The following is a 57,671-nucleotide window of genomic DNA, read 5'->3' as shown; positions in this document are numbered from 1 at the left end:
AAGCCGCCTGAACTTTCTGCCCGAAAAGCACACTGACTTCATCTTCACCACATTGGCGGAGGAATTCGGCTTTGTCGGAGCATTTGGTCTTCTGGTGCTGTACCTGCTTATCGTGGGATTCTGCGTCGTCTCTGCCCTCAGCAACCGGGACAGGTTTGCATCTCTCCTCACGCTCGGCATTGCGATGACGTTTTTCCTGTTCTTCGCGGTCAACATGGCCATGGTGACGGGCCTTGCCCCGGTTGTGGGCGTGCCCCTTCCGCTGGTCAGCTATGGCGGATCAGCCATGCTCGTGCTGCTCGTGGCCTTCGGGCTGGTGCAAAGCGCCCATGTGCATAAACCACGCTGATGCTGAACGTCCTCTTCTCTGCCCAGCCTGACCGCTGGGATGAATACCGCGCCCCGCTGCAGGATGCATTTTCCACGCGCGGGCTGGATGTGGATCTGCGCCGGGATCATGCGCCGGAGACCGTGGACTATATTGTCTTTGCCCCCAATGGCCCGGTCACCGATTTCCGGCCCTATACGCAGACCAAGGCAATCATGAGCCTTTGGGCCGGGGTCGAAACGGTTGTGGATAACGAAACGCTGACACAACCCCTGTGCCGGATGGTCGATCACAGCCTGACCGATGGCATGGTCGAATGGGTCACGGGCCATGCCCTGCGTCATCATCTGGGAATGGATGCCCATATTCTCCAGCAGGACGGTGTGTGGCGCAACACGATCTATCCGCCCGTCGCCGCCCAGCGCCCGGTCACGATCCTTGGCATCGGGGCGCTCGGGGCGGCCTGCGGTCAGGCGCTGCACAACCTTGGCTTTCCCGTCACGGGGTGGAGCCGGTCGCCGAAATCCGTACCCAATATCCGCAGCCTGCATGGGGCCGATAGACTGAAACAGGCGCTGACCGACGCACAGATCGTGATCCTGCTGCTACCGCAGACCCCGCAGACCGAAAACATACTGAACGCTGAAACGCTTGCGCTCATGGCCAAGGGGGCCTTTGTCATCAACCCCGGGCGCGGCCCGCTGATCGACGACAATGCGCTGCTGGTCGCCCTGGATAGCGGACAGGTGGAGCATGCCACACTGGATGTGTTCCGGGTCGAACCCCTGCCCCCCGACCACCCTTACTGGGCGCATCCGCAGGTTACGGTGACACCGCATATTGCATCCAGCACGCGACCTGAAACTGCATCACAGGTCATCGCCGATAACATCCTGCGGGGTGAGGCCGGTCAACCATTCCTCTATGTAGTGGATCGGCATTTGGGATATTGAGCGCCGATATCACAGTCGCAGGTCTCCTGATCTGGGCCAGTTGTGCGACCCGATGCCGTGACCACGCCGCACCACCATCACTGGGGTTTGCAGACCCAGGCGCCACAATAGGCCACGATTGACCCCCACAGCTGGTCTAGACAGCGGACAGGTTCACATACCACGCAATGTGTGTTCCGGATCGAACTGCATCATGCGGGGTTCATCGTTTTGGTCGAAAGACCAGCGCTTTCTTTCTGCGACGACCCCCAAGCTAGCAAAAAACGAAGCTGTTTTTCCCGCAGGATCAGTCCTGAACAGCGAGGATGCGCGCGTGTTTTTGCATCTCGGCCTTGATTGCACCAAAGGTCCGCAAGCCCCGCCCTTCGAGTATGGGCAGCATGGCCACAAAGGCCTCTGCCGTGGCCATCGCATCGCCAAGCGCCGTGTGGCGCAATGCGACAGGGACCTCGACCTCCAGCCGGTCGCAAAGCGCATCCAGCGTATGTTCGGCAGACCCGCCGAAAACGATGGCCGACAGATGCACGGTGTCGAGGATCGGGTTTTCGAAATGCAGGCCTGTTTGCTTGGCATAACGATGCAGAAACGCCATGTCGAAAGGAGCGTTATGCGCCACGATCACCGCATCTTTGGCGAACGCATGAAAATCCGCTCGCACAGGTGGAAACCGGGGCGCATCCGCCACCATCTTGTCGGTGATCCTGTGAACCTTGGTTGACCCCGGCGGAATCGGCATGCCGGGATTGACCAATGCGTTGAAAATCTCCGAATGGATGATCTTGCCGTTTACGATCCGGACCGCGCCCAGTTGCACCACCTCGTCCTTTGCCGGGTTCAGCCCGGTGGTTTCGCTGTCGAACACAACAAAGGTCAGGTCACGCAACGCGGCCTCATTTGGGTCGCCCGGGCGTTCTTTGTCCAGCAGATCAAAATCATAGACGAGCGGACGTGAAGCATCAGGGGCGAGCGGTTCAAGCATCAAGGTGTAACCGCCGTCTTTGTCGAACAGGCGAATGTGACCTGTATAGACCGCCCCGGATTTGCCCTTGATGGTGGCCTCGCGCCGCACCTGTTTCTTTTCACTCATCTTTGACAGCAGTTCGCGCACGGTCGCTTCATCAAGATAATCAAACACCGAACAGTTCAGCCGGGCGGGTGCCTCGCGCTCCATCAGGTCGGCGGCCTGCCCATCATAGAGCACGATTTGATGGTCATGCGATGCCACGATCACCGCGATGGGCACGTCGGACAGTATCCGCAAAAGTTGCTGGCGCTGCCGTTCCAGCCGGGCGGTTTTTTGCGCCACGGTTTCTGTGATGGTCTGAGACATCTTGCCCAGCTTGCGATTGATCGCTGTTGCCGCCGGGGCCAGATCGCCAAGATATTTTGCCGTTTGCGCGTCAATGGCTGTGTCGATGTCGGCATCTGCGCGGACACGAAACTGCGCCGCCAACGCCTCAATCGGTTTGCTGACGTTTTCATCGAAGAGCAGCCAGACAAAGGCCGCGAGCGCGATCAGACCAAAGGCTGACACGATACCAATAGTCACGAATGCCGACATAGCGTCAGGATCATCCAGTTGTCGAAATCCCAGCCATAACGCCAGGACAACGACCAGCAGCCCACCAAAGCCGATCAGACAGAAGAACAGGAATACTCTGAGTCTGAGGCTGAGGTCTTTCATGTCACAAATCCTCGCACGCCTTGATCAGGATCGGATCGGTCGCGTCCACATTCCGCCAATCCGCATTCAAGACGGTGCCATCCGCGCCAAAGTCTATCCCGTCAAGCACATCCGCGCGTCTGGCATTTGCGCAATCAAAGAGCATCGGTACCTTGGCTGTCCGCGCCCAGCGGCCGTAAAAGACCAGGTCGACGAGCCGCTGGTCAGGCTGGTTAGGGTGCGTGCGTGTGGTGGCCTGATCGACGGCGACAAAGCGCGATACAAACGGTGCGGCATAGGTCCAGGGGCGATAGAACGCCTTTTCCTCGATTGCCTGTGCGACAACCATCCCCTCGGGCATCGTCGCTGCGGTGCGATCAAACCAGCTATATTCGCTGGAGATCGTGGCAAGCAGCATCGCGGCCCCCGCTGAGGCAGGTATCAGCCATTTGGGCAAACGGCCCTTCAATGTCCGGTTCAGCGCCCAGACAAGCAGTGCCACAGCCGCACCGGCCACGATTGTGCCGATCAGTTCAAATAACATCAGGCTTCCCTCTTCTTTCGTTCAGTCTAGCCCAAAACACCCCGTCCTTGCATCAAGGCAGATTGCATTGTCTTGATGACCACAAAGGCGTCGCGCAGATGGCTGCGTTCAAAGGCAGACAGTTTGGCAGGGGGCAGAAAGTTATCCGGTGATTTGCCATCCTTGATCAGTCCGGCCTGATGCTCCAACCGGGTCTGGGCCACCAGATCATAAGCGTCGAGCAGATCGCGCCCGCCGCTTTTGCTGATAACGCTGGTATCAATCGCGGCCCGCAGCCGCGCCCGCGTATTCACCGCATCAAGATTGCCCATAAGCGCGTACATCCGGCCCAGATCAACGACCGGCACCACCCCGTTAAGTTTCATGTCAATGGTATTGCGATTTTCACCGGACCGGATGGTCGCCAATCCCTTCAGCAACCCCAGCGGTGTCGCGTGGGTCAACGCGTTTGTGGCCATATGTGCGGTAAAGATTGAATTGGCCGATGCCGCAGCCAACGTTTCGGCCTGCAATCCATCGAACAGCGAAAAATCTCCACCGATTGGCCGCAGGTCAAACATGACAGAGGCCAGCATCTGCGCCTCTTTGCTTGGGTTTTTGATCCACCAGTCGAAATATTCCCGCCACACTGATAGGGGCTGCCGCCAGCGGGGGTTGGTGGCCATCATATCCCCCGGGCAATAGACATAGCCGCAGGCATTCAGCCCATCACTGACAAACTGGGCGAAGGGTTCGAAATAGGCGAGTGCCGCCTCGCTCAGGTCGTCTTCGAGGATCAGGCAATTGTCCTGATCCGATACGCCGGTTTGTTCCTGCCGTCCCTGAGAACCACAGGCCAGCCAGACATAGCGCGCCGGTGGCGGGCCAAACTTCTCTTCGGCCAGACCTAACAGACGACGTGTCACCACATCGGCAATGTCCGTGATCATCCGGGTCACGACATCATGGCGATTGCCCGCTGCCACCAGTTGGACCAGCAGGTTCGGGATACGCTGTGTTACCGCCGCCAGACCGGCCACGGTATCAGCCTTGGCAGCGTCGCCCACAAACACTGCCGTATTTGACGCCTGAAACCGGGTCAAATCGGTTTGCGTGACGATGCCAACCAGCTTGCCCGCCAAGACAATAGGCAGATGGCCCAGCTTATGTTCCATCATCAGATGCAGCACATCTGAACCGATGGCCGATGGCGGCAACACACGGGGATCGGGTGTCATGACCGCGCTGACGGCGGTATCATGGGCCAGCCCTTGCGCCAGCGCCTTTCCCGACAGGTCGCGCAGGGTGACGATGCCGACCAGTTTATCCTGTTCCACCACGCACAGGCACGAGATACGATGCGCCTGCATCCGTTGGGCGGCCCTCTGAATGGCCTCAGTTGGGGTGCATGTCAGGGGATCGCGTACCATCAGCGTTTCGACTTGCACGCTGGCCAGATCAAAACGGTTGAGTGACTGTTTCACAGCATCGGATGGATGGCGGTCAAAAAACTGACGCACCGGTTCATGATCCGCGCGCAGTTTATGGAACATATCGGGTGGAATGCAGATCAGGCGGCTGTTTTCTTCGGCTGACGCAGACGTCGCGGCCAGCCCCTCTTTCAGAAGACCACGCTCACCAAAGGAGTTTTCACGTTGCAGGACAGAGATTTGCGTGCCGCCTTCATCGCGCACAGACACACGCCCGCTTTCGATGATGTAAAGCCCCTCAAGAGGCTCGCCAAAGCGATAGACATCTTCGCCCTTGTGCAGCTTGACCAGCTTGGCGGCGTCAATCAGCGCAAGAAGCGCCGCTTCGGGCAGCGCGTCATAAGGATGCAGGTTTTTCAGTAAAGAAAGGGCGTCGTCGGTCATTCAGATGTCCCGCGGTCAGAAGGTTCGCAAGGCCCCAGCTTGCATCAACCCAAAGGGCGGGGCCAGCGACATATATGCCGCTGGCCCCGATTTTGTTTAGTGATCGACTGCTGCACCTGCGCCAGATGGCACACGTACGCTTTCGACCAGATCCTTGATCTCTTGCGGTGTGTCTTTGGTCGACATCGACACAGCATAGGCCACACCGAAGTTGATCAGCGCACCCACCGCCCCGATTGCAGTGGACTGGATACCGAAGAGGGATCCATCAACCGTATCCGGGAAGGAATTGGTGCCGGCAACAAAGAACCAACCCTTGTGCAGGAAGATGTAAAGCAGGGTGAAGATCAGACCTGCCAGCATCCCACACACAGCGCCGACGTTATTCACGCGCGTGGAGAAGATGCCCATCATCAAAGCCGGGAAGATTGACGCTGCAGCCAGACCAAAGGCCAGAGCCACTGTTTGCGCCGCAAATCCAGGCGGGTTGAGACCCAGCCACGTCGCCACGACAATCGCCACCGCCATCGCAATCCGGGCTGACAAGAGCTCGCCCTTTTCGGAGATGTTGGGATTGATCGCCCCTTTGACGAGGTCATGCGACACTGCCGACGAGATGGCCAGAAGCAGACCCGCCGCAGTGGACAGGGCAGCGGCAAGACCACCGGCAGCAACCAGACCGATCACCCAACCAGGCAGGTTGGCAATCTCCGGGTTCGCCAGCACCAGGATATCACGGTTGAAGTTCGTCAACTCGTTACCTTCCCAGCCGTTTGCCGCAGCCTTTTCAGCCATCGCTTCTGAACCGTCATTATAGTACTGGATCAGGCCGTCACCGTTCTTGTCTTCCCAATCAAGAAGACCGGTTTTCTGCCATGTCAGCATCCAGTCATAAGTCGGATCAGTTTCGATGGTCTCAACGGACACAGCATCGCCGTTCGTCCCATTCGGCCACATCAGTTCGGTGATGTTCAGGCGAGCCATTGCACCAACAGCCGGGGCTGTGAGGTACAGAAGCGCGATGAAAATCAACGTCCAGCCTGCAGACCAGCGCGCGTCAGACACCTTTGGCACGGTGAAGAAGCGCATGATCACGTGAGGCAAACCAGCCGTACCGATCATCAGCGACAAGGTAAACAACACCATGTTCAGGTTGTCTTTATGCGCCTCGGTGTAGCTGGCAAAGCCAAGATCTGTCACGATCTGGTCGAGCTTGGTCAACAGATACACGCTGCCCTCACCACCTGTCGCGGCTGTTTCGCTGAACAGACCAAGCGCCGGGATCGGCGTACCAGTCAGCTGCAGCGAGATGAACACAGCCGGGATCGTATAGGCCGTGATCAACACGCAGTATTGTGCCACCTGGGTATAGGTCACACCCTTCATCCCGCCAAAGACGGCATAGGCAAAGACCACGCAAGCACCGATGAGCAGGCCTGTGGTGTTCGACACCTCAAGGAACCGCCCAAAGGCCACGCCCACACCGGTCATCTGGCCGATCACATATGTGACCGAGGCCACGATCAGACAGATCACCGCCACAAGCCGCGCGGTTTGGGAATAGAACCGGTCACCGATGAATTCAGACACGGTGAATTTGCCGAACTTGCGCAGGTAAGGCGCAAGAAGCAGCGCCAGCAACACATAGCCGCCGGTCCAGCCCATAAGGAAGGTCGAGTTGTCATAACCCGTAAAGGCAATCAGGCCCGCCATCGAGATGAACGAGGCCGCCGACATCCAGTCGGCCGCCGTTGCCATCCCGTTGGTGACGGGATGCACGCCGCGACCGGCTGCATAAAACTCTGACGTGGACCCAGCACGGGCCCAGATCGCAATGCCGATGTAGAGCGCGAATGAACCGCCTACAAACAACAGGTTTATTGTAAACTGGTCCATTGGTTACTCCTCTACACCGTATTCACGGTCGAGCTTGTTCATCCGCCAGGCGTAGAAAAAGATCAGAGCCAGAAAGACGAGGATTGACCCCTGCTGGGCAAACCAGAAACCAAGATCGGTGCCGCCGACCTCAATCCCCGCCAGCATCGGACGCAGCAGAATGCCGAACCCAAAGGACACCAGCGCCCATATGACAAGACTGATGATGATAAGCCTGAGATTGGCCTTCCAATAGCCTACCCCGTCCCGGGCCGCTCGTGTTTGTGATGTTTGATCCGCCATATGGCGCTCCTCCTTGTTTATTGGCTAATTTGGGAACGGACGCTGACCGTCCGGCCCGTCTCCTCAGGCCACGACACTCTTGGTGAGTGCGCCAATGGCATCCTTTATCGCGGCAATCTCCCCCATTGCATCCACGCGACGCAGCACGCCTTTCTCCTTATAGTATGCGATCAGCGGGGCTGTCTGCTCATGATATGCATCAAGGCGTGACATCACCGTTTTTGCATTGTCATCCGCCCGACGCGTCATCTGCTGCGCACCACAGCTGTCGCAGGTGTCTGCAATTCTGGGCGTCTTGAAAGTATCGTGATACCCCTCACCGCAGGCCCCACAGGTGAACCGCCCGGCGATGCGGACGACCATTTTCACGTCGTCCACTTCCAGCAGGATCGCCGCATCGATCTGTTGATCGGTCTCAGACAGCATCTTGTCCAGGGCCTCTGCTTGTGCGGTGGTGCGCGGAAACCCGTCCAGGATCACACCTTTGGTGCAGTCGGGCGCCGACAGTCTGTCGCGCAAGATGGATATGACAATGTCATCGCTGACAAGATCACCGGCTTCCATGACGGCCTTGGCGGCCTTGCCCGCATCGGAGCCTGAAGCGACTGCGGCGCGCAGCAAGTCCCCGGTGGACAACTGCACGAGCCCGAACTGTTCTTCCAGCATCCGCGCCTGGGTGCCTTTTCCAGCACCCGGAGGCCCCAACAGGATAAGAACAGGCGGCGTTTGTGGTTGCCGGGAGCCGTCCATTACGCGTCCTCCCGGTTCATGCGGTTTTCGATCAGGTCATCGACGACGGCGGGTTCAGCCAGCGTAGATGTGTCACCAAGCGATCCAAAATCATCTTCGGCAATCTTGCGTAGGATGCGGCGCATGATCTTGCCCGAACGGGTCTTTGGCAGACCGGGTGCCCACTGAATCAGGTCAGGCTTGGCAATCGGCCCGATTTCCGACCGCACCCATGTTTCAAGTTCCTTGCGCAGTTCCTCCGACGGTTCCTGCCCGTTCATCAAGGTGACATAGGCATAGATGCCTTGCCCTTTGACGGGATGCGGGTAACCTACGACTGCGGCCTCGGCCACTTTGGCATGGGCGACCAGCGCGCTTTCGACCTCTGCCGTGCCCATCCGATGCCCTGACACATTGATAACGTCATCCACACGGCCGGTGATCCAGTAATCGCCATCCGCATCGCGGCGGCAGCCGTCACCAGTGAAATAGTAGCCCTTGTAGTCGCTGAAATAGGTCTTTTCGAATCGCTCGTGATCACCCCATACGGTGCGCATCTGACCCGGCCAGCTATCGGCCAACACCAGCACGCCCTCTGCTTCGGTCGTGGTAATCTCTTCGCCTGATTGCGGGTCCAGCACCTTGGGCACAATACCAAAGAACGGTTGCTGCGCAGAACCCGGTTTCAACTCTGTCGCGCCAGGCAGCGGCGTCAGCAGATGCCCGCCCGTTTCGGTCTGCCACCAGGTGTCGACGATGGGGCAGTTCCCTTTGCCCACAACATCGTTGTACCAGTTCCACGCTTCAGGGTTGATCGGCTCGCCGACGGTACCGAGCACACGAAGGTCAGACAGATCGTAAGCTTCCACGGGATCATTACCGGCCGCCATCAAGGCGCGGATCGCAGTCGGGGCTGTGTAGAACTGGTTCACCTTGTACTTTTCGCATACAGCCCAGAACCGACCTGCGTCTGGATAGGTCGGAACACCTTCGAACATGATTGTGGTCGCGCCATTGGCCAGTGGACCATAGACAATATAACTGTGGCCCGTGACCCAACCCACATCCGCGGTGCACCAAAAGACATCGCCCTCGTGATAGTCGAACACCAGTTCATGGGTCATCGCTGCGTAGGTCAGGTATCCGCCCGATGTATGGACGACGCCCTTTGGCTGCCCGGTCGAGCCCGAGGTATAAAGGACAAACAGCGGATCCTCGGCATTCATTTCGGCGGGGGCCGCGTGATCATCCGCCTCAAGCGCCATTTCGTTGTAGTCATAGTCGCGGTCTGTCCATGTGGTCTGACCGCCGGTGCGCTTGACGACAAGGCATTTGACCTTGTCGCTGCAATGCAAAAGGGCCGCATCGGTGTTCGACTTCAGCGCTGTTTTACGCCCGCCGCGCGGCGCCTCATCCGCCGTGATCACGACCTTCGCATCGCAGCCATTAATCCGCGCACCCAGCGCATCAGGCGAGAAGCCGGCGAAGACAATGGAATGAATCGCGCCAATCCGGGCACAAGCCAGCATGGCATAGGCGGCTTCGGGGATCATCGGCAGATAAATAACAACCCGGTCGCCTTTCCTGACGCCCAGCGTTTCAAGGATATTGGCCATCTTGCACACGCTGCGATGCAGGTCCTTGTAGGTGATGTGCAGGGCCTTGTCGTTGGGATCGTCAGGTTCCCAGATAATCGCTGTCTGATCGCCCCGCGTTTCAAGGTGGCGATCAATGCAGTTGGCGGACACGTTCAACACACCATCTTCGAACCATTTGATCGAAACATTACCGAGATCGAAATTGACATTCCTGACCTTCGTGAACGGCTTGATCCAATCCAGACGCTTGCCCTGCTCTGCCCAAAAGGCATCAGGATCGGCAATCGAAGCCTGATACATGGATTGATACTGTGCTGCATTCACGTGCGGTGTCCGCGCCGCGCCCTTTGCGTCACCGGAGCTCTGGGCCATTCCGTTATCGGGTTGTTCGATGGTGTCCATGTCAGCCTCCTCAAACTGATGGCGAAGGGACACCCTTTCACAAAGATAGCCGTTCGTCCCCACGCCCTGTAAAGGAGTAATAGAGACATCTGGCCCCCACATAAACTAAACCATTGGCTTAAATCATTTTTTTGGTAAATTTTTTTTCATGTTTGTGAGGGTCGTGTAAAGCTCTACCACTAAGCGACCTCAACTACAGGCAATATCAGCGTTTTTGTCTGTTAACCTTGGAGAAAGGATTTCGCCGTTAGCGCCCAAAGCGCATCCCAGCTTTTAAGTCGCCAACTTGGCACGTGATGCTTTATCCCGCGCGGCTGAGTTGTGAGCGAGAGCGGATGACAGCGGCAGACATGACTTCTTCGCTATCTCGAATCGAGCGTGTCACAACCTACGTTTTATGAGCATCAGTCAGCTTTGGGCAACTACTCGCAAGTCATGGAGTCGCTTAAACGATACCTGTCATTATTACTCATATTTCTGATGTAAGCACTTTATGCGGCCGATCAGCACAGCGTCAGTTGCCCGAAACAGCCGAAGCGCCGCCATCCTGTACCGTGGTGTCAACATCATCAGCGGTCCATGCAAGAAAGGCGACAAAAACGGCCGCAACCAACAAGACCGCAGCGAGAATGCCAATCAACGGCCCCCGGTGACGTTTCTTTTGCGTTTCGACGTTTGTTTCAGGTGCTGACATAAAAAACCTCTGCTTTGCTTCAAAGTGATAACTGGCAAATCGCCTTTTCGTTCCATCTTCGGGGGAACCAATCAAGCAAATACCGTGTTAGGCGTTGAAGGAGCCCAATTATGGCCAATCAATCCGCTTTGCGTATTTGCATCACATTGCTGACTGCTATCGCTGTTTTTACCGTCCTGCGGTACGCCAAGGATCTGTTTGCGCCGGTGATCACTGCGCTCCTTCTTGGTATTGTCATGACGCCCCTGTCCGACCTGCTGGATCGAATGCGCATCCCTGCAGCGCTGGCGGCATTTGTGTCGGTGACCCTCGCGCTGCTCTCAATCCTTTTGCTGATCCTGCTGATTGAGCCCTATGTCACCCAGGTGATCGATCGCGCACCTGTCATATGGAACGAACTTCGCACGACCGTTGATGAGTTGAAGCGCATCATGCGGGGCATCGAAGAAATGACCGAGGATGTCGCAGCCGCAATCGAGGCGAGCCCCAACACAGAGGAGGGTGGGCCTGTCGCCTTGCCGTCCCTGACCGATGCCCTGTTTCTGGCGCCGCAATTCGCTGCACAGATCATGATTTTCACCGGTACGCTTTATTTCTTTCTGATGGCGCGCAACGGTATCTATGACTGGGTCAGCGCGTCCTTCGCTTCATTTGGCGAAAGCGATCTGCGATATGCCGCCAAGCAGGTGTCGCGCTATGTGCTGACCATCAGCATGATCAATCTGGGCTTCGGCGTTTTGGTCACAATCATCATGCAGTTGATCGGGATGCCCTCGCCGATTGTGTGGGGGGTTTTGGCCTTTGCGCTTAACTTTGTGCTTTACCTGGGTCCGGCGGTACTGATCGCAACCTTGCTGGTCGCGGGGATCGTTGTTTTTGACGGGGCGGCCAGTTTTCTGCCTGCAGCGATCTATCTAACCCTGAATGCGACCGAGGCGCAGTTTGTCACGCCAACGCTTGTGGGCAAAAGCCTGGCGGTTAATCCCTTGCTGGTCTTTCTGTCGCTTGTCTTCTGGCTGTGGTTATGGGGCCCCATCGGTGGCATCATCGCCATCCCGCTCTTGGTTTGGAGCCTGTCGGTGCTCAAGGGCCTTTCTGGTCAGACCATCTCTTCCGGGACGCCCGGCAAATTGCGCGCGAGTTCAGAGGAAGAACCGATAGCGTAAGGCAACAGAAAGCCCTTCCTTTCTGTTGGTTCAAGCTGGGCATTTCTTGCGGCATGGGCCGACCACGCCTCGCAAGCGGTTAGATCCGAAAAACAGGCAGGGTCTGCGTCCGACCCCAGCCAATGCGAAAAGCATCGCGATTTCAGTTGCGCCACTTCGGCGGTTGACTGTGTTCCAATCCCAGCCTCCGTATCCCACGCAAAACTGCGTCCATTGAGGTTGGCGGATGCGACCATCGCATACTGATCATCGAATATGGACACTTTGGCATGCAGATAGACGAGCGGCGCATCAAACAGGGCCGCCCTGCCCTTGTCATTGGTTGGTCTGGGTTGGGCGGGCGAACCGATAAAGGCGCGTGGCCCGAACGCGCCTTGGACGATCTTGATGCATTCCCGCTGCAGATGCTCGCCATATGCTGCATCGCTGCCGGGTTCATCCTTAAACGCGACATCCTCTGGTGCTGCAGGCAGGATCAGGATCATGGTCAGGCCCGGCTTTTCCTGCGCACGTCTGGCGAGTTCGTTTGCCAGGTCGCGATCGCGAAAGAACTGTGTTTCCAGATAGACCAGATTTTCTGTCTCGGCGATCTGAAGCTTGTGCCGTTCCGCGAGCTCACCGACAACCGGCTTGGGCGACATAAACGGTAGCGACAGCTTGCGCCTCGCTGAAAGCGTGCGCAGCAACAGCTTTGTGGTGTTTGGTTTCCGGCCGTTGGTAACCGCCTGAAAGCTGGCCAGATGTGACGCTGCCTCTTCAGCCACCGGTCCGTCCACGATCACTTGCACATCATGCCATGTCTGATCGGCTGATTGCTGATGCGCTGGGGTGTCGTATCGACGGTCGTTCAGATCAAGCCCACCGATGTAAAGGCGCTGTTTGTCGAACACCGCGAGCTTCTGGTGGTGGGTCGCAGGAACCAGCGCGGGCGGTGGAAAGCGGCGTGCCCGCAAACCATCGCTGGTCATGCGCAACATGGGGCGCAACCTTGGTGCCGTCTTCAGAAAATCGTCGCGGGCTGCATCATTCTCTAATGCCGCATCCGCCAGTTCGGCGTTGATTTCCTTGATCAATCTTGGCCACAGCAGCAATCGGGGCAGTAGCCCCACACGCGCCGGATGCATGGACGCGCTGACGCTGAGCAATTCAGGGTGACGTGACGCTTCGGCTGCGGCATGGAGCTGTCTGACGCATCGCCATGTGTATTGGTGGTTTTCGAGGCGGACCACAGGATCAAAATCGGTGATGGCAATCGAAATTTGCACACCCCGATTGAGGGTTGCAACGATCAGGTCGAACCATGTCTCGCCCAGTTCACACGCCTCGGGGGAGCGCAGTTTGGTCGTCACATCGAAGATCCGGAAACCTGCGGCGATTTCCGTGTTTGCTGCCAGAAATTCGCGCTCCAAGGCGGGATATGCTTCCTGCGCCGTCAGCAACACCTCAAAGTGTCGATCCAGCGGGTCCTCCATCAGAAATCTCGCGCTTCTGGCACGAACTCTTCGACTTTGAACGGTATCGTCATTGTGTAGCTTTCCGGTGCTTCATTTACTTCGATTTTGCCCCCCAACTGGATCGCAAATGCATTGATTAACTGCGCGCCAAGACCGGTACTTTCAGCATCCGACATTCGCCCGACGGAGTTGGCAATGGACAGCGTACATGTCCCGTCGGCCTGTGTCAGGGACACGGCCAACCACGGTTTTTCACCCCCCGCGCTGCCCAGATACTTCATTGCATTTGTTGCCGCTTCCGACAGCAACAGGGACAGAGGAACCGCCTGATCGGGATAGAGCATGACTGCTTCAATGTCTTTTTTCACCGCAATTGAATTGCTGTCTTCCATTGCCACTTCGACGACTTTTTCGATGATCTCATCTGCCAGATTGCCGGCATTCACCAGGCCGCCGTACTGGGATTGATAAAGATCACGGTGGATCGTGGCGAGGCTGAGGACACGATCCTGCAGCCGTAGCAGCACGGATCGGGTCTCGTCCTCTTCGGCGGTGCGAATATGCATGTTCATGATGGACGATATCAGTTGCAAGTTGTTCTTGACCCGATGATGCACTTCTTTGATCAGTACGTTCTTCTCGCGCAACGCATTCTCCATCCCGGCTTCTTCGCGCAGGATATCATCTGTCATTTGTGCAAAGTTGTCATAGAGGGCCTGCATTTCATTGGGCATCGACAACCGACGCCCAAATGAATCCGTCGAGCGCTTTTTGACGAAAACATCCATGTCGGCGCGCAATCGGGTAATGTGGCGCAAAACCAACGTGTAGATCGACAGCATCGCAACAGCCATACTCGCAAACCACATCAGCGCCGGAAACAAGGCGGGCTTTAACAGCAGTGAAATAGGCCCGCCAAACCCATCATCACGCCGCCAGATGCCCAGAACGCTCGCCGGGCTGCCTTCTACAGGGACGATTGTATAGATGTGTAAGTCGCCACGTGAGTCTTCCGCCTGAAATACGGTGCTTACCGCCGATTTCATCTCGGCCAGTGTCCGGTCTGATGGCAACTGTGCCGCTGCGCCCGCAATCGTAGAGCGTGCCATGAGAATCTCGCCGTTCTGATTGAACGTGATCAGCTCCTCCAGGCCAAGTGCGGCCAAGTCTTCTGTCGTCTCCTGCAGGCCGGTATTTGGGATGGAAATCGAGATGAAGCCGGCAAAGACATCATCAATCAGATACGGCTCTGATATCACGAACACAGATTGACCGCTCAGCGGGGCCGCCGGATTTGCTACAATCGTCGGTGCGCGGGCCGCCATAGCATCCGCAAAGAACGGATCGCCGGAAAAATCGTAGCTGCGGTCGGCGGAAGAGCATGTGACGATCCCGGAAAGTGGCAGGATTCCGATGAAGCTGAAAGTCTCATCGTTTTCGACAAATTCAGACAGAACACGTTTACATCTGTCCGGGTTTCCGACGAAGTCATCGGCCACCATCGCAAAGAAGCCTGCGGCGCCGAGAGCACGTTGGATAATCAATTCTTCAGATTTCGCGGCCTTTTCCGTCAGGGCCAGCAGCGCCAGATCCGCATTGCGTTCAGCCTCTGCCGCGACCCTGCTGGTTTGAAAAATTGCGACCGATCCAAGCGGGAACAGGGCAAGTGTCATGAGCAGAACAATCTGCACACGCAGGCTGTTGAGCCAGCCGGTTTTCATTTCGTGGCAAAACCCGAACCGCTGACAACGGCCATCGTGGCCTGATCGGTCAACTCAAGAGTGTCGTCATCCTCGAGCTTGAGAAGTTGGGTCAGTTTTGCACGCCCGCGATTAACCCTGCTTTTCATCGTTCCTGTCGCCACCCCGCACATTTCCCCTGCATCTTCGTAGGAAAATCCGGAGGCGCCGACAAGGATCAATGCTTCGCGCTGCTCGTCGGGCAATTGATTGAAGGCGACTTTGAAATCCATCATCTGAAGCCGCCCGTCATGTTCGGGCTTCACTGACAATTGGCCGGACATCACGTCGTCGACATCCGCCACTTCACGGTTCAACTTGCGGCGAGAGGTGTAAAAATTGTTGCGCAAAATTGTAAAAAGCCAGGCCCGCATATTCGTCCCTGGCGTAAATTTATCGATGTTTGACCATGCTTTCAGCACCGTGTCCTGCATCATATCATCTGCTGTTGCACGGTTGCGTGTGAGGCTCATCGCAAATGCGCGCAGTGCTGGTAAGTGATCGACCAGCTCATCTCTTGGATCTGGTGCAGTCATTTTTTTATCTTGCGCTCGTCGTCCTGCGCACGCAAAACGGCAAGAAGATCGGTGATTTGGGTGGGCATTTCGTCGCCTTCCAAGTCAGAGAACACCTGCTTGAGGTTTTCGTCTATGTACTTGGCAATCTTTGCCTTTTTGGGATCGTCTTGACCTGCCATGCTCTTACCTTGCCTCGTGAACGAAAAAACCACTGCCTGATACGGAACGAACCAGACGTGTCAGTGTTTGGTTCCAAGTAAAATGAAAAAAGGTCAAAAAAATGAATAACACGACTGCGGATGCAAATTTCTCGGATCTCATCGCTGAACAATTGCCGTATCTGCGCCGCTATACAAGGGCTCTGACCGGGTCGCAATCGCGTGGTGACAAATATACAGTCGCAACGCTGGAATTGATCCTAAAAGACCGGTCGCCCTTTGAAAACGATGACCCGATCAAGGTCAATCTGTTCAAGTGTTTTCATGCGATCTGGACCTCTTCGGGTCAGGCGCTATCCGAACCGGAAGATGGGCTGCGCGGTCGGGCGCAGGGCCTTCTTGCCAAACTGACGGCAAACTCACGCGAGGCATTGTTGTTGCGGACCATCGAAGAATTCAGCCTGAACCACATCGCCACCATCATGCAGACCGATGTCGACGAAGTGCGACGTTTGATTTCCGCGGCCAACGAAGAACTGGCAGGCAGTATCAAGGGCAACGTCATGATTATCGAAGACGAGCCCATTATAGCCGCCGATCTGACAGCCATTGTCGAAGGGTTGGGTCATCGGGTGACCGGCGTGGCGCGCACCCACAAAGAAGCGATCAGTTTGGGTAACGATGAGAGCGCCGATTTGATCCTCGCCGATATCCAGCTTGCCGACAACTCCTCAGGTATTGATGCGGTGAACGACTTGCTTCAAACCATGGATGTTCCGGTGATCTTCATCACCGCTTTCCCGGAACGCCTGCTGACTGGTGACAGGCCAGAGCCCGCATTTCTGATCTCTAAACCGTTTCAGGAAGCGCAGGTGCAATCGGCCGTCAGCCAGGCCATGTTTTTTGCGTCAACCGCTACATTGAAAGCTTAACTGCTCACAAAAGGGCCCGCAGCCAGATCGCTGCGGGCCTCAGTTGTTCATTGTGCGGTGATGGCTTTCAGCATCCATGCGGCCTGTTGGTGAAATGCCGACCGGGCCGTCGCCATATCCTCAGTGACCGGATCGTTATGCTCTTCTGCGAGCTTGATCAACGCGTGTAACCGGTGCGCCACACGTTCGTGGTCCTGCGCCAGTTGTTCACACATTTCGCCCGCCGACATCGTGGTTGTCGCGTCTTCGATGACGGACTTTTCAATGATATCTTTCATGGACATCGGCGCCATCTGACCAATAGCACGGATCCGTTCCGCGATCGTATCCGCGGCGGCGAACATGTCTTCGTATTGCGTTTCGGTCAGCTGGTGGATCGAAAAGAACAATGGTCCTTCGACATTCCAGTGAATGGCATGGGTTTTGAACGTCAATTGGTAGGTGTCGGCGAGCACATCTGCCAACGCCTCGGCTACGGCCGCCGGTGCGCGCACGCCAGAGGAAATTTCCTGCTCATTCGGCACAACATTAAGTGCATTTGTCATCGTATTCTCCTTCTTGGTGAGTGGTGATCTTCAGTTCTTGTCCGCGCACGGCTCGCACGATCAGCGTAAGGACAAACAACACGATGAAGACGAAAAACAGGATCTGGGCGATGCCGACCGAGGCCGATGCCACCCCACCGAAACCAAAGACTGCGGCGACCAGCGCCACGATGAAAAATAAGGCCGCATAGTACAGCATTGGACTGCTCCTTTTCAGTTTGTTTGGCGAGGCATCAGCCACGCTATCTGGCATTTCAACCGCTGGTAGCAGCAATCCGTTCCATTTTTTTCCAGCACGATTGGAACGGATTTTACGGATCGGTGTTGGGTATGCAGACACGATTTGAAAAGGAGACCAAGATGGCCACCAAGGCAGTAAATGGACGTTCAAAAGATGTAACTACAGCCGATCTGACAGATCAGATTGAGGTTCTGCGCGACGACATCAGTTCGTTGACCCAAACGATTGCGGATATCGGCAAGGCCAAGGGTGCCGAAGCAACCGACGCTGCAAAGGCCAAAGCAGCGGAGTTGCGCGATCGCGCGTCCGCAACGGCAGAGGCTGCACGGGGTCAGGCGGCACAACTGCAAGGTCAGGCGAACGACTTTATTCGTGATCAGCCCGCCACGGCATTGGGCATTGCAGCCGGTATCGGCTTTCTTGTCGGCTATATGGGCCGCCGGAACTAATCCATGTTTGGGATTGAAAAGAAAGTGACACGCACCGCCAAGCGCGCAGGCCTCTATACCGGAGGCCTGTTACTGTGCAGTGTTGGTGTTGCTTTCATGACGGTAGCAGCATGGATTGCACTGGCTACAGCTTTGGACGCGCAGATTGCAGCCATTGTCATCGGCTGCGCGTATTTGGGTGTTGGTCTGGTCATCTTTGGCGTGGCGGCTTCGTCTCCTTCGCAGGAGCAGCCGAAAGCTCCACATGTCGAACAGCCAACACCACCAAGTGATGCACCGCCGATTGTGCAAGCTTTTATGTACGGCTTACAGGCTGGGGCGGAGGCGAACCAAACGCGTCATTAGATATCGCATCCAGCACCATATCGCTGGTGAAGGGGTAATCAACAAACCGTGCGGGCGCTCCTATGTCGTGGGCGCGCCCGATGAAAATGACTTTTCCCCCATTATTTGCGATGGTCGCCAACGGCACCGCTTGCCGGTTGTTGTAATGCATGCCAGCGATCAGGATGCAGACTGATCCGCTCACGCTGCCAGCAACCACGACAGCATCGTCGACTGTCGGTAGAACATTTATGCTTGTCCCCGGAAAACTGGTGTCTAGCAAGCCTACCAGATCCATGCTGATCACGGGGTCGGTCTCGACGACGAAAAACGTCTGGTCCATTGCGTTACCCCGCTGACCACCGTGACAATGAATAGTAGCCAAACGCGGGTGCTGCATTAATCTATGACATAGGAAGGATAAGAAAGTGGCTACGAAGTGCATTAATTGCCCCCTGCGCCGTCGCGACATTTTTGAAAAAATGTCAGCTGACGAGGTGCGGTTCATGGAGCGTTTCAAAGTGGGTGAACTGGTTGTCGACGCTGGCACGCCCATCTTGATGGAAGGGTCCAACAGCCCACAGCTTTATACAGCGCTCTACGGTATGGGATTGCGGTACAAGCTGCTGCCCAATGGCAAACGGCAGGTCGTCGGTTTGATATTTCCCGGCGATTTCATCGGGCTTCAGGCTAGTGTGATGGGCGAGATGGGGCATTCCGTTGAGGCCACAACACGAATGACGCTCTGCGTTTTTGACCGGTCGGCTTTGTGGTCATTCTTCAAGGAAAGTCCCACACGCGCCTACTCACTGACATGGCTCGCAGCGGTTGAGGAGCATTTTTTGGGGGATGCGCTCGCTACGCTGGGGCAGCGCAATGCGTTGCAATCGGTCGCGTGGGCGCTTGCACGCATCATCATCCGCGCTCGGGCGCTTGGGGTGGAGCATGAGGGCGAAATGAAGTTTCCTTATAAGCAGCAGGATCTTGCAGACGCTTTGGGCCTGTCGCTCGTCCATACCAACAAGACTTTGGCGCGTCTGAAGGACAGACAGTTGGCGATTTGGTCAGATGGCATCTTGCGTGTCAATAACCTCGAGGAGTTAGCCGAAGTGGGATTGTTGTCAGACCTTGATGCCGCGACCCGCCCCATTCTTTGAGCCAATACTGGCTTTGTGAGCTCACCCACACAGGATTGACACACGGCTGAAAACCAGCGCCATATTGAAAGTGATTAGAAAAATCACATTGGGCGGAGAGTGATGCCAAAAAAAATTCCGAATGTCGCGCAGGTTTTAATCGATTATTTGAAACTGGAAGGTGTCACCCACGTGTTCGGCGTGCCCGGCGGCGGCCTGATCGAAATGCTGGATGAATTCTATCACCAGCGCGGCACGATAGACTACGTTGTCTGCCGGCAGGAAACAGGCGCGGCCTATATGGCTGACGGCTATCATCGCGCAACTGGCAAGCTGGGCGTGGTCATGGTGACCACGGGTCCCGGTGCGACAAACGCAGTCACTGGCGTGATGAATGCCGAGGCTGGTGGGTCCGCCCTGCTCGCGCTGACGGGCGAGATTGCCGAGGCCTATGCCGGCATGGGTTATCTGCAGGAAGGCATCGACGGTAAGCTTGACGTTAACCAGATTTTTAGCGGCGCCTGTGCGTCCTCGACCATTCTGTCATCCGGCATCAGCGCGCAGCGTCTGATCGAGGCCGGATTGCGCACAGCCATGGATGTGCCACGTCATGCGGCACATTTGTCATTGCCCGTCGATGTCACCGGGCAACCGGCGACCAAGCTGCCCCAGAAAGGCAAAGCCCCGGAACCGGTGACAATGCCGGACAGCCCATCCAGATACCGCAGCGCCCCATCGGAGGCGCCTTTGCGCAAGGTCGAACGCACGCTGGAAATTCTGGCAGCCGCCAAGCGGCCATTGATCATGCTTGGCAATGGCTGCCGCGAGGCGCTGCGCAACAAGGCAACGCTGGATGCCTTTACCCGCTTTGTGGAGGCACGGGGCATTCCGGTCATTACAACGGCGGACGGCAAGGGCATTTTTCCCGAAGATCATCCGCTTTCGCTGCGGATGTTCGGGATCGCGAACTGCATGTGGCCCTATTATTGGATGAACCAAAAGGACCCTCCATATGACGCGCTTGTCGTGATCGGATCGGGCCTTGGTGAACTGGCGACCAATAAATGGAACCCGATGCTGATACCCAAAGGCCCGCTGGTCCAACTTGACGCCAGCCAGCGCATGATCGCCCGTGATTTCCCGGTCGATCTTGGGATTGTGGGCGAGGCGGGTGCCTTTATCAACGCGTTGGCGAAGCTGTCAGGCGAAGCCCCACCGCCGCCGGATGAGGTGTCCGAGCGCAAGGCCAAGGTCGCCCAGATCAAGGCGGATCATTCGCCATTCTTTTCGGACGAAGAATACAATTCAACGGCCGCCCCGTTGCAGCCTGCGGCCCTGTGCCGCGTCATGCAGGAGGTGCTGCCAGCCGACAACACGATCATGATGCTGGATGCGGGCAACTGCGTCGGTTGGGCCGCCCATTATTTGGTCTCCAGGCCGGGCTTTGAGGTGCATTCGGCCCTGGATATGGGTCCGATGGGTTTTGCGTCCGGTGCGGTGATCGGGGCCAAGATCGCCCGGCCGGATACGACCTGCGTGGCCTTCACCGGCGACGGGGCGTTCATGATGCAAGGCGCCGAGATTTCGACAGCGCAGCGCAATGGTGTCGGGGCGATCTGGGTCGTCCTGCATGATGATGACCTGTCGATGGTCAGTCAGGGAATGGAGCATTTCAAGGGCGGCGATATTGAAGACTGGAGAGACATGTTCTCGCTCGGCACACCGGATCTGGCTGGCTATGCAACGGGCCTTGGTGCTGATGCCTATACCGTTAAAAGCCCGAAAGAATTCAAGGCCGCGCTCAAGAAAGCTGTCAAAAAGGCGGATGCCGACAAGAAGCCGCAGGTGATCGTGGCCCAGATCAATCGGGATGCAGAGCCACCCTATTACAACCCGCTTTACGTGCCGACCAAAGAAGAAGCGCGCAGAATGACCACAAGAGGAGCGTGAGATGTCTGATATTCTTGATTTCGCCATTGTCGGCGGCGGTGCATCCGGCGTCTATACCGCCTGGCGACTTGCCCGTGCGACAGAGCGTGAATTGAGGAAGATCCGCGCCCAGATTGGTGGTGAGGGCCCGCTGAATATCGCCATTTTCGAAGGGTCTGATCGGATCGGCGGGCGTCTTTTGTCAGCATCCCCGTCCAGCATGCCAGATACGCCAATGGAAATTGGGGGCATGCGGTTTTTGAACAATCAGCCGCTGGTCCGCGATCTTGTGCACAAGCTGGGCATCGCCCATCATGAGCAGGTCGTTGATGCGCCGGATAACTACGCCTGGCTGCGGCGCAGGCATTTCATTCAGTCCAACCTAAACAAGCCCGAGGCAAAGCTTCCCTATAATCTGACCGACGTAGAAAAAGCTGTGGTCAAGTCGGCGGCCACGCAATCACCGGCAGAGCTGATTTTCTGGGCCGTCTATCAGGAATTTCCTGAGATAAACGGCATGAAACCGGATGAGTTGGAGGCGTTTCTGCGCAAGGCCAAGGTCGGGGGGCGCGATCTTTATGACATTGGTTTCTGGAACCTGCTGTCGCGCCATCTGAGCCATGAAGGCCGCCAATTGGCGATCACCACGATCGGCTATGATGTATTGGGGGCCAATGCCAATGCCGTTGATATCATCGCAGAGAATTTCGACTTCACACCCGATACAAAATACTACCTGTTCGATGACGGGTTCGAGGCGATGCTATGGGAATTGGCCAACCAGTTCCAGAAGTCAGGGCATATCCACATGGAACGCGTGCTCGACAGTTTTGACGATTTTGAAATGGACGACGGCAAGACCGCTATGCGTCTGCGGTTTGAAGACGGCGAAGATGTAGAGGCCCGCGCCATTGTGCTGGCGATGCCGCAGGCCGCAATCCAGGGACTGCGCCGGACGGGCCCCGTGCTTGATCCTGAACGGGCACCCGAGGTCCAGCAGCTGCTGCATGCCGTCGAAGGTATCCCGCTCTACAAGCTGTTCCTGATTTATGAAACGCCATGGTGGAAGGAACAGTGTGGGCTGAAGGAGGGCCGGTCACTGACCGATATTCCGGTGCGCCAGTGCTATTACTGGTCCACCAATGACGACAGCTATTCCGCAATCATGGCCTATAACGATCAGGCCAGTTCCAGTTTCTGGGGTGGGTATCAGATCGGGCCTTTGGGGCCGCGGGATGCCGCACAGAGCGGGTTCGGGGCCAGACCGTTTGAAAGCCGGCATGATGAATGGATCACGCCCAAGGACCATTTGGGCGAACGGCGGCGCAAGAATTGGGAGGACCATAAGGCGCCACACGAAATGGTGGTCGAAATGCATCGTCAGTTGATGGAAATGCACCGGGTCGCCAGTGCGCCGTTCCCGATTGATGCGGCCTTCATGGACTGGATGAATGCGCCTTATGGCGGTGCCGTGCATTTCTGGAACCCGGGCTATAAATCCTGGGAGGTGGTCGAGAAGATGCCGCAGCCGGTTGACGGCGTGAATGCATTCATTGTTGGCGAAGCCTATTCGACCGTGCAAACCTGGGTCGAGGGGGCGTTCCAGACTTCTGAAATCGCGTTGGGTAAGCTTGGTATGGACAGCCCAGGCTGGTTGCAAGAACAGGGATAGTGAATGAGTAGATTTGTACCGCGTATCCTGGGAACGGGTCACACTGTTCCGGGGAAAATCAGGTTGAATGATGATCCGATTTTTGACTGGCTGAAGGAAAATGACCCGGCAGGATCGGAACTGTTTGCCGGCTATGAAAAACGGCACGTGCTGTCTGATGGCGAAAAGATGATCGACATCATGCTACCGGCGGCAAAGCTTGCCCTGGATCATGCAGGGATACGCCCTGATCAGATTGATCTGTTGCTGGGTGACGGGTCAGTGGGCGACTATCGCACACCGAATACGATCAGCGATTTGCATCAGCGCCTTGGTCTGCCGTCCCGGGCCTGGCCCTTGCCACTGCAAAACAGTTTTTCGCAATTCAATGCCAGCATGATGATGGCGGATGCGCTGATCCGTGCTGGACGGGCGACATACATTCTGGTTGCGTTGGGTGACAACTGGACCCGCTATGTTGACTACAAGACACCGCAATCCATTTCAGCTGCTGATGGCGCTGCCGCCTGTGTGATCGGGCCATCTGACAATGGATCGAAATGGGAGTTCGTCGACCAGATCACCATCGCCGATACGTCCTATTACGGTTCCATGTATATGGCGTCGGATGTGATTACCGAAGGTTTTGCAGATGCACGCTCGCAGTTCAGCAGGGCCGAGGCGGCAGAGTATTCGCACGCCTATTTCCACATCACGCAAAAAGGCATCGAAGGATTTACGGAGTTTGGCGTTAACAAATCGCCCGAGGCCGTGACCGCATTGCTCAAACGCAATCGGCTTGAGGCAAAGGATGTCTGCCTTTTGACCCATCAGGCCAGCACCAAACTGATGGAACACTGGACGAGTGTCATCAAACCGGGCTGTTACGTCCAGACGATCAAGCAATATGCCAACATCGTGCAATGCAGTGTCCTGTTCAATCTGTCCTGGGGCATGCAAAACTCGCCCGAGTTCACGCAGGATTGGGTCGTTATCCTATGCCTTGGCCCGGATATGCATGCCAGCGCCATGCTGATGCGGCGCAACGGTTGAAGGGTGGTTAGTTCAACCCGCGCTCTGCAAACCGTTGGGCCACGGCCAACGCACCCCAGTTTTTATAGGCCTGAATGGCGTCATTGACCCGACCGGTGTCAGGCTGCAGTCGCGCCGCGTATTCAAAGGCAAGGGCGCGATCCTGCAACCAATGCTGTGTATCGCCCGCCCGGGCAAGTGTGGCGAGGCCGTCAGCGGCACCGGCATCACCCTCAATACCAGCCCACACCAGATTGGCCATCTCGGCCTTCGCCCCAAAGTTTTGCGGGTGAATAGCGCTCCAATCGGTCAGCTGTGATAGCTCAGCTTCAATTGCGCTGCGCTGCGCATCCAAAACGGCAGGATCGGCCAATACTTGGCCCAAACGCGCCAGCACGGCATGCAGAACAAGGTCAAATTCGATCATCTGACCGGCGATCGCTGGGCGGACGGGCAGGACGCGCTCGTACCAGTCCAACGCACCTATCCAATCGCCAGCATGGCGATGCAAGCGCGCCCGCGTGGCAAGGTAGAAACCGATCTGATTGGCAAACTCGGTTTCGGTGACCCAGCCGATGTCTTTGTCCTCGTTGAGTTTCTCGTCAGACAATGACAGCAAATCATGCGTTTCGCCGCGCAGCGCGCGTGCAAACTGCATTTCCAGATGGACATGCACCAGCGCGTTTCGATGCAACGGGTGCTGCAAGGCTTGCGCGCCCTGCGAGATGACATCAGCCAAGGGATAGCCCAACGCCGCCTTCAGGATGACGCCCCCGGCAATGTTGTAGCTGGCATATTGCAGGTCGTTATCGGCCAAAGCGCGTTCGACCGCGATACGGTTGGTTTCAACGCTTTCTTGCAGCGGATCGCGCCAATGACCATGAAACCACATATCAATAAAGGCCGCGGCAGGTAGGGCATTCCCTTCCGTTGCCGCATCCAGATCAAGGGCTGCGCGCGACCAGGCCGCACCGGCCGCCCTGTCGCCGGTCAACAGGGACTGCACGATGGAATACATCGAAAATGCATGCGGCGGGCCTGCGACATTCTCCATCACAAGGCGCATCGCTGCCGAAGATGCCCATGCAAAAACCGGAAACTGGTTGGATTGAAAGGCAAACGGGGCCGTGGACAATATGGTTTGAAACTTCAGCAACAGATCAGCTGGCGGTTGCCGCATTTTGGTAAGAAGCTCGGTCGGATGCCGGCCTTCGGTCAGTTCCGCAACAACGGCCATGTTGCGCTGCGTCGCCTCGTTCAGGGCTTCGGGACCCTCAGGTACATCCACGCCAGCAACACGCATTGCGCGCAAACCAACCTGAACCGCATCGACGGCAAAACCCTGGCTGAAAAGACGCAATGCTTCTTCCACAAGGCAAGAAACAGCACGCGGGCGCAGCCCTGCTTCCATCCAGTGGTGTGCAAGCTCCAATAATCGGCTTGCGCGGTCTTCCCCGGAGTGGCGTTCGATCCATTCTGCGGCCTTTGCGTGTAACCGGCGGCTTTGGGCCCGGGGCAGTTGGCTATGGGCAACCTCGCGAACGATCCCGTGAGAGAACGCAAAGCCGGGACTGTTCTGTGCGTTTTGGACACGCAGGAACCCTTGTGTCACCTGGTGGTCCAATTGCTGCGACATGTCTTTGGCAGAACGCTCCAACGGATCCAGCGCACACACCAGTTTTGTCGGAAAGCTCAGACCAGCGACGGACGCGACCCTGAGCGACAGTTGATCGCTCGGTTCCAACTTGTCGAGCCTTTGCAGGACCATCCCATGAACCGTGTCAGGCAATGCCGCCGTGGCCAACGCATCGGCGCGGGCCAGCGATGCCTGACCATTGCTGATAACGACAGCATCAGCCGCCATCAGGTTCCGTAATACCTCAGCGGTGTAGAATGGGTGACACTCAGTCTGCACGCTGATCTGCTCAAGAAGGCCTTGATCAACGCTGTCGCATCCAAGGTTCCGAACAATCAATTGCAACAGGCCGTCTTGAGACAGGGGGCCAAGGCTCAGATGGGTAAAACCGGCATCATCGGCAAACGCGGACCAACTGCCGGTCTGCTTTGGCTGTGCCAGAATGACAATCATCAAATCCGGTGCAGATTTCGCCAACCGCGCGAGCACGTGATGCGTCTCAGTATCCAGCCATTGCGCGTCATCAACACACAGGCAGGTCGGTTGTCCTGCAAATGCGTCAAACAGCAAGTCCACCACGAAGCCCTGAATGTGTTCGGCGCGCGCCTGACCGGTTAAGGTGGCCGTAAATTCTGTTTCTTCAAGCCCGCTGGGGAACACAGCGTTCAGAAACGGTGCAGCCGCGCGCAGCCGTTCTGGCAGTTTGGCCATAATTGCCTTTTGACGCGCCTCTGCGGACATCAGGGGCAGAACATCCAGGCTTTCCATCACCAAACGCCGCAATGCGCTGAACGGTGCGTCCTGCTCAATGGCAGAGGCCGCTTCGAACTTGAACTGACCACCGCTCAGGGTGACGATATCCCTCAGTTGTAGCGCAAGGCTGGTCTTGCCCAACCCGGACTCACCTTCAATCACAACATGACGGATGTCGTCTCCGGCGCGTTGGTTCCAACAATCCAGCAATTTGGCAATTTCGCGATCTCTTCCTGAAATCTCCTCAGAGGCTCTTGCATATTGCTGATCAAGCTGCGGTGCCCACGCAGGCGCTTCTCGTGATGCACCCTTGAACAGCAGCATCAACGGCTCTGCCCCGTAGGACATCATATTCCGCGTGGCCTGCATCGTTGTCTCGTCGACAAGCATTCCGCTTTGCGTGGTGGTCGCCAATCGCGTGGACCGGATCAACGCATCGCCCAAGACCAGATCACAGCGACGATCCGCGTTGCCGACGATGCAACAGAGCATTCGCCCCGTTGCAACCCCCACACTGGATCGCAACCCCCGTTGCGACAACGCCTCGAGGATCTCGCGGCCCGATAGAACGCTGCGCAGTGGATCGTCGGAATGCGCATCAGGCGGCGTGCCAAACGTGATCAGGACGGACACGCCTTTTTCATCCACAGTCACCTCTGCCACATACCCGTCGCGACGATGCACGATGTCCTGAATACTCTGCACAACCTCGTTCAGCCGATTGGCCCCACCAACCGCACTTTGATCAAAACCATGCAAGACAACGCTGACTGAGGTCACCGGACGCAGTTCAGCCAGATATTTCAGGCCAACTGTTTCAATCCAACCTGCAGCAAATCGCGGCATGCGTGCGAGGGCCGCGTTCCAGGCGGCGGGCGGTGGGACTGCAAGTGATGTCTTGCCCAGCCGCCTCGAAGCTTGAGGACGCAGGAGCCTTCGGGCCCCGTAGCGACCCATCGGTGCAGAGACCGCCTCAAGTGCACAAAATGTGGCGGCTTCAGCCGTCAGAACAACCTCGTTGGGTGCCTTGATATCTGCAATGCGCTCCAGCTCCTTGAGCGCCGATCCCACTGAGGTCGAGAGCCACCGGCCATGCCGACCGCCAAGCTCCACTGTCTGGAACTCGCCACACGAAACATGGTGATTGAGATTGAACCGCGCGTCACCATTTGCCCGCGACCGGACAAGCGCGCAGGCCGTCCCGATTGCGCTTTCGACGGCGGCGGCCATCCCGCCGGCTTCGACCGGCCATACCGAAAGCAGCCCGTCCCCCACAAAAGTAACCGGTTCGCCACCATGCGACAGGATGGTCTCGATCAGTTTGTCGTAATGCGTATCGATTTCACGATGCAGGCGGTCAACGCCTTCGGCGCCAGCTGACAGAAACTCCGCCGTGTGGCGGGAAAAGCCCGAGATATCGCACCAAAGCAGCGCCACCTGGCGACGCGGCAAAGCCCCGCATCCTGTACCATCCGGGGCAGCCGCCAGCGCCCTGCGCAATTCGGGCGAAAGAAAGCTCAGCGCCTGTAGAAAGCTCTGTTCGCGTGATTCAGGCATTTCATGCACTCTCGGCTGGCATTTTGGGAAATTCTCCCACGCAATGGTTTGTGAGGCTTGATTGGCAAGCAATCAAGGGCTTGCTACTGGTTTTGTGAGGGAGTGCCCACGACCGTTTAGTTCCGCTTGGCAGTATAGACAGCCCTTCTTTGCCAATTGCCTTTTGAAACCAAGCTATTAGCGACCTGTGAGAATACCTTCCGGTCCACATCAATCTGGCCTGCCACTCTCGACCCGATGAGCGCGGTCTGACATTACCATACATGTTCAAATCGCGCCGGGCCTTGGAATGTCATCAAATCAAAGCGTCCCCATTCGTCTTTCCAGCAAGGCCGGCGATCTGCGGCGCATCGCGCCTGATCCGACCCAGCTGGCACCTAGACCCTTTGTGTCGGGAGATGCGCAGTTTTTATCGACGCAGGACAGCATGCAAAAGGGGCGCTTTCTGCTGGTTCTGCCGATGGCAATTGCGTTGTTGCTCGTTCCACTTTGGTTTTTTCAGGCTGAACGACAGGCCTATCGACAGGCCCAGATTGAATGGGTCGCCGATCTTGATGACATGTTGTTGCGATTTGGCGAGCAGGATGTGGTCAGAACCATCAGTGAAACCAGCGAAACGACACTGCGATATGTCTATCCCGACAAGGCTCTGACCTATGTTGAGTATTTGCACTACAGACGGACCATTGTCGCCAATGGGCCAGAAAATCTTATCATTCGGGCGGGCTTGGCTTGTGTATTTCTATTGATTGCTGGTCTCGCATTGGGCTGGGTCCTTTTGACGCCAAGGCATGCGCTGATTTGGTTTGACCGGGATACGCGTGCCGTCTTCACCTGGCGCAAAGGGCGCGTTCTTGTAGCGCCGTGGGAGCAGGTGACACTCCATATCAGGGGCAACGGATTGCACTGGTTGCTTTGGGATGAAGGCCGCTTCGTCTGGCGCATTCCGGTACCAACAGCGGACAATCCTGTGTGGGGCTCGGAACATTTCAATCTGTCATCGCTCGCAATCCTGCAGGCTTTTATGGATCATGGTTTGGACGCTGTCAGCCCGCGCCCGTTTGAAAGACCTCCGTCCTGGAGCTGGCGAGAAGACCCGCAGCCCAAAGACTTTGCATCGCGTCGCGACGGCCTGCTGGCAGATCTGCGGCATCGCCCGCCAGACATCGCACCGCGGTGAGGTGTGAGCTTCTAAGAAGTTTTCCGTTCGATCTTTTCGGCGTTGGGTCGACAGCGGCTTGCGTAGATGATTGAGAGCGGCATCCTTGCGTAATCGGGACCTACGCGAACCGCCGCTCAGGTAAACTTCCGGAACAGTTTCGTCTGGTCGAACATATCCTCCAGTTCTTCCATCCGCGCCTTGGTTTCATCCCAGTTCAGGTTCTGCACGGTCGAGATCATGGTTTCGACCAGCAACAAGGTTGTTGCTGCGGAATCCCATGCGGAGGGAACGACGATGCGGCTGCTAATGCTGATATCGGCCAATTGATGGATCGGTGACCGCCATTGATCGGTAAACAGGATCAGCTTCGCGCCCTTGGCATGGGCCATCTCGGCCAGCTTCAGGGTGTTGTTTTCGTAACGGCGCACATCGAAAACCACGACCACATCCTCTTCGCTGATATCCAGCAGGTGATGCGGCCAGGTATTGGATGTGGATTGGATATGGGTCAGGTTCGGCCGGATCACCTGCATATGCAAAAACAGATATTCGGCCATCGTATGCGTGATGCGCCCGCCGACGATGTACAGATGCCGCGCCTTGTCTGCCACCAGATCACATGCCTCATCAAAAGCGGCTGGATTGATCTGGCCCAGCGTGTGCCGGATATTGTCGATCACGGCGTCGGTGAACCGGTTGAGCATATGGCCGGACGGCGCGCCATCAGCCCATGTATCGTGCTTGGCGATCGGGCTTTTGGCCTTGGCACGCAATTCCTCGCGGAGTTCGGCCTGAAATTCGGGGTAACCTTTGAAGCCCAGCTTTTGCACCATGCGGGCCACAGTCGGGACGGACACCTGCGCGTCACGGGCCAGTGCGGCCAGTGGCCCAAGGCCAGAGGCGGGGTAGTTTTCAAGGATCGAATGCGCCAACTGCCGCTCTGCCCGTGTCAGATCATCCAGCTTTTGCTGGATACGATCCGAGATTGTCAGCGTTGCGTCAGGCATGACCGCCTTTCGTTTGATCGAAAAATTACCAGACTAGTTCTGTTGTGATAAATTTTTCACAATTCTGTTGACAAAAACCGCCGGGCGCAAGCAATTTGTGTTTGGGGGTCGCAATGAATCACGATGTCGCAAGTCAGAATGCAAGACCGGTCGCGCCGATCAACCCACAGGGGGCATCCTCGACTATTCTGGTGTGCGAGCATGCAACCCATTACATACCATCAATATTTTTCGATCTGGGCCTGTCCGGCGATGTCCTGCAAAGTCATGTTGCCTGGGATCCGGGCGCTATGGCTGTCGCCGAACACCTGTCGCACAAGCTGGACGCCACATTGATCGCGGGCGTCCTATCGCGGTTGGTTTATGACTGTAACCGACCGCCCGATGCACCCGATGCGATGCCGGAAAAAAGTGAGGTTCATGTCATTCCAGGCAATCAAAACCTGTCGCCGGAGGATAAGGCGATGCGGGTCGCGACCTATTATGCCCCGTTTCGGGACTGTCTGTCGAAAACCGTCGCACAGACGCCGAACCCGGTAATCGTGACTTTGCACAGCTTCACCCCTACCTATCACGGCGAGGCCCGCAAAGTGGAAATTGGGGTCGTGCATGATAGCGACGCTCGGTTGGCCGACGCGATGCTGGCCTGTGCCGCCGACCATACCAGCGCCGATCTGCGCCGCAACGAACCCTACGGCCCCGCGCATGGGGTGACCCATACGCTCAGGGAACACGCCCTGCCCGGGAACCATCTGAATGTCATGCTGGAAATCCGCAATGATTTGATCCGCACCCATACACAACAGGTCGCAATGGCGGACATGCTTGCAGGCTGGATCGCCGATGCCTTTGGCAGAACAAATGCGGCGGGGTCTGTGCAGTGCGTCGCCTGATGCATGGCTATATCACGGCGGTTGACGCCGTGAATTATCGCGTCGGGCGGATCATGATGTATGGCGTGTTTGTCCTGATGGGCATCCTGCTGTGGTCGTCGATCAGCAAGACGTTTTTTTTGCCCTCGCTCTGGACGCTGGAAATGGCGCAGTTCGCCATGGTCGCCTATTACATTCTGGGAGGGCCCTATTCGATCCAGCTTGGGTCGAACGTACGGATGGACCTGCTTTATGGCGGCTGGTCGGTGCGGCGCAAGGCGTGGTTCGATCTGGTCACTGTTCTGTTCCTGATCTTCTATTTGTGTGTCCTGCTTTATGGCGCGGTCGGGTCGACCGCCTATTCGCTGGGCTACTGGAAAACTGAACCGTTTTCGTTCTTCGCGGGCCTTATCACCGGGAGTGAGGAGATCGGGCGCATGGAACGCTCTTCCTCCGCATGGCGGCCTTATATGTGGCCGATCAAGACCGTGATGATCGTGGGCTTTTTCCTGATGATCCTGCAATGCCTGTCGGAACTGTTCAAGGATGTGCTGCGCCTGAAGGGTGAAACGATCTGATGTCGTATGAAGTGATCGCGACCCTGATGTTTTCCACCATGATGCTGATGCTGCTGACAGGGCAGCGGGTGTTCGGGGCCATCGGTTTTGTGGCGGTTGTCGCTGCATTGCTGTTGTGGGGCGACAATGGCGGCCACGATATCGGTTTTTCAGCGGCGATGAAGCTGATGAAATGGTATCCGCTGCTGACCCTGCCGATGTTCATTTTCATGGGCTACGTGCTGTCGGAAAGCAAAATCGCCGATGATCTTTACCGCATGTTCCATGTCTGGATGGGCGGCCTGCGCGGCGGGCTGGCGATCGGGACCATCGGGTTGATGGTGCTGATTTCCGCGATGAACGGGCTGAGCGTGGCGGGCATGGCCATCGGGGCGACCATCGCCCTGCCGGAACTGCTCAAACGCGGATATGACAAAAGGATGGTGACCGGGGTCATTCAGGCCGGGTCAAGCCTCGGTATCCTTGTGCCGCCATCTGTCGTGCTGGTGCTTTATGCGATGATCGCGCGGCAACCCGTTGGCCAGCTTTGGCTGGCCGGGGTCATTCCAGGGCTGATGATGGCCGCGCTTTTCATCGCCTACATCGCGATCCGCTGCCGGATCAACCCGGCCCTTGGCCCCGCTCTCAGCGCAGAGGATCGGGCCATGCCCCGCGCGGAAAAGCTGCGGCTGCTGCGGGCGGGTCTGCTCCCGCTGGTGATCTTTGCGGTGATGATGGTGCCGTTCGTCAACGGCTGGACGTCGCTGGTCGAAAGCTCCGCCATTGGCGCATTGGCGGCATTGGTCGCGGCAATCGTCAAAGGGCGGATGACGCGCGAGGTCTTTGAAAACTCGGTCCGCAACACGCTGGGCATCACCTGCATGTTCATGTGGATCATCCTGGCCGCACTGGCATTTGGCGCGGTGTTCGACGGGCTGGGCGCGGTCAAGGCCATCGAAAGCCTGTTCACCGAACAACTCAACCTCAGCCCATGGATGATCCTGATCCTGATGCAGCTCAGCTTTATCCTGATGGGCACGTTCCTGGATGACACCGCGATGCTGGTCATCGTCGCCCCGTTATATGTGCCGCTGGTCGGCGCGCTGGGGTTTGATCTGATCTGGTACGGTATCCTTTATACGATCACGACACAGATCGCCTATATGACCCCGCCTTTCGGCTATAACCTGTTCCTGATGCGGGCCATGGCCCCGCCGGAAATTGCGCTGCGCGACATCTACGCCTCCATCACGCCCTTCGTGCTGGTGATGGTGTTCGCGCTGGCACTGGTGATGATCTTTCCGGGACTTGCCACATGGCTGCCCGGCTACGTTTACGGAAAATGAAAAACAGACCGGGCCAACCCGGCATAACCCAACAAGGAGAAAAGTGATGACGACACGACGCAAGTTTATCAAAGGGGCCGCCATAGCCGCCCCGGCCACGCTGGCCGCCCCGGCGCTCGCGCAAAGCACGATCACATGGCGGATGCAGACCTATGCAGGTGCCGCCCTCGCGGCCGAGGTGATCGACCCCGCCATCGCCATGTTCAACAAGATCGCAGGCGACCGGATGCAGATCGAACTTTTTTATGCCGACCAACTGGTGCCCACGGGTGAGCTGTTTCAAGCGCTGCAGCGGGGCACCATCGACGCGGTGCAATCGGATGATGACAGCATGGCATCACCCACCGAAGTCACCGTATTCGGCGGCTACTTCCCCTTCGGTTCGCGCTACTCGCTCGACGTGCCGGTGCTGTTCAACCAGTATGGGTTGAACGAAATCTGGGCCGAAGAATACGCCGCTGTCGGCGTCAAGCATATCAGCGCCGGTGCCTGGGACCCTTGTCATTTCGCCACCAAGGACCCGATCCGGTCGCTGGCCGATCTGGAAGGCAAGCGCATCTTCACCTTCCCCACCGCAGGCCGGTTCCTGGCGCAATTCGGTGTCGTGCCGGTCAACCTGCCATGGGAGGATATCGAGGTCGCGGTCCAGACGGGCGAGTTGGACGGCATCGCATGGTCGGGCATCACCGAGGATTACACCGTCGGCTGGGCGGACGTGACCAACTACTTCCTGACCAACAACATCTCGGGCGCGTGGATCGGGCATTTCTTTGCAAACATGGACCGCTGGAACGAACTGCCCGAAGACCTGCAAACCCTGTTCCAGGTCTGCTGCGAACAATCGCATTACTACCGCCAGCACTGGTATTGGGGTGGCGAGGCGAACCTGCGTGTGAACGGCACCAAGCTGGAACTGACCACGATCCCCGATGCGGAATGGGCCACGGTCGAGGCTGCGGCACGCGAATTCTGGGAAGAAATCGCCGCCGAAAGCGACACCAAGCGCAAGGTCGTCGATATCTTCAAACAGTACAACGCGGATATGGAAAAGGCAGGACGGCCTTACCGCTACACCTGACCGGCGTCCCGGGCTTGACCCGGGACCTCAACCAGACCCCACGCAGGTGTCCCGGGTCAAGCCCGGAGCGCCATTTCGACAAAGGATAGTCTCATGCCCGGTAACCTGACCTTCGACGATCTCAAAGCCCGTGTCAGCGATGGCAGTATCGACACCGTTCTGACCTGCTTTGTGGATATGCAAGGGCGCCTGATGGGCAAACGGTTTCACGCCGCCAACTTTGTCGAAACCTCGTTCAAGGAAACCCATTGCTGCAACTACCTGCTGGCCACCGATCTGGAGATGGCGACGCCTGATGGTTATGCCGCCACAAGCTGGCAAAAGGGCTATGGCGATTACATCATGGCCCCGGACCTGAGCACCCTTCGGCTCACGCCGTGGCTGGAGGGCACCGCGATGGTGCTCTGCGATATCCTTGATCACCACACCCACGCACCCGTGCCACACGATCCCCGCGCCGTCCTGAAAAAGCAGGTCGCACGGCTCAAGGACATGGGCTTTGATGCCATGATGGCGACCGAACTTGAGTTCTTCCTGTTCGAAAAATCCTTTGACGAGATCCGCAAGGATGGCTTTCGCGATCTGATGCCGATCAGCGGTTACAACGAAGACTACCACATTCTGCAGACCACCAAGGAAGAACATGTGATGCGCCCGATCCGCAATCAACTGTTCGCTGCCGGTCTGCCTATTGAAAACACCAAGGGCGAGGCCGAGACAGGGCAGGAAGAGTTGAACATCCGCTACGCCCCGGCCCTTGACTGCGCCGACCATCACAGCATCGCCAAGAACGCGATCAAGGAAATCGCATGGGCGCACGGTCACGCCGCGACATTCCTGCCGAAATGGCACCACGACAAAGTCGGCAGTTCATCCCACGTGCATCAGTCGCTCTGGAAGGACGGGGAACCGGCATTCTATGACGCCGACGCTGATCTGGGCATGTCCGACCTGATGAAACACTACATGGCCGGACTGATCGCCTATGCCCCCGATTACACCTTCTTTCTGGCCCCCTACATCAATAGCTACAAACGGTTCGCCAAAGGCACCTTTGCGCCCACCAAAACCGTCTGGTCCGTCGATAACCGTACCGCCGGTTTTCGCCTCTGTGGTGATGGCACCAAGGGCGTGCGCGTCGAATGCCGCATCGGCGGGTCCGACCTGAACCCCTATCTGGCTCAGGCGGCCATGCTGGCAGCCGGCATCAAGGGGATCGAGGATAGGATGGACCTAGCTCCACCCACCAAAGGCGACGTTTACGAAGACGCCAAGGCGGCGGATATCCCCCAGACCTTGCGCGCCGCGACAGAGACTTTGCGCAATTCGGCGTTCCTGCGCGAGGCAATGGGCGACGATGTGATCGACCATTACACCCGCTGCGCCGAATGGGAGCAGGAAGAATTTGACCGCGTCGTCACCGACTGGGAAATCGCAAGGGGGTTCGAGCGGGCATAATGACCAGACTGATCGACCTGACCCCGCTTGCGCCTGTCACCGATGTTCCGGCGGCAACCGCATTTTTTCAGGATGTATTGGGTTTTGAACTTGTGGCGGCCTTTGACGGCTTTGCCTATCTGCGCCGGGATGGTGCCACAATCCGCCTGATCATGGCGCGCGGTGACATGAACGACGCGGCGCGACAGCAAGGCTATTACATCGATGTCGAAGATGTGGACGCGCTACATGAAACACTGTTGCCCGCTCTTTCCAAGCTGCCCGAAACGCATCATCAACCGCCTGCAGATACATCTTATGGTCAACGCGAATTCGTGGTCGTTTATGAGGCGCTGATGCTGGTTTTTGGTCAACCAATCCCTAAGGAGCCATCATGATCACCTGCATCTCCCCCATTGACGGCTCGGTTCACGCGGAACGGCCGACGCTCAGCGCCGATGCCGCGCAAGCCGCCGCCGCGCGCGCCAAAGCCGCGCAATCGGCATGGGCGGCGCGGCCTCTGTCCGAACGGGTCTCACTGGTGCAGGCGGGTGTCGCCCGCGTTGGTGAAATGAACGACGACATCGTGCCTGAACTAGCCCACCAGATGGGCCGCCCGATCCGCTATGGCGGTGAATTTGGCGGGTTCAACGAACGCGCCACCTATATGGCGCGGATCGCGGACGACGCGCTGGCCGATATCACCATTGAGGATAGCGAGCATTTCAGGCGCGTTATCAAACGGGTGCCGCACGGCGTCGTTCTGGTCGTGGCCCCGTGGAACTACCCTTACATGACCGCGATCAACACGGTCGCCCCCGCCCTGATCGCAGGCAACACGGTCATGCTGAAACACGCCTCGCAAACCCCGCTGGTTGGTGAACGCATGGCGCAGGCGTTCCACGACGCGGGCGTGCCAGCGGACGTATTCCAGAACGTGTTTCTGGACCACCAGACAACATCCGACCTGATCGCCGCCAAGTCATTCGGCTTCGTGAATTTCACCGGTTCCGTCAGCGGCGGGCAAGCGATTGAACAGGCAGCCGCCGGGACCTTTACCGGCATCGGGCTGGAACTGGGCGGCAAGGATCCCGGCTATGTCTGCGACGATGCCGACCTCGACGCGGCGGTCGATACCCTGATCGACGGGGCGATGTTCAACTCCGGCCAATGCTGCTGCGGGATTGAGCGCATTTATGTGGCCGAGCAGCATTTCGATGCCTTCGTGGCCAAGGCGATCGAGATCGTGAATGGCTACGTCCTCGGCAACCCGCTCGACCCCGAAACCACCTTGGGACCGATGGCGCATGTGCGCTTTGCCGATGCGGTTCGCGCCCAGAGGGCAGAGGCTATCGCCGCCGGGGCCACCGCCCATATCGACCCTGCCCGCTTCCCGCAGGATGGCGGCGCATACCTCATGCCGCAAATCCTGACAAACGTGACCCACGACATGCGCGTCATGCGCGAAGAAAGTTTCGGCCCCGTGGTCGGCATCATGCCGGTGAAAGACGACGCCGAAGCGATCCGCCTGATGAACGACAGCCCCTATGGGCTGACCGCATCGGTCTGGACAAACGATGTCGCAAGGGCCGAGGCGATTGGCGATCAGATCGAAACCGGCACCGTCTTCATGAACCGCGCCGATTACCTTGATCCCGGTCTGTGCTGGACCGGCTGCAAGGACACCGGGCGCGGTGGCGGTCTGTCCATCATCGGTTATCACAACCTGACACGTCCGAAATCCTACCACCTCAAGAAGGCATAAATCATGTCGCTTACCGCTAACTGGTCCTACCCAACCTCCGTCCGCTTCGGCGCCGGGCGCATCGCCGAAATCGCCGATGCCTGTGCCGCCGCCGGGATCAAGAAACCGTTGCTGGTCACCGATCACGGACTGGCCGGGATGGAGATCACAACCCGCACGCTTGATCTGCTTGAGGCCGCAGGGCTTGGCCGTGCGATCTTTGCCGATGTGGACCCTAACCCCAATGAAAAGAACGCCGCCGCAGGGGTGCAAGCCTTCAAGGAAGGCGGGCATGACGGGGTGGTTGCCTTTGGCGGTGGCTCTGGCCTCGACCTTGGCAAGCTGGTGGCGTTCCTGGCCGGTCAGACCCGCCCGCTGTGGGATTTCGAAGACATCGGCGACTGGTGGACACGTGCGGATGCGGACGCCATCGCGCCCATCGTCGCAGTGCCCACCACCGCCGGCACCGGGTCGGAGGTCGGGCGCGCATCGGTGATCACCAATTCCGAAACGGAAGAGAAAAAGATCATCTTCCACCCCAAATTCCTGCCCAGCGTCGTGATCTGCGACCCGGAACTGACCGTCGGGATGCCCGGGTTCATCACCGCAGGCACGGGCCTTGATGCCTTTGCCCATTGTGTTGAGGCGTATTGTTCCCCCCACTACCACCCCATGTCACAAGGCATCGCGCTGGAAGGGATGCGGCTGGTCAAGGAATATCTGCCTCGCGCCTACGCCGACGGCACCGATATCGAGGCGCGCGCGCATATGATGTCCGCCGCCGCCATGGGGGCAACCGCCTTCCAGAAAGGGCTGGGGGCGATCCATGCCCTGTCCCATCCCATCGGGGCCATCCACCACACGCATCACGGGACTACCAACGCGGTTTGCATGCCCGCCGTGCTGCAATTCAACAAACCCGCGATCAACGATATCATCGGACGGGCGGCGGATTATCTGGGCATTGCAGACGGGTTCGACGGGTTCTGCGCCTATGTCGATGACCTGAACGCATCGCTGGGCATTCCGCGTACGCTGGGCGGCATCGGCGTCACCAATCCCGATATCGACCGCATCGTCGCAGGCGCGCTCAAGGATCCCAGCACCGGCGGAAATCCGGTCACGATGACAAAGGAAAACACAACAAAGCTCTTGCTTGCCTGTCTGTAACAGGGCAGCATCACGCCGAAATCGACGTCGGGAGAACCAGTCAATCTGGTGCCGAAGGAGCAACCGCCCCGGAAACTCTCAGGCCCAAGGACCGACGCCGATACGAAGACTCTGGAGAGTGGCACGGAACATGAGGTGCCCGCCGAAGGGATAGCAATCTCAGGCACATGGACAGAGGGGGCATCACGCGTAAAGGGCACACCTTTGCGCCGAAGTGGTGCCGGAAGATATGACTATCTGATCGGCGGGAAGAAAAGAGGCCGCCAATGTCGGATTTGTTGAAAACACCGCTGCATGACCTGCATCTGGAACTGGGTGCCAAGATGGTGCCCTTTGCGGGCTACGACATGCCCGTGCAATATCCGCTTGGCGTGATGAAGGAACATCTGCATACCCGCGCCAAGGCCGGGCTGTTCGATGTCAGCCACATGGGCCAGGTCATCGTCAAAGGCCGCGATTACGCGTCAGCCGCCAGCGCGCTGGAACAACTGATCCCGGTCGATATCCTTGGCCTTGATGAAAACCGCCAACGCTATGGTTTCTTCACCAATGAAACCGGCGGGATCATGGATGACCTGATGCTGGCAAACCGGGGCGATCATGTTTTCGTCGTGGTCAATGCGGCGTGCAAGGCCGCCGATATCGCAAATATGAAATCGCATCTGGAACCGGATGTCACAGTCACCGAAATCACGGACCGCGCCCTGCTTGCCTTGCAGGGGCCGGCGGCCGCGGCGGTGTTGTCCTCCCTCAACCCTGCCGCGGCCGCGATGGCGTTCATGGATGTGGCCACGCTGACGCTGAATGGCGTCGAATGCTGGGTGTCGCGGTCAGGCTATACCGGCGAAGACGGCTTCGAGATTTCAGTCCCGAACGAAAACGCCACCGATCTGGCCCGCGCCCTGCTGGCGCACCCGGATGTTGAACCCATCGGGCTGGGCGCGCGCGACTCGCTCCGGCTCGAGGCCGGGCTGTGCCTTTACGGGCACGATATCGACACCGGCACGACCCCGGTCCAGGCCGCGCTGACATGGGCCATCCAGAAGGTGCGCCGCGCCGGTGGCGACCGCGCTGGCGGGTTTCCGGGGGCCGACGCGATCTTTTCAGAACTGGCCGAAGGGGTCGCGCGCAGACGGGTCGGCCTGCTGCCCGAAGGACGCGCGCCGATGCGCGAGGGCGTGCCGCTCTTCGCGGACACCGACAGCGATGCACAGATCGGCATGATCACCTCGGGCGGGTTCGGCCCGACCGTCGGCGGCCCTGTTGCGATGGGCTATGTCGCCACCGCCAATGCCACACCCGGCGCGACCGTCTACGGGGAGTTGCGGGACAAACGCCTGCCGCTGACCGTGACGAAAATGCCGTTCACACCAGCCAATTTCAAACGGTAAGACCAAGGGAGACCACCAATGAAATATACGTCAGAGCATGAATGGCTGCGCGCCGAAGACGACCTGATCGTCGTCGGCATCACCGAACATGCCACAACCCAGCTGGGCGATATCGTCTTTGTCGAATTGCCAGAGGTGGGAACCACCGTCGTCAAGGACGACGAAATCGTGGTGATCGAAAGCGTCAAGGCCGCGTCCGACATCCTGGCCCCCATCGACGGTGAAGTCGTCGAAGTGAACGATGCACTGGCCGACAATCCGGGCCTCGCCAACGATGACGCCACCGGCGATGGCTGGTTTTTCAAGATCAAACCGTCTGACACGTCCCAGATGGACGAATACATGGACGAAGCCGCCTATAAAGCGATGATCGATTAAGGGACCAACATCATGACCTTTACCCCCACAGACTATCTGCCCTACGACTTTGCCAACCGCCGCCATATCGGCCCGTCACCGGCCGAAATGGCCGAGATGCTGCAGATCGTGGGGGCCAAGGATCTTGATGCCCTGATCGACGACACGCTGCCGCCCGCCATCCGCCAGAAGCAAAAGCTGGATTTTGGCAAGCCCAAATCAGAACGCGAACTGCTGCACCACATGCGGGTCACGGCCTCCAAGAACAAGGTCCTGACCTCGCTCATCGGTCAGGGCTATCACGGGACGGTCACGCCCCCCGCGATCCAGCGCAACATCCTTGAAAACCCGGCCTGGTACACCGCCTATACCCCCTACCAGCCCGAAATTTCCCAAGGGCGCCTTGAGGCGCTGTTGAACTTTCAGACCATGGTCAGCGATCTGACCGGTCTAGAAATCGCCAACGCCTCCCTCCTGGACGAGGCGACAGCCTGCGCCGAGGCGATGACCATGGCGCAGCGGGTATCGAAATCGAAAGTCAAAGGTTTCTTCATCGACGAAAACTGCCACCCGCAGAACATCGCCGTGATGAAAACCCGCGCGGCGCCCCTGGGGATCGAAATCACGGTCGGCAACCCTGATGACATGGATGCCAGCGCCGTCTTTGGCGCGATCTTTCAGTACCCCGGCACATACGGCCATTTGCGTGACTTCACCGATGAAATCGCCAGACTGCATGAAAACAAGGCGATTGGCATCATCTCCGCCGATCCGATGTCACTGACATTGCTTAAGGAACCCGGCGCAATGGGGGCCGATATCGCCGTCGGCACCACCCAGCGTTTCGGTGTACCCGTCGGCTATGGCGGCCCGCACGCGGCCTATATGGCGACGAAACAGGCTTATGCCCGCTCCATGCCGGGCCGCATCGTTGGCGTGTCCATCGACAGCCACGGCAACCGCGCCTACCGGCTATCACTGCAGACCCGCGAACAGCATATCCGCCGGGAAAAGGCGACGTCGAATGTCTGCACTGCACAGGCCCTGCTGGCCGTCATGGCCGGATTCTATGCGGTGTTCCATGGGCCAGAGGGGCTCAAGGCCATCGCCCAGCGCATCCACCGCAAGACCGCGCGGCTGGCCGAAGGCCTCAAACAGGGCGGGTTCGATGTGCGCCCGGCCACATTCTTTGACACGATCACGGTGGATGTCGGCCCGCTGCAGGCTGCGGTGCTGAAATCAGCGGTCGATGAGGGGATCAATCTGCGCGCGGTCGGCAAGACGCAGGTCGGCATCACGCTGGATGAACGCACCCGGCCTGCCACCATCGAAAAGGTCTGGCGCGCCTTCGGTATCGAACGGCAAGACAAAGATTACACACCGCATTACAACATGCCCGACAAGCTGGTCCGCCAAAGCGATTTCCTGACCCATCCGGTGTTTCACATGAACCGGGCCGAGACGGAAATGATGCGCTACATGCGGCGTCTGGCCGACCGCGACCTCGCGCTGGATCGGGCGATGATCCCGCTTGGGTCCTGCACGATGAAGCTGAATTCAGCCGCCGAAATGATGCCTGTCAGCTGGCGCGAGTTTTCATTGCTGCACCCCTACTGCCCTGCCGATCAGGCCGAAGGCTACCGCGAAATGATCGACGATCTGTCGGCCAAGCTTTGCGACATCACCGGCTATGCCGCCATTTCCATGCAGCCCAATTCCGGCGCGCAGGGCGAATATGCCGGGCTTTTGACGATTGCGGGCTATCACCGCGCCAATGGTCAGGGGCACCGCAATGTCTGCCTGATCCCGATGTCCGCCCACGGCACCAACCCGGCCTCGGCCCATATGGTCGGTTGGACGGTTGTCCCTGTAAAATCAGCAGAAAACGGCGATATCGACCTTGATGATTTCCGCGCGAAGGCCGAACTGCACGCTGACAATCTAGCCGGCTGCATGATCACCTATCCGTCCACGCATGGCGTGTTCGAGGAGACGGTGATCGAGGTCTGTCAGATCACCCATGACCATGGCGGGCAGGTCTATATCGACGGGGCGAACATGAACGCGATGGTCGGCCTGTCACGCCCCGGTGATCTGGGCGGCGATGTCAGCCACCTGAACCTTCACAAGACCTTCTGCATCCCCCATGGCGGCGGGGGCCCCGGCATGGGGCCAATTGGGGTCAAGGAGCATCTGGTCCCGCACCTGCCCGGCGATCCCGTCATCGGCGAAGGGGCTGTTTCGGCAGCCGCCTTCGGGTCACCATCGCTTCTGCCGATCTCCTGGGCCTATTGCCTGATGATGGGCGGCGATGGCCTGACACAGGCAACGCGCGTCGCGATCCTGAACGCCAACTACATCGCCAAACGGCTCGAAGGGGCGTTTGACGTGCTCTACAAAGGCCCGACCGGGCGCGTGGCCCATGAATGCATCATCGACACCCGGCCCTTTGCAGACAGTGCAGGTGTGACGGTCGATGACATCGCTAAACGCTTGATAGATTGTGGTTTTCACGCCCCAACGATGAGCTGGCCCGTGGCGGGCACGCTGATGATCGAACCGACGGAATCCGAGAACAAGGCCGAACTTGACCGGTTCTGCGATGCCATGCTAGCGATCCGGGCGGAAATCACCCAGATCGAAAAAGGCGAAATCGACCCCGAAAACAACCCGCTGAAAAACGCCCCGCACACGATGGAGGATCTGGTCAAGGACTGGGACCGCCCCTATAGCCGCGAGGTCGGATGCTTCCCACCCGGCGCGTTCCGGGTCGACAAATACTGGCCGCCGGTCAACCGGGTTGACAACGTCTGGGGCGACCGCAACCTGACCTGCACCTGCCCCCCGATGGAGGATTACGCGCAGGCCGCCGAATGAGCCGGTGCCACCGTGCGGTAGGTGTTGCGCAGCCCCCACCCTACGGTGCTTTTCGTGGTTTTCGGCGAATCATGGGTTAACGCCCTATTTTGCCGGGATATGCGCTGTCGGCATCGCGTCGGATTTGCGTCGGCAAAACGTCGGACCCTTGGGCGACATTTGGCGGGATTAACGGCGCGGGCGGTGGCGTTTGTTAACCGCGCTTAAGATTTAAGGCAGGATGGATATAGACGCCTTCAACAAAGGAAAATGTGATGCCCATATTTACCCTGGACACCGCGAAGACCGACGCCAGCGATGGCGTGGGGCATCCCTGCGGCCCCTACCGCGCATTGCTGTTCAGCGACAGCGGCGGGCTGACCCAGTTCGGTGCGTTCGTGGAAATCCTGCCGCCCGGATCGTCATCCTCGATCAAGCACTGGCACGCGGGCGAGGATGAAATGGTGTATGTGCTGGAAGGGAAAGTCACCCTGCACGAAGGCGACAGTAGCACCGTGATGCACCCCGGCGACGCCGCCACCTTCAAGGCCGGCGACCCAATCGGCCATTGCCTGGAAAACCGCACCGAAACAGAGGTGAAATACCTAGTCATCGGCACCCGATCACCCGGCGACGTGGTCACCTACCCCGACCACGACCGGGTACTGCACTGGAACCGCGCGACACAAAGCCGCCAATGGACGGATCACGCTGGCGCGCCGGCGAAAAGCCCGTATGAGGGCGAATGAGGGCGAATTTGACCTTGTGCCGACAAGCCTGAGACTAAGCCACTCGGCCAGTCTACCGCTGTATCGCAGAGCCGGTTATGTAGGCTTGGAGATTATCGGAAAAAAAGATGAACAATACGCTTCTTAGGGTTACGTCGTCTGCTATCGGGCAGCCCTTTATTCTATTTGGACTAGTAATACTTGTCCTATCGAGTTGCAGGCCCGCTCCTATTTTATCACTTTCACCGGAGATGGAATTTCTTCCTGCGCAAATGGATGATTTTGAGCTTTGCGAGAGTTCTTGTGGATGCACTCAAGGTTTTTCAAAGGCCGATGAGGTTATCAATCTCGAGCAAACCCTGATCTACAAGTCCAGTTCCGCATGCAATTCTGATGGCTTCTGCGAAACAAGTTTTGTCGACAAGCAGGGTCCGAAGTGCGTTTTTTCTACTTTCACCACCCGCAATCCAACAATTGTTTCGGGTTCATTGTCACTTGCCTTGAGATTGAACATATCTCCCGAGGACAATGCCACGCCTCTTTTGTTTGATGCTTACGAGAATGACAGGCGCACGAGTTTCGTAGTTTACGAAAGCGAAAGTGGCCTGCAAACAACCAGAGACTAAGAGAAATATCTATAAATTTCTATTTCTTGGCCACGGCCAACCGGGCACCGGTTTGTCTTTGATCTTCGCCAGTTCCTGTCATGGTCAGGTCAGGTCAGGTCAGGTCAGGCGAGTTAACATTCCAGAATCGACTGTGTCAAACCGGGCCCGCTCACGTCACCCGCCCAGCCCGTTGATACGCGGGATCATCCCAAAGCCTGTTGTCCAGCACATCCGCAAGAACGTCCACCGCCTGCCGCACGTCGCTTTCGTCGATATAAAGCGGGGTGAAGCCGAAGCGCATCACGTTGGGTGCCCGGAAATCGCCGATCACGTCCCGTGCGATCAGGGCTTGCATTGCCGCATAGCCATGTTCGAACGCGAATGACACTTGCGACCCGCGCATCGTCGCGTCGCGCGGGCTGTGCAGGGTCAGGGCGGGGCAGCGGGCCTCGACCTCTGCGATGAAAAGCTCGCACAGGGCGATACTGCGCGCGCGCAGGTGTTGCATATCCACGCCGTCCCAGACCTCCAGCGCGGCCTCCAGCGCTGTCATCTGCAGCACGGGCGGTGTGCCGACCCGCATCCGTTCGATATCGCGCGCCGGGCGATAGGATGTCTCAAAAGCAAAGGGCGCATCGTGCCCCAGCCAGCCGGACAGGGCCGGTCTGATGTCGTCCACGATGTCGGAGCGGGCATAAATGAACGCCGGCGCACCGGGGCCGCCGTTGAGGTATTTATAGGTGCAGCCCACCGCGAATTCGCAGGCGCAGGCGATCAGGTCGACAGGCACTGCGCCAGCGCTATGGGCCAGATCCCACAGCATCACCGCCCCCGCTTCATGCGCCGCCGCAGTGATCGCGGCCATGCCATGCATCCGCCCGGTCCGGTAATCGACCTGCGTGATCATGGCGACGGCGACGTCATCGGTCATGGCACCCGCGACCTCTTCAGGCGCGACAATCCGCAATTCATAGTCGCGATCCAGTTGGGCGATCAGCCCTTCGGCCATATAAAGGTCAGACGGGAAATTGCCGCTATCGGACAGGATCACACGCCTGTCCGGGCGCATCTGCACCGCCGCCGACAGCGCCTGATAGACCTTGATCGACAACGTATCGCCCATCGTGACCGACCCGTCAGGCGCGCCGATCAGGCGGGCCACCATATTGCCCACGCGCATCGGCTGGCCCATCCAATCATCAACGTTCCAGCCCTTGATCAGGTTCTGGCCCCATTCATCAGTCACCATGGCGGACAGCCGGTCATGCACCCCTTTGGGCAAGGGCCCCAGTGAATTACCATCGAGATAGATCATCCCATCGGGCAGGACGAATTTCTCCTTGATCGGCAGGGTCACACCAACATCTTTCATCATAACCGCCCTCGCATGTTCCAGAGTTCTGGGAAAAGCTCGACCTCGAGCATCTTACGTAGGTATTTCACACCGGATGTCCCCCCGGTGCCCCGTTTGAAGCCGATGATCCGTTCGACGGTTGTGACGTGATTGAAGCGCCAGCGTCTGAAGTAATCCTCCAGGTCGACCAGCTTCTCGGCCAGTTCATAAAGGGTCCAGTGATCGCGGGGCGACTGGTAAATCGTGGTCCAGGCGGCCATCACCGCGTTGTCATGCTGATGCGGCTGGTCCATGCGGTAAATCTTTGGGTCAAAACGGGTGTCGAGCCGCGCTGCAAGCTTGTCCAGCACCACGTGATAAAGCGACCGGGTCCGCAATTCCTGTTCCAGCATGTGATGCAGTTCGGGCCGGTGTTCATGGACTTTCAGCATGGCCCGGTTGCGATTGCCCAGGATGAATTCGATCAGGCGATACTGGTGCGACTGAAACCCCGATGACGCGCCCAGCTTGTCCCGAAAGGCGGTGTATTCGCTGGGGGTCATGGTGCGCAGCACGTCCCAGGCATTGTTCAACTGGTCAAAAATGCGCGAGACGCGGGTCAGCATCTTGAAGGCCGGCTGAAAATCATCAGCGATCAGGGCGGTGCGGGCACTGGATAACTCATGCAGGGCCAGCCGCATCCACAACTCGGACGTCTGGTGCTGGATGATGAACAGCATCTCGTCATGGGCGTCGGACAGCCGGTTCTGTGCCCCGAGAATTGGATCAAGCGACAGGTAATCGGCGTAGCTCATGTCGCGGGCAAAGGACATTTGCGCGCCGTCCCCCGCCGGATCATAGGCGTCGGTCACGCGCTGGCCTCGTTTGTGGGGTGCCGCAGGAGGGTGCCGACCGGCGTTTCAGCGGGCAGCAGTTGTATCAGTTCCTCAAAAGCCTGGATCGACAGGTTGGCATGCGCGCGGAACAGCTCTGCGGCGGCATCGGTATCGCGCGCCAGTGCTGCATCGTGCAGTGCGGTGTGCGGGGCCAATTCCATTGCCTTGGAAAATGTTGCCGCTGCGGTCGACGCCTGTGCTGGCTGCGTGACTGACATTTCCCGCAGACCATTCTGGATGAACAGATGATAGCGCCCCAGCTGATCGCCCAACTGGTCACAGAAACGGTGCATCCAGACCGAAGGCGCGCCGCTGATCAACGCCCGGTGAAACGCCTCGTGCCGCTTGGTCCATTGCGCCAGATCCTCGGGCGCCTGCAGGACAGAGGGAAACGGTGTTTTGGATAAATGGTGGTAGGACCCCACAACCGCCGCTTCCCACGTGTCGCTGCCTTGTCTGATGGAGTCGACGAAAAGCGCGCCTTCGATGGCATTGCGCGCCTGTTCGAGGTCAAGCAGGTCAGCACGCGACAGCGGGGCCACGCGAAACCCCTTGTTATGTTCGATCACCACCAGCTTTTCCGTGGTCAGCCGGTTGAGGCATTCACGCAGCGGCGTCAGCCCGATCCGATACCGCTCTGACAGGGTTGGCAAACGCAGCGGCGCCCCCGGTTCGAGATCAAGCGAAAGAATATCCTGGCGGACCGTCTGATAAAGACTATCTGATTTAGAACGGGTCGTGGGCATGGTGATTCACCTATTTTCGTATTTGATATTATTTATTAGATACGAAAAAGCAAATCATATATGATTTTGCGGATAGCTGTATGGCAATTTTCGGTACACTTGCGACCGCCATCACCAGACCAAGACAGAGGCGGGACCATGCATCAGACCTGGCGCTGGTTCGGACCAGCCGATCCCATCGCTATCCAGGACCATTTGCAGATCGGTTTGTAGGCCGTTGTGCCCGCGCTGCATCATATCCCAACCGACCACGTACGGACCGCATAATGAACGCCGTTGACAGCCCCGCAAACGGTATCACGTTCTGCATCGGGGCGGGATGCCGGGCTATCCACTGATCGGGCGGATGCGCGGGCTGGCCGAACTGCGCGGGATCATGGCGGCCCTGTCCTAGCCCAAAGGCGACAAATCGGGGCTACCAATCGTCGTTATGCGCCAAATGAAATCGCCCGCTTGCACGCATAATGGCAGCGTTCTTTTAGTGCGGGAGGTTGCCCCATGAACAAACACGATCCGCTTGCTTCGGTCATGACGCCCGTCAATGTCGCCAATGGCCTGCCCAATGCGCATTACATCGACCCAGACGTTTTCGAGGCTGAAAAACACGCCGTCCTGTTCCGGAACTGGGCCGGGATCGGGTTTGAAAAGGACGTGCCTGAACCGGGCGATGCAATGCCGGTCAGTTTTGTCGGCATGCCCTTGCTGATCCTGCGTGACCGCAGCGGCGAAGTTGGCGTTTTCCAGAATACTTGCCGGCACCGGGGCATGATCCTCGTCGACAAACCCGGCAAGATCAGGGGCGCGATCCGCTGCCCCTATCACAGCTGGTGTTATGATCTGGACGGCACGCTGAAATCCACGCCGCATGTGGGCGGGCCGGGGCAGAACAGGCATGATGATATCGACATGGCCGCCTTGGGCCTGATCCCGATCCGGTCCTACATCTGGCAAGGTGTCGTCTTTGCCAATATCGACGGCACCGCCCCGGATTTCGAGGTCGCCCATGCCCATCTGCTGGATCGCTGGCGCGAATTCGACCAGCCCCTGCATCTGGGCGGCGATGTGTCCTGTTTCACGCTGGATGTGCAGACCAACTGGAAACTCGCGGTCGAGAATTACTGCGAAAGCTATCACCTGCCATGGGTCCATCCCGGCCTGAACAGCTATTCCCGGCTCGAGGATCATTACAATATCGAGGAACCCGGCCTTTATTCCGGTCAAGGGACGCTAGTCTATCGCCAGTTGAAAGGCGATAAGGGCGAGGTGATGCCGGATTTCCCCGACCTCAGCGAAAAATGGAACGAGGGCGGGGAATATGTCGCGATCTATCCCAACGTCCTGCTGGGCGTGCAGCGCGACCATACCTTTGCCATCGTGCTGGAACCGCAGGGCTGTGAAAAGACGGTCGAACATATCGCGATCTTCTATGCCGTGCCCCCCGCCGACACGCCGGACCTTGACGCCCTTCGCGCCAAGAACGCAACCCAATGGCGCGGTGTCTTCGAAGAAGATGTGTTCGTCGTCGAAGGCATGCAAAAGGGGCGGCACGGCCTGCATTTCGATGGCGGTCGGTTTTCCCCGGTGATGGATGGCCCAACCCATAACTTCCATCATTGGGTGGCCAGCCAGATGACAGCCGGACGCTGACAATCGTGGATCGCGCCACGCTGGACGCCGGTCTGCTACAGGCCCATGCCGACCATGACTTGCCGGGGCTTATCACCCTCTACACGCAAGCCGCCGATCAGGCCGAGGCTGCGGGCGACATCAACGCCGCCTGCTTCTTCCTGACCCATGCCTTCGTTTTCGCGCTTGAGGATGGCGCGCCCGAAACCATCCCCCTGAACCAACGGCTTGTCACCCATGGCCGCGCCCACCCGATCACAGGACCCCGCCATGACTGACACCCTGCCCACCACCGCCCGCGCCGTCGTCATCGGCGGTGGGGTCATCGGCTGTTCGATCCTGTACCATCTGGCCAAACTCGGCTGGTCCGATGTCGTCCTGCTGGAACGCGATGAACTGACATCCGGCTCCACCTGGCATGCCGCCGCCAATATCCACGGGCTGCATGACAGCACCAATGTCAGCCGGATCCAGCACTACACCATGAACCTCTATAAAGAACTGGAGCAGGAAACCGGCCAGGGCTGCGGCGTGTTCCAGCCCGGATCGCTTTATCTGGCGCAGACCGAAGCGCGCGAACACCAGCTTCGTCTGCAGGCGGCCAAGGCGAAGCTTTACGGTATGAATTTCCACGAAATCAGCATCGCAGAGGCGCGCGAGTTGCACCCGCTGGTCAATTTCGATGGCATCCGCTGCGTGATGTACGAGCCCGATGGCGGCAACGTAGACCCGTCCGGCGTTACGCAGGCCTATGCCGCGGGCGCCCGCCAGCGCGGCGCGCAGATCCACCGCTTCACGCCCGTCACCGGGACGGTGGCCCAGCCCGATGGCAGCTGGATCGTGCAAACCCCACGCGGTGACATTCACACCGAATGGGTGGTCAATGCAGCAGGGCTATGGGGGCGCGAGGTGGCGGCGCTGGCCGGTCTGCAACTGCCCCTGCAACCGACAGAACATCAGTATTTCGTCACAGAAACCATCCCTGAAATCGCTGCCATGGACCGCCGCCTGCCCTCGGTCAGCGACCGGGACGGCGAATACTATCTCCGGCAGGAGGGCAAAGGCCTGCTGGTCGGCGCCTATGAACGCGACATGCAGTTCTGGGCCGAAGACGGCACACCGCTTGATTTCGCACATGACCTCTTCCCCGACGATCTGGACCGGATCGAGGAAAACATGATGAACGCGATTGAGCGGGTGCCGGCGGTGGGCGAGGCCGGGATCAAGCGGGTGATCAACGGCCCGATGATCTGGTCCCCCGACGCCAATGTGCTGTTCGGCCCGGTCCCGGAACTGCATAACTACTTCTGCTGCAACGGCATCATCCCCGGCTTTTCCCAATCCGGCGGTATGGGCCTTCTGGCTGCCCAATGGATCATTGAGGGCGAGACGCAGTATGACATGTTCGGCTGGGATGTTGCCCGGTTCGACGCCTGGGCGGGCAAGGCCTTCACCAAGGCGCGCGTCGCCGATCAGTACGCCCACCGCTTTGCTATCCATTTCCCGAACGAAGAACGCAGCGCAGGCCGCCCTGCCCGCACCCGCCCGGTCTATGACATGCAGCGGGATAGGCGCGCGGTCTTTGGCCTGAATGCTGGCTGGGAACACCCGTTGTGGTTCGCCGACATGCCCGGCGCGACCGAAACCAACGGCTTTACCCGGCAGAACTGGTGGGAACCGGTGGGTGCCGAATGCCGGATGCTGCGGGACCGGGCCGGGATCATCGATATCTCGAATTTCGCCAAATACATCTGCAAGGGGCCGGGTGCCGAAGACTGGCTGAACGCCGTCTACGCCAATACCATGCCCCGCGCAGTCGGGCGGTCCTGCCTGACGCCCTTGATCAGCAAACGCGGCGGGATCGCTGGCGATTTTACCGTGACCCGGACTGAGGAGGATACATTCTGGATCATCGGCTCCGGCATGGCCGAACGCTATCATAAACGTTTCTTCAAACAGGTCCCCCTGCCCGATGGGACAACATTCGAAAGCCAGACCAGTGCGATCTGCGGCTTCAACGTGGCGGGTCCTGCGTCCCGCGATCTGTTGCAGCGGCTGACGAACACATCGCTCGCCACCGCAGATTTTCCGTTCATGCGATCCAGAACCATTGAGCTTGCCGGGGTTGAGGTGTTGGCGCTGCGTGTGTCGTTCACCGGCGATCTGGGATGGGAGTTGCATTGCAAGGCCGACGATCAGATGACGCTTTATGCGGCCTTGCTGGACGCGGGGCAGCAGTTTGGCGCAGGTCCAGTGGGCAGCCGCGCCCTGATGTCGCTGAGGATCGAAAAAGGCTACGGATCATGGTCCCGCGAGTATTCCCCCGAATACTGGCCGCAGGAGGTCGGGCTGGACCGGCTGTGCAAGCTGGATAAGGATTTCCTGAACAAGGAGGCCGCGGTCAGGGTTCTGCGATACCCAGCCCGCGAGCGTCTTGTCATTCTGGAACTGGACGCTGATGACGTGAACCGCTCAAACGCGGAAGCCACGGGGGGCGAGCCGATTTTCAAGGATGGCAAGGGCATCGGGCGGGTGACGTCGGGCACCTATGGGTACACGGTTGATCAAAGCCTGGCGCTTGGTTTTGTCAGGGATGCCGGGCCGGGCGATGTGGTAGAGGTCATGGTGCTGGGTCAGCCCCACAAGGCCACGATCCTTGCCGCCCCGCCATTCGACCCCGAGGGGCGCAGGCTGCGCGCCTGAGCCCCCGATATTCAGCCTGGCTTACGCGTCTGCCGTGATTGCAGCGACATGGCGTTCGAGATTGTCCAGACCACCACCCCAGCCCTGTTTGAAGTCTTCGAGCGTTTCGGGTCCTGAGAATGAGGAGACCGCAACCGTGACCCCAAGTTCGGTTCCCGGCCCGGCGGCTGTCAGACTGTAAGTCACAAGACTGGTGCAAATCGGCTCACCCCCGATGATCAGGGTTTCGGTGAACACGGCCCGTTCCGGCCCGGTCAGGTCATACCACCGGGTTTCGACCACGAATTCCGGCGCGTCGGCAGGCCCGCAACGGTGCCGATCCTGCCCACCTACGCGCAGATCGGCGGCATCGACCACCAGAACGGTTTCGGCGTCCGGCCCGCCCCACTTTTCGCGATGCTTGGGGTCGGTCATGACCTCCCACAATTTTTCGGGTTTCAGGGGTAAACTGCGATGAAGATCAAAGGTGGTTGTATCAAGTGCCATCGTTCTGGTCCTTTTGTGAGATTTCATGGGCAAGCGCCGCAAGACCATCCAGCCGGTTTTCCCAAATCTCGCGCTGCCAGGCGAGCCAGCCCTGCGCTTCGATCAGCGGGGCTGCCTCGATATGGCAGGTGCGCACGCGCCCTTTCTTGACGGACCGGACGATGCCGGTGTCCTCCAGCACCTTGAGGTGGCGCATGAAGGTGGGCAGCGCCATTTTGTGCGGCTTGTGCAATTCGCTGACGCTGGCAGGACCCGAGGCGAGCCGTTCGATAACGGCCCGGCGGGTGGGGTCGGCCATGGCGCCGAAGAAGGAATCAAGTTGGTTAGCCATGTTGCTAAGTATTGATGCAAAGCTGACAGCTGTCAATACAGTTAGCAAAGATACTAAGTTTTAACCGCAACTGCCTGCCTACGGCTTTGAAAATAGGGCATCCTGCATCCCCGGCAGCCAGTCGCGTGTCTGCTGATCAAAGATTGCGAAGTTTCCGGCGAACCCCCAATGGCACCAGCCGATCCCATGCGCCTCAGCCTCTTGCCGGACCGTTTTGGTCCAGTCCGCCCGATCGCTGGCGTCCGTCTCGATCGTCACGCCGAATTCACCCAGCAGCATCGGCAGGCCATATTGGGCGGCCTCCGCAATATATCCCCGCACCACAGCGCGGTCATCATCCGACCCCCACCCCATGGCCGGTGGCGGGTCGGCCAGCCAGCTTGCCTGTTGATGCGTAAACTCCCACGGTCCATAGAAGTGAAACGACAGAACCGTGCGGTCATCAAACCGGGGCAGTTCGGGCAAGGCGCTGATATTGGCCCAATAGCCACCTTCGATGATCACCCAGCGGTCCGGGCTTTCGGCGCGGATCACGGGCATCAGGCTGCGAAACAGGGATACCGCCCGATCCGTCGATAGCTGATCATGCGGTTCATTCAGTAGCTCGAATATCAGCCGGTCATCATAATCGGCATAGCGCATCGCCAATTCGATCCAGATTGCCTGAAACTCCGCCGTGTGCGTGGACGGGTCCGCCATCAGAGCGTCGAAATGATGCAGATCCAGAATGATATTCAGATCGGCGGCCAGCGCCCAGCCGATCACCGCATCGACCCGCGCCAGAAAACTGGGGGCGATCTGTCCGTTCCAATGGGCGTCAAAGCGTACTGGCAGCCGGATCGTGTCGAACCCCTGTGCGGCGATCCATTCAATGTCAGGGCGGCTGATCCGGTAGCCCCAGTCGCCTTCGTTCGGGGCCTCAAGCGCCTGATCCAGATTGACACAGCGCGCCACCGGAAAGCTGTCCGCCATCACCGGTGCCGCCCAAAGCGCCAAGAACAACGCGCGCCACATCGCAAATCCCCCATTGCCATCTTGTAGACTGCCACACATCAGATACCCTGAAAAGCATGAGCACATCCCCCCGATTCATTCACCTGCGCGTCCACACCGAATATTCGCTGCTTGAGGGCGCGATTCCGATCAAGAAACTGCCCGGCCTCGCCGCCGGAATGGGCATGCCCGCCGTCGCCGTGACCGACAGCAACAACATGTTCTGCGCGCTGGAATTTTCCGAAGGCGCGTCAAAGGCCGGCATCCAGCCGATTATCGGCTGTCAGGTCGATGTCGGCTACACGACCCCCGAACCGGGCAAACGCCCTGAAAACCCCGCCCCCATCGTGCTTCTGGCCCAGAACGAAGCGGGCTACATGAACCTGATGAAGCTGAATTCCTGCGCCTATCTGGATGCCGAAGGCCAGTTGCCGCAGGTCACGGTTGATGAACTCGACCGCTACAGTGCCGGTCTGATCTGCCTTTCCGGCGGCCCGGACGGCCCCATCGGGCGGTTGTTGTGCCAAGGCCAGCGGCCCAAGGCCGAGGCGCTGATGGACCGGCTCGCCGCGATCTATCCCGACCGGCTCTATGTCGAACTGCAACGTCATCCCGGCGACGGCCTGCCAGAAGCAGAGCGTCTGTCGGAACGCGGCCATATCGAAATGGCCTATGCCAAGGGGTTGCCGCTGGTCGCCACCAACGACGCCTATTTCCCGAAAACCGAACTTTACGAAGCACATGACGCCCTGATCTGCATCGCCGAAGGCGCCTATGTCGATCAGCAGGAGGCACGGCGCAGGCTGACCCCGCAGCATTACTTCAAATCGCCGCAGGAAATGGCGACGCTCTTTGCCGATCTGCCGGAGGCAATCGAAAACACCGTCGAAATCGCGCGCCGCTGTGCGTTCAAGGCCTATAAACGCGACCCGATCCTGCCGAAATTCGCAGATGATGAGGTCGCGGAACTGCGGCGTCAGGCGCAAGAGGGGCTCAAGGCCCGCCTTGCCGTCATCCCCCACGCCGCCCCGGTGGAGGACTACGAAAAGCGGCTGGAATTCGAACTTGGGATTATCGAAGGCATGGGTTTTCCCGGCTACTTCCTGATCGTGGCCGACTTCATCAAATGGGCCAAGGATAACGACATCCCTGTCGGGCCCGGTCGTGGCTCTGGTGCTGGCTCGCTCGTCGCTTACGCCCTGCTGATCACCGACCTTGACCCCCTGCGCTATTCCCTGCTGTTCGAACGGTTCCTGAACCCCGAACGTGTGTCGATGCCCGATTTCGACATCGATTTCTGCATGGACCGGCGCGAGGAAGTGATCCGCTACGTCCAGGATAAATACGGACGCGACAAGGTGGGCCAGATCATCACCTTCGGCGCGCTTCTGTCCAAGGCCGCGGTCCGCGATGTGGGCCGCGTCTTGCAGATGCCTTACGGACAGGTGGACCGGCTGTCAAAAATGATCCCTGTCGAAGGCGTCAAACCCGTCAGCATTGAAAAGGCGCTGGCCGATGAACCGCGCCTGCGCGAAGAAGCCAAGAATGAAGAGGTCGTGGACCGCCTGCTGACCTACGCCCAACAGGTCGAGGGGCTGTTGCGCAACGCCTCCACCCACGCCGCCGGTGTGGTGATCGGTGACCGCCCGCTGGACGAACTGGTCCCGCTGTATCAGGATCCGCGGTCCGACATGCCCGCCACCCAGTTCAACATGAAGTGGGTCGAACAGGCCGGACTGGTCAAATTCGACTTTCTGGGGCTAAAGACGCTGACGGTGATCCAGAACGCGGTGGACCTGATCCAGAAGGCGGGGCGCCCGCTGAATATCGCAGCCGATGGCACACAGCTTTATGAGGCACCGGAAGGGTTCGAATACGACATCGGGGCGATCCCGCTGGACGACGAAAAATCCTATGCGCTCTATTCCTCGGCCAAAACGGTCGCCGTGTTCCAGGTGGAATCCAGCGGCATGATGGACGCGCTCAAGCGGATGAAGCCGACCTGTATCGAAGACATCGTGGCCCTCGTGGCACTCTACCGTCCCGGCCCAATGGAAAACATCCCCACCTATTGCGAGGTCAAGAACGGCTTGCGGGAACTGGAATCGATCCACCCGTCAATCGACCACATTTTGAAGGAAACCCAAGGCATCATCGTCTATCAGGAACAGGTGATGGAAATCGCGCAGGTCATGGCAGGCTACAGCCTTGGCGGGGCCGACCTGCTGCGCCGCGCGATGGGTAAAAAGATCGCCGAAGAGATGGCGAAGGAACGCCCCAAATTCGAAGCCGGGGCCAAGGCCAACGGGGTCGAGCCTAAAAAGGCACGCAAGGTTTTCGACCTTCTGGAAAAATTCGCCAATTACGGTTTCAACAAATCGCACGCCGCCGCATATGCGGTCGTCAGTTACCAAACCGCATGGCTCAAGGCGAACCACCCGGTCGAATTCATGGCCGGGGTCATGAACTGCGATATCCACCTGACCGACAAGCTGGGCGTCTATTTCCAGGAGGTCAAGAAAGGGCTGGGGCTGGATTACATCCCGCCTTGCGTCAACCGGTCGATGGCGACGTTCGATGTGCATGACGGCAAGCTGGTCTATGCCCTTGGCGCGTTGAAAAACGTCGGCGTCGAGGCGATGAAACTGATCGTCGAGGGGCGGGACCGGGCAGCACCGCACAAACCCTTCGTCAACCTTTTTGATTTCGCCCGGCGGGTCGATCTGAAACGCATCGGAAAGCGGCCACTGGAAATGCTCGCCCGCGCCGGGGCCTTCGACGTGCTCGACCCGAACCGGCGCCGTGTGTTCAACAGCCTTGATGCGCTGACAGCCTATTCCGCCGCAATCCACGATCAGAAATCATCCGATCAGGTGTCCCTGTTCGGTGACGCTGGCGAAGACCTGCCCGAACCGCGCCTGATGGGCGGCGATGACTGGCTGCCCGCCGAACGACTGGCCGAGGAATTCAAGGCCATCGGCTTCTACCTGTCCGGTCACCCGCTCGACGACTACATGGGCGCGCTCAAGCGCAAACAGGTGATGACACTGGACGAGGTCACGGCCCGCGCCGAAAAAGGGGCAGCCATCGTCAAGATGGCAGGCACCGTCAGCGGGCGACAGGAACGCAAATCGGCACGCGGCAACCGCTTTGCCTTTGTTCAACTGTCCGACCCGACCGGCCAATACGAGGTCACGATGTTTTCCGACACGCTGGAGGCGTCACGCGAGTTCCTTGAAACCGGCGCGCAGATCGTCCTGCAATGCGAGGCCACGATGGAGGCCGATCAGCTCAAACTGCTCGGGCGCTCCGTCTCACCCATCGACACGATCGTGGCGGATGCGGGTGGTGCGGGCTTGCGTGTCTTCATCGATGCGCCCGACGCCATCGGGTCGGTCGCCAGCATTCTGGAAAACGCCGCCCGCGACGGGGTCCGTGCCGGGCGCGGGCCGGTCTATTTCTGCCTGATGGGCGATGACCTGCCCGGCGAAGTAGAGCTTGATCTGGGGCAGGATTTTCCGGTGAACCCGCAGATCAAAGGGGCCTTGCGCAGCCTAAGTGGCGTGATCGAGGTGGAGGACGCCTGAGTACGGCGCGTTGTCGCAGGCCGCGCGCCACTATGGACGCGAGGCCCGGTCTTCGTTATCGCGATGCAATAGAAAACATTGGGATATTCAAATGTATCGCGCAAGCCTCGCCGCCTTCACGGCATTGATGCTGTCAGGCTGCATTGATCCTGCCGGGGTCGATGGCATGGGTGCCGGTCAAACCAGCTTTGGCTTTGCCGATACTGCGGTAGCGGCGGATGCGGTGCCTTTTGGCCAACTGGCCCGCAACTGCACAATCCGGAAACGCGACATGGGCGCCCGCGTGGGTACTGCATCCGGCTATGATGTTTACGACACCGCCCCCGACACGATCCAACCCAGAACGCATTTCCTGACCGGCTTTGGTGATGGCTGCGCGCGGCAGTTCACCGGCGCCTTGGTGATTTTCGGCGATATCGGCACGCATGAAATCGTCCGCTACGCCGATGTCGGGTTGGACCAGCCCTACACCCCCACCGACGACGCGTATGAGGC

Annotated in this window: 50 protein-coding genes, 1 pseudogene and 1 riboswitch (2 of these 52 only partly in view); of the genes and pseudogenes, 29 read left to right on the top strand and 22 right to left on the bottom strand. The window is 58.5% G+C overall.

Features of this window, described 5'->3' with window-relative positions:
- Positions 1–349: the 3' portion of a rod shape-determining protein RodA gene (gene rodA, locus ACFWW2_RS08845; RefSeq protein ID WP_393927607.1), read on the top strand. It extends 791 nt beyond the left edge of the window; 349 of the gene's 1,140 nt are visible here — the last part of the coding sequence; the start codon falls outside the window, past its left edge; the stop codon is at positions 347–349.
- Entirely contained in the window at positions 349–1,281 is a 933-nt protein-coding gene (locus tag ACFWW2_RS08840; protein ID WP_393927606.1) for a 2-hydroxyacid dehydrogenase, read from the top strand. The genes rodA and ACFWW2_RS08840 overlap by 1 nt, the downstream gene beginning before the upstream one ends.
- 286 nt (positions 1,282–1,567) lie before the next feature.
- On the opposite strand, the gene ACFWW2_RS08835 is transcribed toward ACFWW2_RS08840, so the two are convergent.
- From ACFWW2_RS08835 to ACFWW2_RS08800, 8 genes are all read right to left on the bottom strand, one after another.
- Positions 1,568–2,965, bottom strand: a complete 1,398-nt coding sequence (locus ACFWW2_RS08835; RefSeq protein ID WP_393927605.1) for an exonuclease domain-containing protein — start codon at positions 2,963–2,965, stop codon at positions 1,568–1,570.
- A gap of 1 nt (position 2,966) precedes the next feature.
- Positions 2,967–3,488: a hypothetical protein gene (locus ACFWW2_RS08830; RefSeq protein WP_393927604.1), complete on the bottom strand. Its 522-nt coding sequence runs from the start codon at positions 3,486–3,488 to the stop codon at positions 2,967–2,969.
- Between the two features lie 26 nt (positions 3,489–3,514).
- Positions 3,515–5,341 carry a DUF294 nucleotidyltransferase-like domain-containing protein gene (locus tag ACFWW2_RS08825; protein ID WP_393927603.1) on the bottom strand — a complete coding sequence of 609 codons (1,827 nt, stop codon included), beginning with the start codon at positions 5,339–5,341 and terminating at the stop codon, positions 3,515–3,517.
- A 96-nt stretch (positions 5,342–5,437) separates the two neighbouring features.
- Complete coding sequence (locus ACFWW2_RS08820) at positions 5,438–7,237, bottom strand: sodium:solute symporter family protein (protein WP_393927602.1); 1,800 nt, start codon at positions 7,235–7,237, stop codon at positions 5,438–5,440.
- A 3-nt stretch (positions 7,238–7,240) separates the two neighbouring features.
- The gene (locus ACFWW2_RS08815; protein WP_393927601.1) at positions 7,241–7,519 is read right to left on the bottom strand and encodes a DUF4212 domain-containing protein; all 279 of its coding nucleotides are present in this window, start codon (positions 7,517–7,519) and stop codon (positions 7,241–7,243) included.
- 63 nt (positions 7,520–7,582) lie between these two features.
- Positions 7,583–8,269 carry an adenylate kinase gene (locus tag ACFWW2_RS08810; protein ID WP_393927600.1) on the bottom strand — a complete coding sequence of 229 codons (687 nt, stop codon included), beginning with the start codon at positions 8,267–8,269 and terminating at the stop codon, positions 7,583–7,585.
- On the bottom strand, positions 8,269–10,218 hold the full coding sequence (gene acs, locus ACFWW2_RS08805) for an acetate--CoA ligase (protein WP_393927764.1): 1,950 nt from the start codon (positions 10,216–10,218) through the stop codon (positions 8,269–8,271). The genes ACFWW2_RS08810 and acs overlap by 1 nt, the downstream gene beginning before the upstream one ends.
- 544 nt (positions 10,219–10,762) lie before the next feature.
- Positions 10,763–11,017, bottom strand: a complete 255-nt coding sequence (locus ACFWW2_RS08800; protein WP_393927599.1) for a hypothetical protein — start codon at positions 11,015–11,017, stop codon at positions 10,763–10,765.
- Between the two features lie 35 nt (positions 11,018–11,052).
- Between ACFWW2_RS08800 and ACFWW2_RS08795 the strand changes: the two genes are divergently transcribed.
- On the top strand, positions 11,053–12,108 hold the full coding sequence (locus ACFWW2_RS08795; RefSeq protein ID WP_393927598.1) for an AI-2E family transporter: 1,056 nt from the start codon (positions 11,053–11,055) through the stop codon (positions 12,106–12,108).
- On the opposite strand, the gene ACFWW2_RS08790 is transcribed toward ACFWW2_RS08795, so the two are convergent.
- Genes ACFWW2_RS08790 through ACFWW2_RS08775 form a run of 4 tightly spaced genes read right to left on the bottom strand, consistent with a single transcriptional unit; the run spans position 12,042 to position 15,998 of the window.
- Positions 12,042–13,580, bottom strand: coding sequence for a phospholipase D family protein (locus ACFWW2_RS08790; protein WP_393927597.1), 1,539 nt, complete (start codon positions 13,578–13,580; stop codon positions 12,042–12,044). The two genes, ACFWW2_RS08795 and ACFWW2_RS08790, sit on opposite strands and share 67 nt — an antisense overlap.
- Positions 13,580–15,283, bottom strand: a complete 1,704-nt coding sequence (locus ACFWW2_RS08785; RefSeq protein ID WP_393927596.1) for a sensor histidine kinase — start codon at positions 15,281–15,283, stop codon at positions 13,580–13,582. Before ACFWW2_RS08785 ends, ACFWW2_RS08790 begins: the two co-directional genes overlap by 1 nt.
- Positions 15,280–15,837 carry an RNA polymerase sigma factor gene (locus ACFWW2_RS08780; protein ID WP_393927595.1) on the bottom strand — a complete coding sequence of 186 codons (558 nt, stop codon included), beginning with the start codon at positions 15,835–15,837 and terminating at the stop codon, positions 15,280–15,282. The genes ACFWW2_RS08785 and ACFWW2_RS08780 overlap by 4 nt, the downstream gene beginning before the upstream one ends.
- The gene (locus tag ACFWW2_RS08775; protein WP_393927594.1) at positions 15,834–15,998 is read right to left on the bottom strand and encodes a hypothetical protein; all 165 of its coding nucleotides are present in this window, start codon (positions 15,996–15,998) and stop codon (positions 15,834–15,836) included. The genes ACFWW2_RS08780 and ACFWW2_RS08775 overlap by 4 nt, the downstream gene beginning before the upstream one ends.
- A 101-nt stretch (positions 15,999–16,099) precedes the next feature.
- Between ACFWW2_RS08775 and ACFWW2_RS08770 the strand changes: the two genes are divergently transcribed.
- Positions 16,100–16,909, top strand: a complete 810-nt coding sequence (locus tag ACFWW2_RS08770; protein ID WP_393927593.1) for a response regulator — start codon at positions 16,100–16,102, stop codon at positions 16,907–16,909.
- A 47-nt stretch (positions 16,910–16,956) separates the two neighbouring features.
- Here ACFWW2_RS08770 and ACFWW2_RS08765 read toward each other — a convergent pair whose 3' ends face one another.
- Together ACFWW2_RS08765 and ACFWW2_RS08760 are read right to left on the bottom strand one after the other, a co-directional pair.
- The gene (locus tag ACFWW2_RS08765; RefSeq protein ID WP_393927592.1) at positions 16,957–17,454 is read right to left on the bottom strand and encodes a Dps family protein; all 498 of its coding nucleotides are present in this window, start codon (positions 17,452–17,454) and stop codon (positions 16,957–16,959) included.
- Between the two features lie 40 nt (positions 17,455–17,494).
- Positions 17,495–17,653, bottom strand: a pseudogene (locus ACFWW2_RS08760) (DUF1328 domain-containing protein); the annotation flags it as partial.
- A 161-nt stretch (positions 17,654–17,814) separates the two neighbouring features.
- Between ACFWW2_RS08760 and ACFWW2_RS08755 the strand changes: the two are divergent.
- The 6 genes from ACFWW2_RS08755 (at position 17,815) to ACFWW2_RS08730 (ending at position 24,237) form a co-directional block, all read left to right on the top strand.
- Positions 17,815–18,144: a YqjD family protein gene (locus ACFWW2_RS08755; protein WP_393927591.1), complete on the top strand. Its 330-nt coding sequence runs from the start codon at positions 17,815–17,817 to the stop codon at positions 18,142–18,144.
- A gap of 3 nt (positions 18,145–18,147) precedes the next feature.
- Complete coding sequence (locus ACFWW2_RS08750; protein WP_393927590.1) at positions 18,148–18,489, top strand: phage holin family protein; 342 nt, start codon at positions 18,148–18,150, stop codon at positions 18,487–18,489.
- A gap of 461 nt (positions 18,490–18,950) precedes the next feature.
- Positions 18,951–19,625, top strand: a complete 675-nt coding sequence (locus ACFWW2_RS08745) for a Crp/Fnr family transcriptional regulator (RefSeq protein WP_393927589.1) — start codon at positions 18,951–18,953, stop codon at positions 19,623–19,625.
- A 102-nt stretch (positions 19,626–19,727) separates the two neighbouring features.
- Complete coding sequence (locus ACFWW2_RS08740; RefSeq protein WP_393927762.1) at positions 19,728–21,554, top strand: thiamine pyrophosphate-binding protein; 1,827 nt, start codon at positions 19,728–19,730, stop codon at positions 21,552–21,554.
- A 1-nt stretch (position 21,555) separates the two neighbouring features.
- Positions 21,556–23,205 (top strand): flavin monoamine oxidase family protein, encoded by a 1,650-nt coding sequence (locus ACFWW2_RS08735; protein ID WP_393927588.1) that lies wholly within the window; start codon positions 21,556–21,558, stop codon positions 23,203–23,205.
- A 3-nt stretch (positions 23,206–23,208) separates the two neighbouring features.
- Positions 23,209–24,237, top strand: coding sequence for a 3-oxoacyl-ACP synthase III family protein (locus ACFWW2_RS08730; RefSeq protein ID WP_393927587.1), 1,029 nt, complete (start codon positions 23,209–23,211; stop codon positions 24,235–24,237).
- A 7-nt stretch (positions 24,238–24,244) separates the two neighbouring features.
- Here ACFWW2_RS08730 and ACFWW2_RS08725 read toward each other — a convergent pair whose 3' ends face one another.
- Positions 24,245–28,162 (bottom strand): AAA family ATPase, encoded by a 3,918-nt coding sequence (locus tag ACFWW2_RS08725; protein ID WP_393927586.1) that lies wholly within the window; start codon positions 28,160–28,162, stop codon positions 24,245–24,247.
- A gap of 289 nt (positions 28,163–28,451) precedes the next feature.
- On the opposite strand from ACFWW2_RS08725, the gene ACFWW2_RS08720 reads away from it, so the two are divergent.
- On the top strand, positions 28,452–29,342 hold the full coding sequence (locus ACFWW2_RS08720) for a hypothetical protein (protein WP_393927585.1): 891 nt from the start codon (positions 28,452–28,454) through the stop codon (positions 29,340–29,342).
- Positions 29,343–29,458: 116 nt separating this feature from the next.
- Here the strand turns inward: ACFWW2_RS08720 and ACFWW2_RS08715 are convergent, their stop codons facing one another.
- On the bottom strand, positions 29,459–30,331 hold the full coding sequence (locus ACFWW2_RS08715; RefSeq protein WP_393927584.1) for a MurR/RpiR family transcriptional regulator: 873 nt from the start codon (positions 30,329–30,331) through the stop codon (positions 29,459–29,461).
- A gap of 113 nt (positions 30,332–30,444) precedes the next feature.
- Here ACFWW2_RS08715 and ACFWW2_RS08710 point away from each other — a divergent pair, with 113 nt between their 5' ends.
- From ACFWW2_RS08710 to ACFWW2_RS08650, 13 genes are all read left to right on the top strand, one after another.
- Complete coding sequence (locus tag ACFWW2_RS08710) at positions 30,445–31,224, top strand: N-formylglutamate amidohydrolase (protein ID WP_393927583.1); 780 nt, start codon at positions 30,445–30,447, stop codon at positions 31,222–31,224.
- Complete coding sequence (locus ACFWW2_RS08705; RefSeq protein WP_393927760.1) at positions 31,224–31,781, top strand: TRAP transporter small permease subunit; 558 nt, start codon at positions 31,224–31,226, stop codon at positions 31,779–31,781. Before ACFWW2_RS08710 ends, ACFWW2_RS08705 begins: the two co-directional genes overlap by 1 nt.
- Complete coding sequence (locus ACFWW2_RS08700; RefSeq protein ID WP_393927582.1) at positions 31,781–33,106, top strand: TRAP transporter large permease subunit; 1,326 nt, start codon at positions 31,781–31,783, stop codon at positions 33,104–33,106. Before ACFWW2_RS08705 ends, ACFWW2_RS08700 begins: the two co-directional genes overlap by 1 nt.
- Before the next feature lie 46 nt (positions 33,107–33,152).
- The gene (locus tag ACFWW2_RS08695) at positions 33,153–34,184 is read left to right on the top strand and encodes a TRAP transporter substrate-binding protein (RefSeq protein WP_393927581.1); all 1,032 of its coding nucleotides are present in this window, start codon (positions 33,153–33,155) and stop codon (positions 34,182–34,184) included.
- A 93-nt stretch (positions 34,185–34,277) separates the two neighbouring features.
- Positions 34,278–35,642, top strand: a complete 1,365-nt coding sequence (locus ACFWW2_RS08690) for a glutamine synthetase family protein (RefSeq protein WP_393927580.1) — start codon at positions 34,278–34,280, stop codon at positions 35,640–35,642.
- Positions 35,642–36,019, top strand: coding sequence for a VOC family protein (locus ACFWW2_RS08685; protein ID WP_393927579.1), 378 nt, complete (start codon positions 35,642–35,644; stop codon positions 36,017–36,019). Before ACFWW2_RS08690 ends, ACFWW2_RS08685 begins: the two co-directional genes overlap by 1 nt.
- Positions 36,016–37,386 carry an aldehyde dehydrogenase family protein gene (locus tag ACFWW2_RS08680; protein WP_393927578.1) on the top strand — a complete coding sequence of 457 codons (1,371 nt, stop codon included), beginning with the start codon at positions 36,016–36,018 and terminating at the stop codon, positions 37,384–37,386. Before ACFWW2_RS08685 ends, ACFWW2_RS08680 begins: the two co-directional genes overlap by 4 nt.
- 3 nt (positions 37,387–37,389) lie before the next feature.
- Positions 37,390–38,535 (top strand): iron-containing alcohol dehydrogenase, encoded by a 1,146-nt coding sequence (locus ACFWW2_RS08675; protein ID WP_393927577.1) that lies wholly within the window; start codon positions 37,390–37,392, stop codon positions 38,533–38,535.
- Positions 38,536–38,553: 18 nt separating this feature from the next.
- A riboswitch (glycine riboswitch) is annotated at positions 38,554–38,639 on the top strand.
- Positions 38,640–38,801: 162 nt separating this feature from the next.
- On the top strand, positions 38,802–39,926 hold the full coding sequence (gene gcvT, locus ACFWW2_RS08670) for a glycine cleavage system aminomethyltransferase GcvT (RefSeq protein WP_393927576.1): 1,125 nt from the start codon (positions 38,802–38,804) through the stop codon (positions 39,924–39,926).
- An 18-nt stretch (positions 39,927–39,944) separates the two neighbouring features.
- A complete protein-coding gene (gcvH, locus tag ACFWW2_RS08665; RefSeq protein WP_393927575.1) occupies positions 39,945–40,304 on the top strand; it encodes a glycine cleavage system protein GcvH in 360 nt (119 codons plus the stop codon).
- 12 nt (positions 40,305–40,316) lie between these two features.
- Positions 40,317–43,160: an aminomethyl-transferring glycine dehydrogenase gene (gcvP, locus tag ACFWW2_RS08660; RefSeq protein ID WP_393927574.1), complete on the top strand. Its 2,844-nt coding sequence runs from the start codon at positions 40,317–40,319 to the stop codon at positions 43,158–43,160.
- Between the two features lie 254 nt (positions 43,161–43,414).
- A complete protein-coding gene (locus tag ACFWW2_RS08655) occupies positions 43,415–43,888 on the top strand; it encodes a cupin domain-containing protein (protein ID WP_393927573.1) in 474 nt (157 codons plus the stop codon).
- A gap of 107 nt (positions 43,889–43,995) precedes the next feature.
- Positions 43,996–44,493, top strand: a complete 498-nt coding sequence (locus ACFWW2_RS08650) for a hypothetical protein (RefSeq protein ID WP_393927572.1) — start codon at positions 43,996–43,998, stop codon at positions 44,491–44,493.
- Between the two features lie 151 nt (positions 44,494–44,644).
- On the opposite strand, the gene kynU is transcribed toward ACFWW2_RS08650, so the two are convergent.
- The 3 genes from kynU to ACFWW2_RS08635 are packed head-to-tail and all read right to left on the bottom strand — an operon-like array spanning position 44,645 to position 47,450.
- On the bottom strand, positions 44,645–45,847 hold the full coding sequence (gene kynU / locus ACFWW2_RS08645) for a kynureninase (RefSeq protein WP_393927571.1): 1,203 nt from the start codon (positions 45,845–45,847) through the stop codon (positions 44,645–44,647).
- A complete protein-coding gene (locus ACFWW2_RS08640; protein ID WP_393927570.1) occupies positions 45,847–46,680 on the bottom strand; it encodes a tryptophan 2,3-dioxygenase in 834 nt (277 codons plus the stop codon). The genes kynU and ACFWW2_RS08640 overlap by 1 nt, the downstream gene beginning before the upstream one ends.
- Complete coding sequence (locus ACFWW2_RS08635) at positions 46,677–47,450, bottom strand: GntR family transcriptional regulator (protein WP_393927569.1); 774 nt, start codon at positions 47,448–47,450, stop codon at positions 46,677–46,679. The genes ACFWW2_RS08640 and ACFWW2_RS08635 overlap by 4 nt, the downstream gene beginning before the upstream one ends.
- 498 nt (positions 47,451–47,948) lie before the next feature.
- On the opposite strand from ACFWW2_RS08635, the gene ACFWW2_RS08630 reads away from it, so the two are divergent.
- From ACFWW2_RS08630 to ACFWW2_RS08620, 3 genes are read left to right on the top strand one after another with little or no spacing between them, the layout of a single operon-like run.
- Entirely contained in the window at positions 47,949–49,097 is a 1,149-nt protein-coding gene (locus tag ACFWW2_RS08630) for an aromatic ring-hydroxylating oxygenase subunit alpha (protein WP_393927568.1), read from the top strand.
- Entirely contained in the window at positions 49,064–49,354 is a 291-nt protein-coding gene (locus ACFWW2_RS08625; RefSeq protein WP_393927567.1) for a hypothetical protein, read from the top strand. The genes ACFWW2_RS08630 and ACFWW2_RS08625 overlap by 34 nt, the downstream gene beginning before the upstream one ends.
- A 4-nt stretch (positions 49,355–49,358) precedes the next feature.
- Positions 49,359–51,779, top strand: coding sequence for an FAD-dependent oxidoreductase (locus tag ACFWW2_RS08620; RefSeq protein WP_393927758.1), 2,421 nt, complete (start codon positions 49,359–49,361; stop codon positions 51,777–51,779).
- A gap of 21 nt (positions 51,780–51,800) precedes the next feature.
- Here ACFWW2_RS08620 and ACFWW2_RS08615 read toward each other — a convergent pair whose 3' ends face one another.
- The 3 genes from ACFWW2_RS08615 to ACFWW2_RS08605 form a co-directional block, all read right to left on the bottom strand.
- Positions 51,801–52,265 (bottom strand): SRPBCC family protein, encoded by a 465-nt coding sequence (locus ACFWW2_RS08615; protein WP_393927566.1) that lies wholly within the window; start codon positions 52,263–52,265, stop codon positions 51,801–51,803.
- On the bottom strand, positions 52,255–52,596 hold the full coding sequence (locus ACFWW2_RS08610; protein ID WP_393927565.1) for an ArsR/SmtB family transcription factor: 342 nt from the start codon (positions 52,594–52,596) through the stop codon (positions 52,255–52,257). The genes ACFWW2_RS08615 and ACFWW2_RS08610 overlap by 11 nt, the downstream gene beginning before the upstream one ends.
- A gap of 78 nt (positions 52,597–52,674) precedes the next feature.
- A complete protein-coding gene (locus ACFWW2_RS08605) occupies positions 52,675–53,610 on the bottom strand; it encodes a glycoside hydrolase family 5 protein (protein WP_393927564.1) in 936 nt (311 codons plus the stop codon).
- Between the two features lie 56 nt (positions 53,611–53,666).
- Between ACFWW2_RS08605 and dnaE the strand changes: the two genes are divergently transcribed.
- A complete protein-coding gene (dnaE, locus tag ACFWW2_RS08600) occupies positions 53,667–57,176 on the top strand; it encodes a DNA polymerase III subunit alpha (RefSeq protein WP_393927563.1) in 3,510 nt (1,169 codons plus the stop codon).
- Between the two features lie 91 nt (positions 57,177–57,267).
- On the top strand, positions 57,268–57,671 hold the 5' portion of the coding sequence (locus ACFWW2_RS08595; RefSeq protein ID WP_393927562.1) for a hypothetical protein. Its footprint extends 175 nt past the window's final position; only the first 404 of its 579 coding nucleotides appear in the window; it begins with the start codon at positions 57,268–57,270; the stop codon falls past the right edge of the window.

It is taken from the genome of Yoonia sp. R2-816 (assembly GCF_046762905.1).
In the GTDB taxonomy this organism is placed as follows: Bacteria; Pseudomonadota; Alphaproteobacteria; order Rhodobacterales; family Rhodobacteraceae; genus Yoonia.
Note: the sequence above shows the minus strand (reverse complement) of the source record. Positions and strands in the feature narration are given on the sequence as shown.

What these genes read in the sequence shown, in the direction of transcription:
- ACFWW2_RS08720 (WP_393927585.1), top strand. Translation starts at nt 28,452, where the DNA reads ATGTCATCAAATCAAAGCGTCCCCATTCGTCTTTCCAGCAAGGCCGGC.
- gcvH (WP_393927575.1), top strand. Translation starts at nt 39,945, where the DNA reads ATGAAATATACGTCAGAGCATGAATGGCTGCGCGCCGAAGACGACCTG.
- ACFWW2_RS08675 (WP_393927577.1), top strand. Translation starts at nt 37,390, where the DNA reads ATGTCGCTTACCGCTAACTGGTCCTACCCAACCTCCGTCCGCTTCGGC.
- acs (WP_393927764.1), bottom strand. Translation starts at nt 10,218, where the DNA reads ATGGCCCAGAGCTCCGGTGACGCAAAGGGCGCGGCGCGGACACCGCAC.
- gcvP (WP_393927574.1), top strand. Translation starts at nt 40,317, where the DNA reads ATGACCTTTACCCCCACAGACTATCTGCCCTACGACTTTGCCAACCGC.
- ACFWW2_RS08695 (WP_393927581.1), top strand. Translation starts at nt 33,153, where the DNA reads ATGACGACACGACGCAAGTTTATCAAAGGGGCCGCCATAGCCGCCCCG.
- ACFWW2_RS08775 (WP_393927594.1), bottom strand. Translation starts at nt 15,998, where the DNA reads ATGGCAGGTCAAGACGATCCCAAAAAGGCAAAGATTGCCAAGTACATA.
- ACFWW2_RS08820 (WP_393927602.1), bottom strand. Translation starts at nt 7,237, where the DNA reads ATGGACCAGTTTACAATAAACCTGTTGTTTGTAGGCGGTTCATTCGCG.
- ACFWW2_RS08735 (WP_393927588.1), top strand. Translation starts at nt 21,556, where the DNA reads ATGTCTGATATTCTTGATTTCGCCATTGTCGGCGGCGGTGCATCCGGC.
- ACFWW2_RS08815 (WP_393927601.1), bottom strand. Translation starts at nt 7,519, where the DNA reads ATGGCGGATCAAACATCACAAACACGAGCGGCCCGGGACGGGGTAGGC.
- ACFWW2_RS08655 (WP_393927573.1), top strand. Translation starts at nt 43,415, where the DNA reads ATGCCCATATTTACCCTGGACACCGCGAAGACCGACGCCAGCGATGGC.
- gcvT (WP_393927576.1), top strand. Translation starts at nt 38,802, where the DNA reads ATGTCGGATTTGTTGAAAACACCGCTGCATGACCTGCATCTGGAACTG.
- ACFWW2_RS08810 (WP_393927600.1), bottom strand. Translation starts at nt 8,269, where the DNA reads ATGGACGGCTCCCGGCAACCACAAACGCCGCCTGTTCTTATCCTGTTG.
- ACFWW2_RS08755 (WP_393927591.1), top strand. Translation starts at nt 17,815, where the DNA reads ATGGCCACCAAGGCAGTAAATGGACGTTCAAAAGATGTAACTACAGCC.
- ACFWW2_RS08630 (WP_393927568.1), top strand. Translation starts at nt 47,949, where the DNA reads ATGAACAAACACGATCCGCTTGCTTCGGTCATGACGCCCGTCAATGTC.
- ACFWW2_RS08725 (WP_393927586.1), bottom strand. Translation starts at nt 28,162, where the DNA reads ATGCCTGAATCACGCGAACAGAGCTTTCTACAGGCGCTGAGCTTTCTT.
- ACFWW2_RS08680 (WP_393927578.1), top strand. Translation starts at nt 36,016, where the DNA reads ATGATCACCTGCATCTCCCCCATTGACGGCTCGGTTCACGCGGAACGG.
- ACFWW2_RS08705 (WP_393927760.1), top strand. Translation starts at nt 31,224, where the DNA reads ATGCATGGCTATATCACGGCGGTTGACGCCGTGAATTATCGCGTCGGG.
- ACFWW2_RS08610 (WP_393927565.1), bottom strand. Translation starts at nt 52,596, where the DNA reads ATGGCTAACCAACTTGATTCCTTCTTCGGCGCCATGGCCGACCCCACC.
- ACFWW2_RS08605 (WP_393927564.1), bottom strand. Translation starts at nt 53,610, where the DNA reads ATGTGGCGCGCGTTGTTCTTGGCGCTTTGGGCGGCACCGGTGATGGCG.
- kynU (WP_393927571.1), bottom strand. Translation starts at nt 45,847, where the DNA reads ATGAAAGATGTTGGTGTGACCCTGCCGATCAAGGAGAAATTCGTCCTG.
- ACFWW2_RS08745 (WP_393927589.1), top strand. Translation starts at nt 18,951, where the DNA reads ATGTCAGCTGACGAGGTGCGGTTCATGGAGCGTTTCAAAGTGGGTGAA.
- ACFWW2_RS08785 (WP_393927596.1), bottom strand. Translation starts at nt 15,283, where the DNA reads ATGAAAACCGGCTGGCTCAACAGCCTGCGTGTGCAGATTGTTCTGCTC.
- ACFWW2_RS08740 (WP_393927762.1), top strand. Translation starts at nt 19,728, where the DNA reads ATGCCAAAAAAAATTCCGAATGTCGCGCAGGTTTTAATCGATTATTTG.
- ACFWW2_RS08770 (WP_393927593.1), top strand. Translation starts at nt 16,100, where the DNA reads ATGAATAACACGACTGCGGATGCAAATTTCTCGGATCTCATCGCTGAA.
- ACFWW2_RS08835 (WP_393927605.1), bottom strand. Translation starts at nt 2,965, where the DNA reads ATGAAAGACCTCAGCCTCAGACTCAGAGTATTCCTGTTCTTCTGTCTG.
- ACFWW2_RS08700 (WP_393927582.1), top strand. Translation starts at nt 31,781, where the DNA reads ATGTCGTATGAAGTGATCGCGACCCTGATGTTTTCCACCATGATGCTG.
- ACFWW2_RS08710 (WP_393927583.1), top strand. Translation starts at nt 30,445, where the DNA reads ATGAATCACGATGTCGCAAGTCAGAATGCAAGACCGGTCGCGCCGATC.
- ACFWW2_RS08685 (WP_393927579.1), top strand. Translation starts at nt 35,642, where the DNA reads ATGACCAGACTGATCGACCTGACCCCGCTTGCGCCTGTCACCGATGTT.
- ACFWW2_RS08790 (WP_393927597.1), bottom strand. Translation starts at nt 13,580, where the DNA reads ATGGAGGACCCGCTGGATCGACACTTTGAGGTGTTGCTGACGGCGCAG.
- ACFWW2_RS08795 (WP_393927598.1), top strand. Translation starts at nt 11,053, where the DNA reads ATGGCCAATCAATCCGCTTTGCGTATTTGCATCACATTGCTGACTGCT.
- ACFWW2_RS08635 (WP_393927569.1), bottom strand. Translation starts at nt 47,450, where the DNA reads ATGCCCACGACCCGTTCTAAATCAGATAGTCTTTATCAGACGGTCCGC.
- ACFWW2_RS08840 (WP_393927606.1), top strand. Translation starts at nt 349, where the DNA reads ATGCTGAACGTCCTCTTCTCTGCCCAGCCTGACCGCTGGGATGAATAC.
- ACFWW2_RS08730 (WP_393927587.1), top strand. Translation starts at nt 23,209, where the DNA reads ATGAGTAGATTTGTACCGCGTATCCTGGGAACGGGTCACACTGTTCCG.
- ACFWW2_RS08780 (WP_393927595.1), bottom strand. Translation starts at nt 15,837, where the DNA reads ATGACTGCACCAGATCCAAGAGATGAGCTGGTCGATCACTTACCAGCA.
- ACFWW2_RS08715 (WP_393927584.1), bottom strand. Translation starts at nt 30,331, where the DNA reads ATGCCTGACGCAACGCTGACAATCTCGGATCGTATCCAGCAAAAGCTG.
- ACFWW2_RS08690 (WP_393927580.1), top strand. Translation starts at nt 34,278, where the DNA reads ATGCCCGGTAACCTGACCTTCGACGATCTCAAAGCCCGTGTCAGCGAT.
- dnaE (WP_393927563.1), top strand. Translation starts at nt 53,667, where the DNA reads ATGAGCACATCCCCCCGATTCATTCACCTGCGCGTCCACACCGAATAT.
- ACFWW2_RS08750 (WP_393927590.1), top strand. Translation starts at nt 18,148, where the DNA reads ATGTTTGGGATTGAAAAGAAAGTGACACGCACCGCCAAGCGCGCAGGC.
- ACFWW2_RS08650 (WP_393927572.1), top strand. Translation starts at nt 43,996, where the DNA reads ATGAACAATACGCTTCTTAGGGTTACGTCGTCTGCTATCGGGCAGCCC.
- ACFWW2_RS08615 (WP_393927566.1), bottom strand. Translation starts at nt 52,265, where the DNA reads ATGGCACTTGATACAACCACCTTTGATCTTCATCGCAGTTTACCCCTG.
- ACFWW2_RS08830 (WP_393927604.1), bottom strand. Translation starts at nt 3,488, where the DNA reads ATGTTATTTGAACTGATCGGCACAATCGTGGCCGGTGCGGCTGTGGCA.
- ACFWW2_RS08765 (WP_393927592.1), bottom strand. Translation starts at nt 17,454, where the DNA reads ATGACAAATGCACTTAATGTTGTGCCGAATGAGCAGGAAATTTCCTCT.
- ACFWW2_RS08825 (WP_393927603.1), bottom strand. Translation starts at nt 5,341, where the DNA reads ATGACCGACGACGCCCTTTCTTTACTGAAAAACCTGCATCCTTATGAC.